The sequence below is a fragment of the Novosphingobium sp. MBES04 genome (assembly GCF_000813185.1).
In the GTDB taxonomy this organism is placed as follows: domain Bacteria; phylum Pseudomonadota; class Alphaproteobacteria; order Sphingomonadales; family Sphingomonadaceae; genus Novosphingobium; species Novosphingobium decolorationis.
On sequence record NZ_DF850489.1, the window covers coordinates 519,838 to 571,437 of the forward strand.

The 51,600-nt window shown below is 62.2% G+C and carries 46 protein-coding genes and 8 pseudogenes; 32 read left to right on the top strand and 22 right to left on the bottom strand.

Annotation, left to right across the window (positions count from 1 at the left end; translation table 11 throughout):
• Window positions 1-840 (top strand): hypothetical protein (locus MBENS4_RS16035; protein WP_039392813.1); only part of this gene is annotated, 840 nt, incomplete at its 5' end.
• Between the two features lie 617 nt (window positions 841-1,457).
• Here the strand turns inward: MBENS4_RS16035 and MBENS4_RS24250 are convergent.
• The 5 genes and pseudogenes from MBENS4_RS24250 to MBENS4_RS16060 all read right to left on the bottom strand — a co-directional run bounded on the left by MBENS4_RS24250 (window position 1,458) and on the right by MBENS4_RS16060 (window position 6,084).
• On the bottom strand, window positions 1,458-1,811 hold the full coding sequence (locus MBENS4_RS24250) for a hypothetical protein (protein WP_052322456.1): 354 nt from the start codon (window positions 1,809-1,811) through the stop codon (window positions 1,458-1,460).
• Between the two features lie 471 nt (window positions 1,812-2,282).
• Window positions 2,283-3,200 (bottom strand): annotated as a pseudogene (locus MBENS4_RS16045) (IS3 family transposase); the annotation flags it as partial.
• Complete coding sequence (locus MBENS4_RS16050) at window positions 3,201-4,568, bottom strand: IS110 family transposase (protein ID WP_039392815.1); 1,368 nt, start codon at window positions 4,566-4,568, stop codon at window positions 3,201-3,203. It abuts the pseudogene before it with no gap.
• Between the two features lie 218 nt (window positions 4,569-4,786).
• Window positions 4,787-5,029, bottom strand: a pseudogene (locus MBENS4_RS16055) (transposase); the annotation flags it as partial.
• A 56-nt stretch (window positions 5,030-5,085) separates the two neighbouring features.
• Complete coding sequence (locus tag MBENS4_RS16060; RefSeq protein ID WP_039392816.1) at window positions 5,086-6,084, bottom strand: IS110 family transposase; 999 nt, start codon at window positions 6,082-6,084, stop codon at window positions 5,086-5,088.
• 73 nt (window positions 6,085-6,157) lie between these two features.
• Between MBENS4_RS16060 and MBENS4_RS16065 the strand changes: the two are divergent.
• A pseudogene (locus MBENS4_RS16065) lies at window positions 6,158-7,168 on the top strand (IS3 family transposase); the annotation flags it as partial.
• A 78-nt stretch (window positions 7,169-7,246) separates the two neighbouring features.
• Window positions 7,247-8,050, top strand: a pseudogene (gene tnpC, locus MBENS4_RS16070) (IS66 family transposase); the annotation flags it as partial.
• Between the two features lie 70 nt (window positions 8,051-8,120).
• Here tnpC and MBENS4_RS16075 read toward each other — a convergent pair.
• Window positions 8,121-8,537: a hotdog domain-containing protein gene (locus tag MBENS4_RS16075; RefSeq protein WP_039395157.1), complete on the bottom strand. Its 417-nt coding sequence runs from the start codon at window positions 8,535-8,537 to the stop codon at window positions 8,121-8,123.
• 125 nt (window positions 8,538-8,662) lie between these two features.
• A complete protein-coding gene (locus MBENS4_RS16080) occupies window positions 8,663-9,844 on the bottom strand; it encodes an IS256 family transposase (RefSeq protein WP_039392818.1) in 1,182 nt (393 codons plus the stop codon).
• Between the two features lie 221 nt (window positions 9,845-10,065).
• Between MBENS4_RS16080 and MBENS4_RS16085 the strand changes: the two genes are divergently transcribed.
• Both MBENS4_RS16085 and MBENS4_RS16090 read left to right on the top strand, forming a co-directional pair.
• Entirely contained in the window at window positions 10,066-10,926 is an 861-nt protein-coding gene (locus MBENS4_RS16085) for an MFS transporter (RefSeq protein ID WP_039392819.1), read from the top strand.
• Between the two features lie 3 nt (window positions 10,927-10,929).
• The gene (locus tag MBENS4_RS16090; RefSeq protein ID WP_039392820.1) at window positions 10,930-11,307 is read left to right on the top strand and encodes a hypothetical protein; all 378 of its coding nucleotides are present in this window, start codon (window positions 10,930-10,932) and stop codon (window positions 11,305-11,307) included.
• Between the two features lie 136 nt (window positions 11,308-11,443).
• Here the strand turns inward: MBENS4_RS16090 and MBENS4_RS16095 are convergent, their stop codons facing one another.
• From MBENS4_RS16095 to MBENS4_RS16105, 3 genes are all read right to left on the bottom strand, one after another.
• The gene (locus MBENS4_RS16095) at window positions 11,444-12,451 is read right to left on the bottom strand and encodes a class 1 fructose-bisphosphatase (protein ID WP_039392821.1); all 1,008 of its coding nucleotides are present in this window, start codon (window positions 12,449-12,451) and stop codon (window positions 11,444-11,446) included.
• 68 nt (window positions 12,452-12,519) lie between these two features.
• Entirely contained in the window at window positions 12,520-13,398 is an 879-nt protein-coding gene (locus MBENS4_RS16100; RefSeq protein WP_039392822.1) for a shikimate 5-dehydrogenase, read from the bottom strand.
• 55 nt (window positions 13,399-13,453) lie between these two features.
• Window positions 13,454-14,458, bottom strand: coding sequence for a LacI family DNA-binding transcriptional regulator (locus MBENS4_RS16105; RefSeq protein ID WP_039392823.1), 1,005 nt, complete (start codon window positions 14,456-14,458; stop codon window positions 13,454-13,456).
• Between the two features lie 176 nt (window positions 14,459-14,634).
• Here MBENS4_RS16105 and ptsP point away from each other — a divergent pair, with 176 nt between their 5' ends.
• From ptsP to MBENS4_RS16155, 11 genes and pseudogenes are all read left to right on the top strand, one after another.
• Window positions 14,635-17,178 (top strand): phosphoenolpyruvate--protein phosphotransferase, encoded by a 2,544-nt coding sequence (ptsP, locus tag MBENS4_RS16110; protein ID WP_039392824.1) that lies wholly within the window; start codon window positions 14,635-14,637, stop codon window positions 17,176-17,178.
• Window positions 17,178-18,107, top strand: coding sequence for a 1-phosphofructokinase (gene pfkB / locus MBENS4_RS16115; protein ID WP_039392825.1), 930 nt, complete (start codon window positions 17,178-17,180; stop codon window positions 18,105-18,107). The genes ptsP and pfkB overlap by 1 nt, the downstream gene beginning before the upstream one ends.
• Window positions 18,108-18,153: 46 nt before the next feature.
• Window positions 18,154-19,899, top strand: a complete 1,746-nt coding sequence (locus tag MBENS4_RS16120; RefSeq protein WP_039392826.1) for a PTS fructose transporter subunit IIC — start codon at window positions 18,154-18,156, stop codon at window positions 19,897-19,899.
• A gap of 56 nt (window positions 19,900-19,955) precedes the next feature.
• Window positions 19,956-21,320, top strand: coding sequence for a carbohydrate porin (locus MBENS4_RS16125; protein WP_242404980.1), 1,365 nt, complete (start codon window positions 19,956-19,958; stop codon window positions 21,318-21,320).
• Window positions 21,321-21,398: 78 nt separating this feature from the next.
• Complete coding sequence (locus MBENS4_RS16130) at window positions 21,399-22,163, top strand: IS6 family transposase (protein WP_039392827.1); 765 nt, start codon at window positions 21,399-21,401, stop codon at window positions 22,161-22,163.
• Window positions 22,164-22,308: 145 nt separating this feature from the next.
• Window positions 22,309-22,500: a hypothetical protein gene (locus tag MBENS4_RS16135; protein WP_242404981.1), complete on the top strand. Its 192-nt coding sequence runs from the start codon at window positions 22,309-22,311 to the stop codon at window positions 22,498-22,500.
• A gap of 225 nt (window positions 22,501-22,725) precedes the next feature.
• On the top strand, window positions 22,726-23,121 hold the full coding sequence (locus MBENS4_RS26795) for a type 1 glutamine amidotransferase domain-containing protein (protein WP_242404982.1): 396 nt from the start codon (window positions 22,726-22,728) through the stop codon (window positions 23,119-23,121).
• A 42-nt stretch (window positions 23,122-23,163) separates the two neighbouring features.
• Window positions 23,164-23,406, top strand: a complete 243-nt coding sequence (locus MBENS4_RS26800; RefSeq protein WP_242404983.1) for a ThiJ/PfpI family protein — start codon at window positions 23,164-23,166, stop codon at window positions 23,404-23,406.
• 2 nt (window positions 23,407-23,408) lie between these two features.
• Entirely contained in the window at window positions 23,409-23,864 is a 456-nt protein-coding gene (locus MBENS4_RS16145) for a VOC family protein (protein ID WP_039392828.1), read from the top strand.
• A pseudogene (locus MBENS4_RS16150) lies at window positions 23,858-24,978 on the top strand (NADH:flavin oxidoreductase/NADH oxidase). The gene MBENS4_RS16145 and the pseudogene MBENS4_RS16150 overlap by 7 nt, the downstream one beginning before the upstream one ends.
• A complete protein-coding gene (locus MBENS4_RS16155) occupies window positions 24,975-26,126 on the top strand; it encodes an L-dopachrome tautomerase-related protein (protein ID WP_039392829.1) in 1,152 nt (383 codons plus the stop codon). Before MBENS4_RS16150 ends, MBENS4_RS16155 begins: the two are co-directional and overlap by 4 nt.
• 120 nt (window positions 26,127-26,246) lie before the next feature.
• On the opposite strand, the gene MBENS4_RS16160 is transcribed toward MBENS4_RS16155, so the two are convergent.
• The gene (locus tag MBENS4_RS16160) at window positions 26,247-27,179 is read right to left on the bottom strand and encodes an IS5 family transposase (protein ID WP_039395161.1); all 933 of its coding nucleotides are present in this window, start codon (window positions 27,177-27,179) and stop codon (window positions 26,247-26,249) included.
• Window positions 27,180-27,550: 371 nt separating this feature from the next.
• The gene (locus MBENS4_RS16165) at window positions 27,551-28,486 is read right to left on the bottom strand and encodes a LysR substrate-binding domain-containing protein (RefSeq protein ID WP_039392830.1); all 936 of its coding nucleotides are present in this window, start codon (window positions 28,484-28,486) and stop codon (window positions 27,551-27,553) included.
• 113 nt (window positions 28,487-28,599) lie between these two features.
• On the opposite strand from MBENS4_RS16165, the gene MBENS4_RS16170 reads away from it, so the two are divergent.
• From MBENS4_RS16170 to MBENS4_RS16195, 7 genes are all read left to right on the top strand, one after another.
• Window positions 28,600-29,394, top strand: coding sequence for a type 1 glutamine amidotransferase domain-containing protein (locus MBENS4_RS16170; protein WP_039392831.1), 795 nt, complete (start codon window positions 28,600-28,602; stop codon window positions 29,392-29,394).
• A 71-nt stretch (window positions 29,395-29,465) separates the two neighbouring features.
• Complete coding sequence (locus tag MBENS4_RS16175) at window positions 29,466-29,762, top strand: putative quinol monooxygenase (protein ID WP_039392832.1); 297 nt, start codon at window positions 29,466-29,468, stop codon at window positions 29,760-29,762.
• Window positions 29,763-29,773: 11 nt separating this feature from the next.
• A complete protein-coding gene (locus tag MBENS4_RS25880) occupies window positions 29,774-29,950 on the top strand; it encodes a hypothetical protein (protein ID WP_159108082.1) in 177 nt (58 codons plus the stop codon).
• Between the two features lie 17 nt (window positions 29,951-29,967).
• Complete coding sequence (locus tag MBENS4_RS16180) at window positions 29,968-30,708, top strand: SDR family oxidoreductase (RefSeq protein ID WP_039392833.1); 741 nt, start codon at window positions 29,968-29,970, stop codon at window positions 30,706-30,708.
• Window positions 30,709-30,819: 111 nt separating this feature from the next.
• Complete coding sequence (locus tag MBENS4_RS16185) at window positions 30,820-31,113, top strand: putative quinol monooxygenase (RefSeq protein WP_039392834.1); 294 nt, start codon at window positions 30,820-30,822, stop codon at window positions 31,111-31,113.
• Between the two features lie 455 nt (window positions 31,114-31,568).
• Entirely contained in the window at window positions 31,569-32,708 is a 1,140-nt protein-coding gene (locus MBENS4_RS16190; RefSeq protein WP_039392835.1) for a glutathione-independent formaldehyde dehydrogenase, read from the top strand.
• A 31-nt stretch (window positions 32,709-32,739) separates the two neighbouring features.
• On the top strand, window positions 32,740-33,285 hold the full coding sequence (locus tag MBENS4_RS16195) for a type 1 glutamine amidotransferase domain-containing protein (protein WP_039392836.1): 546 nt from the start codon (window positions 32,740-32,742) through the stop codon (window positions 33,283-33,285).
• 255 nt (window positions 33,286-33,540) lie between these two features.
• Here the strand turns inward: MBENS4_RS16195 and MBENS4_RS27300 are convergent, their stop codons facing one another.
• From MBENS4_RS27300 to MBENS4_RS24870, 6 genes and pseudogenes are all read right to left on the bottom strand, one after another.
• A complete protein-coding gene (locus MBENS4_RS27300) occupies window positions 33,541-36,201 on the bottom strand; it encodes an excinuclease ABC subunit UvrA (RefSeq protein ID WP_304413567.1) in 2,661 nt (886 codons plus the stop codon).
• Window positions 36,202-36,595: 394 nt separating this feature from the next.
• Window positions 36,596-36,928 (bottom strand): annotated as a pseudogene (locus MBENS4_RS16205) (S-(hydroxymethyl)glutathione dehydrogenase); the annotation flags it as partial.
• Window positions 36,929-37,002: 74 nt separating this feature from the next.
• Window positions 37,003-38,364 (bottom strand): annotated as a pseudogene (locus MBENS4_RS16210) (IS3 family transposase).
• Between the two features lie 452 nt (window positions 38,365-38,816).
• Window positions 38,817-39,197 carry a transposase gene (locus MBENS4_RS27620; RefSeq protein WP_084592204.1) on the bottom strand — a complete coding sequence of 127 codons (381 nt, stop codon included), beginning with the start codon at window positions 39,195-39,197 and terminating at the stop codon, window positions 38,817-38,819.
• Between the two features lie 9 nt (window positions 39,198-39,206).
• Complete coding sequence (locus MBENS4_RS16225; RefSeq protein WP_039392838.1) at window positions 39,207-39,476, bottom strand: usg protein; 270 nt, start codon at window positions 39,474-39,476, stop codon at window positions 39,207-39,209.
• The gene (locus tag MBENS4_RS24870) at window positions 39,473-39,706 is read right to left on the bottom strand and encodes a hypothetical protein (protein ID WP_067736062.1); all 234 of its coding nucleotides are present in this window, start codon (window positions 39,704-39,706) and stop codon (window positions 39,473-39,475) included. Before MBENS4_RS24870 ends, MBENS4_RS16225 begins: the two co-directional genes overlap by 4 nt.
• Before the next feature lie 263 nt (window positions 39,707-39,969).
• Here MBENS4_RS24870 and groES point away from each other — a divergent pair, with 263 nt between their 5' ends.
• The 5 genes from groES to MBENS4_RS16255 all read left to right on the top strand — a co-directional run bounded on the left by groES (window position 39,970) and on the right by MBENS4_RS16255 (window position 43,634).
• Complete coding sequence (gene groES / locus MBENS4_RS16235; RefSeq protein WP_039392840.1) at window positions 39,970-40,284, top strand: co-chaperone GroES; 315 nt, start codon at window positions 39,970-39,972, stop codon at window positions 40,282-40,284.
• Window positions 40,285-40,337: 53 nt separating this feature from the next.
• Window positions 40,338-41,957 carry a chaperonin GroEL gene (gene groL / locus MBENS4_RS16240; protein ID WP_039392841.1) on the top strand — a complete coding sequence of 540 codons (1,620 nt, stop codon included), beginning with the start codon at window positions 40,338-40,340 and terminating at the stop codon, window positions 41,955-41,957.
• Window positions 41,958-42,113: 156 nt separating this feature from the next.
• Window positions 42,114-42,305, top strand: a complete 192-nt coding sequence (locus tag MBENS4_RS16245; protein WP_039392842.1) for a YdcH family protein — start codon at window positions 42,114-42,116, stop codon at window positions 42,303-42,305.
• Window positions 42,306-42,553: 248 nt separating this feature from the next.
• Window positions 42,554-43,030: an Hsp20 family protein gene (locus MBENS4_RS16250; RefSeq protein WP_199904427.1), complete on the top strand. Its 477-nt coding sequence runs from the start codon at window positions 42,554-42,556 to the stop codon at window positions 43,028-43,030.
• 103 nt (window positions 43,031-43,133) lie between these two features.
• A complete protein-coding gene (locus MBENS4_RS16255) occupies window positions 43,134-43,634 on the top strand; it encodes an Hsp20/alpha crystallin family protein (protein ID WP_039395168.1) in 501 nt (166 codons plus the stop codon).
• A 51-nt stretch (window positions 43,635-43,685) separates the two neighbouring features.
• Here the strand turns inward: MBENS4_RS16255 and MBENS4_RS16260 are convergent, their stop codons facing one another.
• Complete coding sequence (locus tag MBENS4_RS16260) at window positions 43,686-44,519, bottom strand: S1C family serine protease (RefSeq protein ID WP_242404984.1); 834 nt, start codon at window positions 44,517-44,519, stop codon at window positions 43,686-43,688.
• A gap of 833 nt (window positions 44,520-45,352) precedes the next feature.
• Between MBENS4_RS16260 and MBENS4_RS24875 the strand changes: the two are divergent.
• Together MBENS4_RS24875 and MBENS4_RS16270 are read left to right on the top strand one after the other, a co-directional pair.
• Window positions 45,353-46,309: pseudogene (locus MBENS4_RS24875) on the top strand (nickel/cobalt efflux transporter).
• Between the two features lie 15 nt (window positions 46,310-46,324).
• On the top strand, window positions 46,325-46,591 hold the full coding sequence (locus tag MBENS4_RS16270) for a metal-sensing transcriptional repressor (protein ID WP_039392844.1): 267 nt from the start codon (window positions 46,325-46,327) through the stop codon (window positions 46,589-46,591).
• A 269-nt stretch (window positions 46,592-46,860) separates the two neighbouring features.
• Here MBENS4_RS16270 and MBENS4_RS26815 read toward each other — a convergent pair whose 3' ends face one another.
• Window positions 46,861-46,971, bottom strand: a complete 111-nt coding sequence (locus tag MBENS4_RS26815; RefSeq protein WP_242405055.1) for a helix-turn-helix domain-containing protein — start codon at window positions 46,969-46,971, stop codon at window positions 46,861-46,863.
• 168 nt (window positions 46,972-47,139) lie between these two features.
• Between MBENS4_RS26815 and MBENS4_RS16280 the strand changes: the two genes are divergently transcribed.
• Window positions 47,140-48,438, top strand: coding sequence for a hypothetical protein (locus tag MBENS4_RS16280; RefSeq protein WP_039395171.1), 1,299 nt, complete (start codon window positions 47,140-47,142; stop codon window positions 48,436-48,438).
• Between the two features lie 309 nt (window positions 48,439-48,747).
• Here MBENS4_RS16280 and MBENS4_RS16285 read toward each other — a convergent pair whose 3' ends face one another.
• On the bottom strand, window positions 48,748-49,644 hold the full coding sequence (locus MBENS4_RS16285; RefSeq protein ID WP_039392846.1) for a LysR family transcriptional regulator: 897 nt from the start codon (window positions 49,642-49,644) through the stop codon (window positions 48,748-48,750).
• Window positions 49,645-49,775: 131 nt separating this feature from the next.
• Between MBENS4_RS16285 and MBENS4_RS16290 the strand changes: the two genes are divergently transcribed.
• Window positions 49,776-50,891 (top strand): alkene reductase, encoded by a 1,116-nt coding sequence (locus MBENS4_RS16290; RefSeq protein WP_039392847.1) that lies wholly within the window; start codon window positions 49,776-49,778, stop codon window positions 50,889-50,891.
• A 122-nt stretch (window positions 50,892-51,013) separates the two neighbouring features.
• On the opposite strand, the gene MBENS4_RS16295 is transcribed toward MBENS4_RS16290, so the two are convergent.
• A partial coding sequence (locus tag MBENS4_RS16295) for an IS3 family transposase (protein ID WP_144401039.1) occupies window positions 51,014-51,600 on the bottom strand: 587 nt, incomplete at its 5' end.

The following is a 51,600-nucleotide window of genomic DNA, read 5'->3' on the forward strand; positions in this document are numbered from 1 at the left end:
GGCGTTGCTCTGGACGGGACGGATGGTCCTGCCGTCGAGGCGGAGCTTGCGCTTGAAGCCGAGGCGGTGCTCGATCCTGTCACGGACGTGGCGGAAGATCTTGACGCGGGCGTGGCTCTGGACGGGGCGGATGGGCCCGCCGTCGAGGCGGAGCTTGCGCTCGAAGCCGAGGCCGCGCTCGATCCTGTTCTCGAGGTGGCCGCGGATTTGGACGGGGGCGTCGCCCTAGACGGGACGGATGGGCCCGCTGTTGAGGCGGAGCTCGCGCTCGAAGCCGAGGTGGATCTAGATCCTCTCGCGGTCGATGGACTGCTAGAACTGGCATCGGAATTCCTGATCGACGCAAGCGTCGAAGGTGAAGCCATGGATGCGGGCACCACATCGGAATTCGAGAACATCTTTGATGAAATCGGCTCGATTCCAAGCGTCGATCAGTCAGCCGGGGAATTCTACGATAGTGATGCGCTTGAAGTGTCGCTTGATCTGGCCAGCGACGAAACAATCTCGGCCTCAGGCGATATTTTTGAATCCGCAGAACTGGGCGGCGAGGTTTTGCTCTCGGAGGCGCAAGATATCTTGTCCCTACAGGATGAGATAACAGTCGAAGGCGAGGATTTGTCGTCAGTGGAGATAATATCGAGTTTCGATGCCACCATCTCTGACGGCTCGGACTCTGCTGAACTTTCGCTGCTCGATTTCAGCTCGGACGCAGGCACCTTGCTGGCCGTCGGTGACACATCTGATTCTGTGGACCTGAGTGCGAGCCTGGCGCCAGCAGCCATAACTACGACGTCTTCGACTTCGGTCACCTCAGGCAGCTTCAAAGGGCTCTTTGGCTAGGTCACTGTGGCAACTGGACGTCACCATGCCTCAGCGTTCCGCCCAACGCTCCGCGTATTTGATCACGAGGGGTGCTGAGGCCAGGCTGCTGAAAGGTTGTGGCTCACGGGAGCTAATCCATCCGCAGGTGGCCTATTGCCCTGGAAGAAATGGCGATCGCCAAAATCTTCCGAGCGTGCGGGCGCCGCGCTTTGCTGACGACGAGGCACACGAACTGTGCACAAGTTGAAATGTGGAGAAGATACGAGGCCGGTTGCGGTATGGCCTCACCATCTGCCTGATCTTCCTTCCTGTTTGGAAGGAAATGGCTCCGAGTAGGAGTACAACCAAATTTACATATTTATCTGAAAAATAGAAATAAAACTTGTAAAATTTCACCATAAAAATCTCGCGTTCCCCCGAAAATTCCCTCACTGTGAAGCGGAAAGGGGTAATTGCGGCCGGATGACGGCGGTAGGGCAAAACTTTCATCTATGGGCCGGTTTCACTCGCTGCGAACGCCGTGTCGTGGGACGAAACAGCCGTCTAACGAAGCGACTGTGAACGTCCGACTGCATCGGGCCCAGGAAGGCTTGTATAGGTAGTGCCACATGCTGCCAATTGCGCCTTACCGTCAGTCACTCTGGGTGTTGATAGACAACCTCGATTTTGCCTATGAGGGTCGCGTGGAACGCTTCGAGGCCTTTCAAGGGTATCCAATAATCCATATCGCTTCGAGTAACGACATGGTCGTGGACAAGGTGATCTAGGAGTCTCGCGCAGACTACGCAGCGAACGACGAAGCCTTCCCCATAAATCGGAACCAGCCAATCACGTGCGAGTTCGATGGCGTGCCCGCGGGTTGTGAAGGTGAGATATCGCTGCCTCACTCCAGCGGGCGGCACGAAAGCCGCTGAATCCAGCTCTTTGATTGCCCGGAGTTCTTCAGCGCTGACCGGGCGCCACAGCTCGATTATTTTGCCGCGATCCATACCTCTATCTCCAGAAGCACGAGCCTGAATAAGCTCGCAAATGCAAAATGGCCCGCTCCTGCTCTTTGGGAGGTAAGCTGGGCGGACCAGATGTAAAGGGCGCTAGCGATGTCTACCAGCAACTTCAGTTAAACAGCACCATCATTGAGAACAGGAAAACATTCGAAATTTAAATTGCCTTTACCGTATTTTGCATCTCCATAGCGACGGCTGACGACTCGCAACCTGCCCCCTTTGGCCGCCTCGCATCGATCAGCAGAAAGTCCGCTCTTTAGAAGCGAAAATCAGCGGCTGTGCGTCTTGTAAGGGTCGGTAGCCGCTAACGAATATCTGGCGTTTGATAGCCTTTGAGTTCAATTCTCACAGCGAGGAACGGTTTCGCTCCACGGTTAATTATCGCGTGAAGGCCCTCTGGTTCCGCCTGCATGGTGTGGCCGACTTCAAGAGCAGGTAGATCGAAGTGAGTAGCCCCTAGTTTTCTAGACGCCTTCCGCTTTCAAAAATTTGCTGTCGTTCGAACTGTGCGGGGGACAGCATCCCGTTCCTGACCTGCTTGCGCACCGGGTTATAGAACATCTCGATGTAATCGAACACGTCCAGCCGGGCTTCCTCGCGTGTTTTGTAGGTGCGACGCCGGATACGTTCGCGCTTTAGTGACGAGAAGAAGCTCTCGGCCACGGCATTGTCATGGCAGTTGCCTCGTCGGCTCATCGAGTGCTCAAGATTGTGAGCCCGGATGAAGGCGGCCCAGTCCATGCTGGTAAACTGCGAGCCCTGATCCGAGTGAATCAGTACCCGCTGCTTCGGTTTGCGCCGCCATACCGCCATGTGCAGCGCCTGCAACACCACATTGGTGGTCTGCCTGCTCTGCATCGACCAGCCCACCACGCGGCGGGAATAAAGATCGATCACGACCGCCAGATAGGCAAAGCCCTCCAGGGTGCGAATGTACGTGATGTCCGTCACCCAGGCCCGGTCTGGGGCCTCAACGTCGAACTGGCGATCCAGAGTGTTGTCGATCGCCAGGGACGGTTTGCCGCCATAGCTCCCCGGCCGGCGCTTGTAGCCGACCTGCGCCTTGATACCGGCCAGCCTGGTCAACCGGGCAACGCGGTTCGGACAGCAAGTCTCACCCTGATCCAGCAGATCCTCGTGCAGCTTGCGGTAGCCATAGACCTTGCCGCTGTCGTTCCAGGCTTGTCGGATCAGTTCCGTTTGCCGAGCATCCTCTTGAGCCCGATGACTCAGCGGGTGCTGTTGCCATGCATAGTAGCCGCTGGGTTGCACGGCCAGACACCGGCACATTGCCCGCACGCCAAAACGATCACGATGCTCAGCAATGAACGCGTATCTCACTTTGCATCTCTGGCGAAATACGCGGTGGCTTTCCTAAGAAACAGCTGTCTCGGGCTCTGACGGCAGTTCTTGGAGCGCAAAGCCGAAGGCCTTGGCGCGGCGCTGGAGATTGCCGATTACCCGGCTGCGATACCGTTCTTCATATTGGGCTGCACCCGGGTCACTATACGCCATCCCATGACGCAAAGCGTTGTAGAACAGCACGGCGAGCTTGCGCGCGGTGGCGGTCACAGCCTTGGCCTTTCCTGCCCTTGCAGACAGCCGGCGGTAAAATGCACCCAGCGCGGTATCAGTCCGGCCTATCGTGGTTGCCGCAAGGCGCAGTAGCGCCGCCGCTCGGCTCGATGATCGACGCGTTTTCGATGATAGCAGCTTGCCGCCCGATATCTTGTTGCCCGGCGCCAGGCAAAGCCATGATGTAAAGTGCTTTGAGCTTGGCCACGCCGCAAGGTCAGTGCCGCACTCTCCGACCAGCTTGAGGGCCAGCGATGGTCCAATGCCGTGGATCTGGGTCAGGTCTACTCCCAGCACGCGATAGCGCGCAGAACGAACTTCAAAATCCGGCGCGTTCACTTGTTTGGTCCTGGTCCGAATCTTGGGCAAACGGGCAATGTCGTACCCGTCGCCGCCTTCTAGGTCCCGGAGCGCAATCTCCAGCTTTCGGTCGCACTCCACGATCTTGAGCTGGTAAAAGTCGAACAGCGCAAGCGATTGGCACAGCGCGAAGACGTGTTCGTCGCGCCAGTTGCCGGTCAAGGCGGAACAGATTGTCTCGGTGCTGACATGACACCGAACGTCACGCATCTGGGCAAGGGTGGCGGGGTTGCGCTCGCCGTCGGCGATGGCGCGGATACCACGCATGCCTGTGGCGCCGGTGATGTCAGAGACGACGTGGTGCAGTTGCACATTCATCTCCATCAGCGCCTTCTGCATGTGCTGGATATGCGATGCCGAGTATTCGATCAGTCGCTCACGCTGCCGCATATAGGCGCGCAATGTGGCGACCCCGGCTTTGGGGCGAAAACTGCCACGCAGGAGACCGTAGCTGTGCAGCCGCTGAAGCCATGACGCATCATTCACATCCGTTTTGCGGCCGGGGACATTCTTTGCATACCGCGCATTGACGAGGATGACGTGGAACCCGTGCTCTTCCAGCACTTCGAAAGCTGGGATCCAGTAGACGCCGGTAGATTCCATCGCCACGCTTGTGACGCCGCATGCTTTGAACCACCGCGCCATGTCATGCAGGTCGCCGGTGAATGTGTTGAACGCGCGTACGGGCCGATCATCGGCGTCGGGATTGACCGCTGCCATGTGCATGGTCGATCCGATATCGATCGCCGCCGCGCCAGGCACAACCATCGGCATATCGCCGAGCTTCGCCGCTTTTGATCTACTCATTCCACATCTCCTCCAGAATGGGAGGGCATGGGCGATGCAAACCGTCATTTTCCTAACCGGGGTCGCCGCTGTGCGGCGCCACCACTCTCAAGTGCGCAACTGCCCACGGGCCACGTTTTTTAACGGGGTATCATGCCACCAATAAGCGAACGGCCGCGGCCCTCCTGGCGAGCAGTATAGCACGGCCCGTTTCTACCGCGCACAGGCGGGCTAAACCCGCGACCGTTTTTTAGGATGTCGCGCTCCTCGGTAACCCGGGCCAACTCGCGCTTCAACTGACGGATCTCGGCATCCTTGCTGGCATCGCCAGACAGCACCTTCGCCAGTTGCCGCTTCCAGGCATACAGCGAATGCTGACTGACGCCGAGCCGCTCAGAAACCTCGGCTACCGGATACCCACGTTCGGTGATTTGGGCCACCGCATCACGCTTGTACTCATCGCTGAAATTGGGCTTCCCCATCATCGCCTCCTGTCCTCAAAATTAGGATAGAAGGCGTCCAGAAATCTAGGGGCTACTCAGCCCTTGCGCAAAGCGGCCCAGGCGATCCGCGCCAGCTTATTGGCCAGGGCGACCACGGCAGCATTGCGGTGAACACCTCGTTCCAGCATCGCTTTGAGCCATCGCCCGAGCGGTGTGTCACTTCGAGAGATCGAGGGCAGGCTGGCCCTGGCACCATGGATCAGCAGGGTTCGCAAGTAGGTGTTGCCGCGTTTCGAGATGCCCAGCAGTCGTGGTTTGCCTCCGGTGGTATGCTGGCGTGGGACAAGACCAAGCCATGCCCCCAGATCTCGGGCCTTGGCGAAGCTACCGGCATTGCCGACCGCTGCGATCAGCGCGGTGGCGTTGAGCACCCCGATTCCGGGGATGGATGTCAGACGCCGGGCGGCGGCATCATTGCGGGCAAGTTCAACAAACTCGGCGTTCAGGCTCTCGATTTTCTCGTCGAGGTGTCGCCATTCTGTACGAAGATCGCCGATGAGCCGGCGAATTCGAGGGGACAACCCTGCCTCCCCCTGAAGGAGCAAAGCATCAACACCGAGTTCCAGCTTGCGGCGACCAACCGGAAAAATCGTGCCGCGCTCCAGCATGATGGCGCGCAACTGGTTGATCAGGCTCCTGCGCTCAGCCACCAAACGGGACCGGACGCGGTGAAGGGTGTGGATATCTAACTGATCCTGGCTTTTGAGTTCTACGAAGCGCATCGTCGAGCGTGATGCTGCCTCAGCGATGCCTTCGGCATCCCGGTCGTCATTTTTCTGCGCTTTCACGTAAGGGCGAACGTATTCCGGTGACATCAGCCGGATCTCGTGCCCATGACCGGCGAAGAGACGGCCCATATGATGAGCGCCGCAACACGCCTCCATCGCTACAATGCATGCTGGTAGCTTCGAGACGTAATCGATCAATGTTTGTCGGCGCATCGACCGGCGCAGGACAACCGCCCCGGTCGCATCCACACCGACGATGCTGCAAGCGTTCTTGCCCAGATCAACGCCAAGGATCACAATAGACATCGGTCCGTTCCTTTCCCTTCTCAAGCACCGGCATCATACCCGATGCCGGGGAAAAGGGGCGGGCCATCCTATAAAGCATGATCGCGGATGGGGGCGACGACGAATGAGGTACCCCGCCACGGAAAAGCTGGAGATCATCAAGATCGTCGAACAGTCACACCTGCCCGCCAGGCACACACTGGACAAGCTCGGCATTCCTCGCGGGACATTCTACCGCTGGTATGATCGCTTCCTCGAAGGCGGCCCTGAAGCGCTGGAAGATCGCCCCTCGGCACCGAGCCGGGTATGGAACCGTATCGGTGAGGATATCCGCGCGCAGATCGTCGAGATGGCGCTTGATGCGACCGAACTCTCCCCTCGCGAACTGGCCGTGCGCTTCACCGACGAGAAGCGCTACTTCGTGTCGGAAGCCACGGTTTACCGCCTTTTGAAGGCCCATGACCTGATCACCAGTCCGGCCTACACCGTGATCAAGGCCGCTGACCAGTTCCACACGAAGACCACCCGGCCGAACGAGATGTGGCAAACCGACTTCACCTACTTCAAGATCATCGGGTGGGGCTGGATGTACTTGTCGACCGTGCTCGACGACTATTCGCGCTACATTATCGCCTGGAAGCTGTGTACCAACATGCGCGCCGAGGACGTCACTGACACGCTGGACTTGGCCCTCAAGGCATCGGGCTGCGACAGCGCCACGGTCCTGCACAAGCCCCGGCTACTATCCGACAACGGCCCCAGTTACATCGCAGGCGAACTCGCCGAGTACATCAAGGCCCAGCAGATGAGTCACGTCCGTGGCGCCCCGTTGCATCCGCAAACGCAGGGCAAGATCGAGCGCTGGCACCAGACCTTGAAGAATCGCATCCTGTTGGAAAACTACTTCCTGCCCGGCGACCTCGAGGCCCAGATCGAGACGTTCGTGGAGCACTACAATCACCAGCGCTACCACGAGAGCCTGAGCAACGTGACGCCCGCTGACGTCTACTTCGGCAGGGCTCCCGCCATCATCAAGCGTCGCGAAACCATCAAGCGAAAAACCATCGCACATCGCCGCTTGCTTCACCGCAAGCTTGCCGCCTAACATCAACCCCCAGACGAGGCTCGCTCTCCGCTAATCCACGCCCTGATCTGTGCCAAATGTTTCGACGACGGACAAGAACGACTATTTGCGGACGAGACTACGGCGCCGGTGCTCGATCCGGGGCGTGGGCGAACCAAAACCGGCGAGCTATGGGCCTATGCCCGCGATGACCGACATTGGGGCGGCGATGATCCGCCGATGGTCGCCTATGTCTATTCAGCCGATCGCAAGGTCGAACGGGCAGAAGCGCATCTCGGTGATTTTGCAGGTATCCTGCAGGTCGATGGCTATGGCGGCTATGCCGCGCTCGCCAGGCGTCGCCAGCAGATCAGCCTCGCATTTTGCTGGGCACACGTCCGACGCAAGTTCTACGAGCTGGCCGACAACTCGCCGGTGGCAACGGAAGTGCTGCGTCGCGTCGCCTTGCTCTATGCCATCGAAGAAGAGGCGCGAGGATTATCGGCGGAGCAACGCCGGACTGTTCGCAACGACCGCAGCCGCATCATGGTCGATGATCTTCGCCAGTATCTCGAAGCCCGCAATCGCCAGGTCAGCGCCAAAAGCAAGCTTGGCGAAGCGATCAGCTACGCGCTCACCCGCTGGGATAGGCTGTCACGCTTCCTCGACGATGGCCGCATCGACCTCGACAGCAACACCGTCGAACGCTCTATCCGGCCCCTCGCGCTGAACCGCAAGAATGCCCTGTTCGCCGGTTCCGACGAAGGTGGCGACAACTGGGCGGTGATCGCTACGCTCATCGAAAACTGCAAGCTCTCCGGCATCAACCCGCACATCTGGCTGACCGATACGCTGACCAGCCTGGCCAACGGTCATCCTGCGAACGGCGTCGCCGAACTCATGCCCTGGACCGCCGTGGGCTGAGAACACCGCTAACGGGCCTTCATATTCGATCTCATGAAAAACGAACGATCAGCGGCGAATAAAGCCCATGTTACGGGAGCGAGTAGCCTACAGTGGCCTGGGCGATAAGGTGCTCCTCATTGCCCTGCCAGACTCGCACATCGACCGTGGCCAGTCGGCGACCCAGCTTTAATAATCGGGCGTCTGCAATGATCGTCTCCATTTTGCAGGCGCGGAGGAAGGAGATGGACAAACCGTTTGTTACTGCCATCTCCTTTCGCCCATGGTGAGCGATAATCACCGCATAGGCTGCAACATCGGTAAGTGCCATGAGCGTTGGACCCGCTACGATCCCGCCGGGCCGACCCATGCTTGCGTTAGGATCGAGGGTCATGCGGACACGCCCAGCTTGAACACCGACCACTGAGCCAAGGGACGCGCGCGTTTCGCTCGGAAACGCGCCATCGAGAAACTCGGTAAGTTCGCTTAGTGTCAGACAGGGATTCATGGCATCCAATCAGTTAAAAAGTTTGACCTTCAAGACACTCATTAGCGGTTGAGGTTGCTCCAACGGAGGTCGTGTCCCACGGGGTGGTGTAGGAACCGTCGATCTACGGCAGGATCGGGTTCAGGTCAGGCGGCCAGTGCTGGCAAGCTGACAATGGGGTTATGGCTCACCGAGCCGAGAGTTTCCAGCGTCATGTAACGGCGCGATACGGCCCACTCATCGTTTTGCTCCAGCATGAGCGCTCCGGCGAGACGAACGACGGCAGCGTCATTCGGGAATATGCCGATCACGTCGGCCCTCCGCTTGATTTCTTTGTTGACCCTTTCCAGCGGGTTGGTGGACGAGATCTGCGCCCAATGATCCTTGAGGGAGGCGATGTAGGCGAGCACGTCCTCGCGTGATGCCTCCATCATGTCGGCCAGCCTTGGGAACTTCTCGCGCAGGGCATCTGCAACTTGGTCCCACTGCTGGTGCGCTGCCTCGGCCGTTTCCTGCGCGAAGATGGTCTTGATCATGGCAATGACAGCGGGTCGTTGTTTCGGCGCGGCATGGGCGAACGCATTGCGCATCCAGTGCACTCGGCAGCGCTGCTGGCTCGCGGAAAATACCTTGCTGGCGGCGGCGCGCAGCCCTTTGTGATCGTCGGCGATGACCAGCTTCACACCGCGCAGGCCGCGATCCGCCAGAGAGCGCAGGAAGGCTTTCCAGAAAGGTTCGGCTTCCGACGGGCCGGTGGCCACGCCCAGCACCTCCCGTCGGCCATCGGTGTTGACGCCCACCGCGATTATCACCGCCGTCGAGACAATCCCTCCGCCCTCGCGCACTTTGAGGTAGGTGGCGTCGATCCATAGATAGGGCCACTCGCCTTCAATCGGTCGCGTGAGGAAGGCATTCACCCGCTCGTCGATCTCGGCAACCAAACGGCTGACCTGACTCTTCGAAACACCGCTGGCGCCCATCGCCTTGACCAGATCGACGAGCGAACGCGTCGAGACGCCGTGGACATAGGCTTCCTGGATCACTGCCGCCAAAGCCTTCTCGGCGGTGCGGCGCGGCTCCAGGAAGCTCGGGAAGTAGCTGCCCTTGCGCAGCTTCGGGATTGCTAGTTCGATGCGCCCGGCGCGCGTATCCCAACTGCGCTCGCGGTAGCCGTTGCGGTGGTTCAGCCGCTCCGGGCTGCGTGATCCGCAAGGCACGCCCGTCTTCGCCTCGATTTCCAGATCCATCATGCGCTCTGCGGCGAAAACCAGCATCTCACGCACCAAATCACTATCAGCCCCTTGCTCAATCAGCTCAACAAGGGCCATTCTGTCGTCGGTCGGCGTCTTCTTCTCCAGGTTCGAGTTCGCATCCGAACCCTACCAGAAGATCGACGGTGGCCACCCTCTCAGGGAAACCTTCCTACACCACCCCGTGGGACACGACCCGCCAGGCGGGCCATCATGGTGGCAAAGCTGCATCGGACGACAAGCATAGTTGCGCAATTTGGCATTCTCGGGCGCGGCCATGACCGAAAAAGCTGGACACCATGCCTGAAATCGCCGCTCCGTCCGAAATGATCGCCACCACCCCGTCCGTCGATGAGCCCGGCCCGCCGCTTGCCGCGCCCCCGGAGCAGGCCTCGCGGATGGGCTGGTTCGTGCTCATCATGCTGATGTGCGTCTACAGTTTCAGCTGGATGGACCGCTTCCTGCTGGTGATCCTGATCGATCCGATCAGCAAGGACCTGCACGTCTCGAACACGCAGATCGGCCTGTTCACCGGCTTTGGCGCCTCGCTGCTCTATTCGCTGGCGGGCTTTCCCATTGCGCGGCTGGCCGACCGGGCCTCGCGCACGCGGATCGTTTCGGGCGTGCTGGGCGCCTGGAGCGGGCTGACCGTGGCGACCGCGGCGGTGGGTTCGTTCTTCACGCTGCTGCTCACGCGGTTTGGCATCGCGATTGCTTCGGCGGGGTGTTCGCCGGCGGCTTATTCGCTGATTTCGGACTATTTTCCGGCGCGTTCGCGCGGGACGGCGATCGCCATCTATTCGCTGGGCATTCCGGGCGTGCTTTTCGCGATCGTGCTCGCCTTCGTGCTCAAGGAGCCCCGGCGCGGGCGGTTCGATACCGGGGGCGAGGAGGTCCACCGCCACTTTACCGCGCGCGAGGCGAGCGGGTTCTTCCTCAAGAACCGGGGCTTCATGGCCATCGCTTTCGGCTTCGGGCTGATCGCCTGCGCGACTTCGGCGTTCGAGAACTGGATTCCGACCTACCTGATCCGCGCCGATGGTCTCAGCGCGACCGAAGTGGGCGCGATCAGCGGGCTGTTTCAGGGTTTGACCGGGATCGTTGGCGCGCTCGGCTTCGGTATCCTCGCCGACGTGTTCGCCCGCCGCGACGAGCGCTGATACGTGTGGATTCCGCTGCTGTGCACCGCGGTGACGACGCCGCTGATCGTGCTGTTCTTCCACCTGCCCCAGAAGGGCGCCTACACCTGCTACTTCTTGATCGAGCTGTTCGTCTCGGGTTACTCGGCCCCGCTGTTCGCGGCGAGCCCGATGCTCTTGCCTCCGCGCCTGCGCGCGCTGGGGATGGCGACGGTGCTGTTCGTGCTCAACGTCGTGGGGCAGGGCATGGGGCCGTTCCTGACCGGCTTCATCAGCGACCGGATCGGCACTGGCCCGGCCGGCGGGCTGGGCCTTTCGATTGCGCTGATGCAGGTTTTCGGGGTCCTGGGGGCGGGCATCCTGCTGCTCGCCGTACCGGCCTTCCGCAAGCGCGAAGGCTGATCCGGGGGCGGGAGAGGCCCATCGCCCTCGCGCTCCCCGACGGTCGAGCGCCGCTTCCTTGGCCTTCGAACGCACGAAAAAGGGGCCGGGCGGACCATCGCGTCCGGCCCCTTTTCGATGGCTCGCAGCCCGGCGATCAGGCCAGCACGATGTCCCTGAGCGCGCTCACTTCCGCGCTGTCACCCAGGATCAGGCCGACGCGCTGGTGCAGGCTCTTGGGCTGGATGTCGAGCACACGGCCCTCGCCGTCGATCGAGCTGCCGCCGGCCTGTTCGATCAGCAGGCTCATCGGGTTGGCTTCGTAGAGCAGGCGCAGGCGGGCCTTGCCCGGCGTGCGGCTGTCGGAGGGGTAGAGGAAGATCCCGCCGCGCTTGAGGATGCGGTGCACGTCGGCGACCATCGAACCGGTCCAGCGCATGTTGAAGGCGCGCCCGCACGGGGCCTTCTCATAAGTCAGGCGATCATCGACGTAGCGCACGATCTCGGGCGACCACTGCGGGCGGCGCGCCATGTTGATGCCCACTTCGCAGTTCCCCGAGGGGATCTTGATCGGCCCGTCGGTCATGATCCAAGCGCCCAGTTCGCGGTCGAGCGTGAATTCGTAGACGCCCGAGCCGATGGTCAGCACCAGCAGCGTCTGCGGGCCATAGATCGCGTAGCCCGAAGCGGCCTGTTCGGTGCCCGGCTGGAGAAAATCCTCTTCACGCACTTCGCGCCCCGCGCATTCGGGCGGTGCGCGCAGCACCGAGAAGATCGTGCCGACCGAAAGATCGACGTCGACGTTGCTCGACCCGTCGATCGGATCGTAGACGAGAAGGTATTCGCCGCGCGGGAAGCGGTTGGGAATGGGGTGGATGGTGTTCATTTCCTCGGACGCCATGCCAGCCAGGTGCCCGCCCCATTCGTTCGCGTCCACCAGGAGATCGTTGGCCAGCACGTCGAGCTTCTTCTGGACTTCGCCCTGCACGTTCTCGGTGCCCAGGCTCCCCAGCACGTCGCCCAGCGCGCCCTTGGAGATGGCGTGGTTGATCGCCTTGCAGGCGCGCGCCACGGTTTCGATCAGCAGGCGCAGTTCGGCCGGGCAGGTAGAATTGGGCTGGCGTTGCTGCTCAAGAAGGAAGCGGGTGAGAGTGACTGATTTCATAATGGCTTCCTTACTTCCCAACGATGGACAATTCCATTTTCTCCGGCCTGTATGTCGCTTTGACTGCGTTAGACTGCATTTTTCAAGAGGCGAGCGACTTCGGGCCCATGAACGAAGGTGACGGCTTGCGCAATTGCATCTTCATCGGGACGGATACCGGTATAGAGCACGAACTGTTCGATCGCTTGAAGCACGATGACCTGTGCTCCGGTGACGGCGGACTTGCCGGCGGCTTGGGCCGCCTTGATGAAAGGCGTGCGGGCAGGCTGGGCAACGACGTCGAAGGCGAGCGTCGAAGCCGCGATATGCGCTTCGGGAAAGGCGAGCGTATCGGCCTCGGCGCCTTCCATGCCGAGCGGGGTGACGTTGACGAGCAGACCCGCGCCGGGCTCGGGCAGTTCGGGGCTCCAGGCAAAGCCGTATTGCGCGGCCAGCGCGGGACCGGCCTTGGCGTTGCGCGCCACGATCGTGCCTTGCGCAAAGCCCGCATCGCGCAGCGCCGCGGTCACCGCCTTGGCCATGCCGCCGCTGCCGCGCAGCACGAAGGGCGTGGCCGGATCGAGCCCGCTGCGTTCGATCAGATCGCGCACCGCAACGTAATCTGTGTTGTAACCGGTGAGCTTCCCGTCGTCGTTGACGATGGTGTTGACGCTGTCGATCGCGAGCGCGGACGGTTCGAGCGCGTCGAGCATCGGGATCACCGCTTCCTTGAACGGCATCGAGATCGCGCAGCCGCGCACCGAGAGCGCGCGAACGCCCGCGATGGCGCCCGCCAGATCGGTGGGCGCGAACGACTTGTAGACGTAGTCGAGCCCGAGCAGGCCGTAGAGCGTGTTGTGCAGGCGCGACCCCGCGTTACCGGGGCGCGCGGAAAGCGAAAGGCACAGGCGCGTGTCACGCCCGATCGACTGTTTGCTGAGGAAGGGCAGCTCGGGGGACGCGGTCATGGGACGGGTTTCCTGCGTTCGGAAGAATGGGAAAAAGGGCGCGGGGTGGGGGCGGTCAGGCGGGTGTCGGTGTGGGCGTGCGCGGCGCGCTCGATCCGCGGGCGATCAGCCGTCCGGCGAGCACGACCTTGCGCGCGGGCGCCTCGGCATGGTCGAGCCTATCGAGCAGCATGGTCATCGCGGTGCGGCCGATTTCCTCGACCGGCTGCTCGATGACGCTGAGCCCGGCGCCGACGAACTCCATCCAGTCGTTGTTGTCGAACCCGGCGAGCGCGATGTCGCCGGGGACCGAGAGGCCGAGATCGCGCAGCGCGCCCAGCACGCTGAGCAGCAGCACGCCGTTGCTGGCGAGCAGCGCGTCCGGCCGGTCGGCGGCGGTGAGGCGTTCGTTCACCATGCGCTGCGCGGTGGCGGTGTCGTGCGGGACGGCGATCGCCTCGGCGTCGAGGCCGAGATCGTGCATCGCGCGCTCGAACCCGGCGCGCCGTTCGATGCCGGTACTGCTCGCTGAACCGAACAGCCCGGTGATGCGCCGGTGGCCCTGTTCGTGGAGGTGGCGCACGAGCTGTTCGGCCATCGCGTCGTTATCGAGCAGCACACTGTCGAGCGCGCGGCCGGGCAGGCTGCGATCGATCAGGATCAGCGGGTAGTCGGGCGTGGACAGCGCGCTCTTGTGCGGGTGCTGGCGGCAGGGGGCGAGTATCACGCCGGTCACGCGCTCTTCGTGCATGAGTTCGAGGTAGGCGGCTTCCTTGGCCGGGTCCTCGTCGGTGTTGCACAGGATCACGCGCATCCCGCGCGCGGCGGCGAGGCTTTCGATCGCGCGCGAGACCGCGGTGAAGAACGGGTTGCGGATGTCGGCGACGATGAGCCCGATGGTGTTGGTGTGCTGCGAGCGCAGGCGCCGCGCGGCGAGATTGGGGCGGTAGCCGGTGGACTTGACCGCAGCCAGCACGCGCTCGTGCATGGCGGGATCGACGCTGCGCCCCGACAGCACGCGCGAGACGGTTGCCGGGGAGACTTGGGCGATGCGCGCCACGTCCTTGATTCCCACTGCCATCAGGATTTCGCCATTTGAGAAATCGTTCTCACATTATTGGGCGTTGAGCCCCTCTCCGAAGGGCCGACTATGCAACGTGACTGCCCTTTTTTGCAAGGCCTCTTGACAAATCGTTTCAGAAAACGTTTTCTCATGCTCGTAAAGACCCGTCGCAAAAACGGTCAGGAGAGGCCTGAATGCTCGCAGATGCGCCCACCTCGGGGGTCGAGGAACTGGTTCGGATAGACGCCCGCGTGGTGAACAAGGTCGATGCGATTCGCCAGGTCGGTCAATTGCTCGCCGCCGCGGGGTGTGTTTCACCCGATTACGAAGACAGCATGGTCGCGCGCGAGGAAATCGCCAACACGTTCCTGGGCGCCGGGGTCGCAATCCCGCACGGCCTGGGTGAGGACAAGGGCAAGGTCCGGCGCGATGGCATTGCCATTCTCCAGCTGCGCGACGGGGTGGAATGGAACCCCGGCCAGCGCGCGCACATCGTGGTGGGCATCGCGGCCAATTCGGACAACCACATCGCCATCCTGCGCCGCCTGACCCGCCTGATCCAGGACGAGGCGCGGCTCGAGGATCTGCGCACGACCGGAAACCCCGACGATTTCCGCCGCGCGCTCTGGGCCGACGAGGCGGCGGCGACAACTGCGGCGCAGCCGGCCCGTGACTATTCGCAAACCGTGTCGTGGACGCTTGACTACCCAACCGGGCTCCACGCTCGTCCGGCTTCGGCCTGGGTCGAGGCCGCACGGTCCTCCGGCGTACGCTTGCGCGTGCGTCATGGCGGGGAAAGCGCCGACCCCAGCAGCCTCATCGCCCTCCTCCAGATGGGGCTGCGCTGCGGGGATCCGGTGACTTTCTCCGCCGAAGGGGCCGGGGCGCGGCCGGCGCTCGAAGCGTTCGTGGCCCGCGTGCGTTCGCTCAGCGGGCGTGAAAAGGCCGATGCGGAGCGCGCCGCGCAAAAGGCCAGTGCGCCGGTCCAGGGCTGGAAGCCGCAAGGCGAGGCGCGCATGATCGCGGGCGTCGCGGCGAGCCCTGGCCTCGCGATCGGCACCGTGCACGTGCTCGCCGCGCACGATCTGAGCGTGCCCGATCAGCCGTGCGATCTGGTCAGTGGGGGCACGGCGCTCAACACCGCGCTCACCCGCACCCGCGCGCAGATGAAGGCGCTGATCGATGACACCACGCGCCGGCTGGGCGCGGGCGATGCGGCGATCTTCCGCGCGCAGGCCGAACTGCTCGACGATACCGACCTCATCACCCTGACCTGCCAGATCATGGTCGAAGGGCACGGCGTCGCCTGGGCCTGGCACGAGGCGGTCAGCCGCATCGCGGGCCAGCTCTCGGCGCTCGGCAATCCGGTGCTTGCCGCGCGCGCGGCCGATCTGCACGATGTCGGACGCCGCGTGCTCGCCGAACTCGATCCGTCGCTGGCGGCGGGCACCATGGCCGATCTGCCCGAGGCGCCGTGCATCCTCGTCGCCGCGGACCTTTCGCCGTCCGAAACCGCGACGCTCGACACCGCGCGCGTGGCTGGGATTGCCACCGCGCTCGGCGGGCCGACCTCGCACAGCGCGATCCTTGCGCGCACGCTCGGCCTGCCCTCGGTCGTCGCGGGGGGCGCGGATCTGCTGGGTGTGGCGAGCGGCACGCTGGCCATCGTCGATGGCGATGGCGGGCGGGTCTGGGTCGATCCGGGCGAGGCGGATCTCGCCTCGGCGCGCGACTGGATCGACCGGCTCGCCGCCGAACGCGTCAGCCAGGAGGCCGAACGCGGCCAGCCCGCGATCACCCTTGACGGCACGTCGATCGAAGTCGCCGCTAACGTCAACCGGCCCGACCAGGTCGCCTTCGCGCTTGCGCAAGGGGGCGAGGGCGTGGGGCTGATGCGCACCGAATTCCTTTTCCTCGAAAGCGGCGATACGCCCAGTGAAGATGAACAGGCTGCGATCTATCTCGCCATGGCCGAAGCGCTCGACGCACGCTCGCTGATCGTGCGCGCGCTCGACATCGGGGGCGACAAGCAGGTCCCGCATCTCGATCTTCCGGTCGAGGAAAACCCGTTCCTCGGCGTGCGCGGCGCGCGGCTGCTGCTGCGCCGTCCCGACCTGCTCGACCCGCAGCTGCGCGCGCTTTACCGCGCGGCGAAGCAGGGCGGTGCGCTGTCGATCATGTTCCCGATGATCACCTCGCTCGAGGAACTGGTCGAACTGCGCGCGCGCTGCGAGGCGATCCGCGCCGAGCTGGACGCGCCGCACGTGCCGATCGGCATCATGATCGAAGTGCCCGCCGCCGCGGTGCAGGCGCATGTCCTGGCCGGGCACGCCGACTTCTTCTCGATCGGGACCAACGATCTCACCCAGTACGTGCTGGCGATGGACCGCCAGAACCCCGAACTCGCAGCGCAAGCGCAAAGCCTGCACCCGGCCGTGCTGCGGATGATCGCGATGACGATCGAAGGCGCGAAGGCGCATGGCCGCTGGGTCGGCGTGTGCGGCGGTATCGCGGGCGATCCCTTCGGCGCGGCGCTGCTGGCCGGGCTCGGCGTCAGCGAACTTTCGATGACCCCGCGGGACATTCCCGCGGTCAAGGCGCGTATCCGCCAGAGCCGGATCGAAGACCTTCAGGCTCTGGCGCGCCAGGCGCTGGCCGCGCGCGACGTGGCGGCGGTGCGCGCGCTCGACACGGGCGGGATCGGGCAGGGCGCGGGCGCGCCGGGAAAGGCAGCGTGATGCGTGTACTGACGGTTACCTTCAACCCGGCGATCGACCAGACGGTGACGCTCGACCGGCTCGTTCCGGGCGAGGTTCACCGCGCCCACGCGGTGCGCCAGAACGCGGGCGGCAAGGGTGTCAACGTCGCCAGTTGCCTGGCCGACTGGGGCTTGGCCGTCGCGGCCTATGGCCTGCTCGGCTCGGACAACGCAGCCTCGTTCGACGCGCTGCTCGGCGCCAAGCGGATCGAGGATCGCTTCATCCGCATTCCCGGCGCAACGCGGGTCAACTTGAAGCTGGTCGATGCCGCCGGGACCACCGACATCAACCTCGATGGCATCGCGATCGACCTTGGCCGGGCCGAAATGGTCGCCGCCACGATTGGCGAGGCGGCGCAGGCGGACGATATCGTCGTGCTCGCCGGAAGCCTGCCGCCGGGGTGCCCGCCCGACACCTATGCCGCGCTGACCCGTCGTCTTTCCGCAAAGGGCTGCCGCGTGGTGCTCGACACCAGCGGCCTGCCGCTCAAGTGTGCGCTCGAAAGGCCGGTGCTGCCGCGCGTGATCAAGCCCAACCGCCACGAACTGGCGCAGTTCCTCGGGCGCGATCTGCCCGATGGCGCCGCGCTGGTCGCCGCTGCGCGCGCTTTGCAGGCACGCGGCTTGGGGCTGGTCGTGGTCTCGATGGGCGAGGACGGCGCGCTGTTCGTCAGCCGCGAGGGCGCGCTTTGCGCACGGCTCGCCATCGGCCGCCTGGCGAGCACGGTGGGGGCGGGCGATGCGATGGTCGCCGGGATCGTCGCGGCGCTGGCGCAAGGGGCTTCGCTTGAGCGCACCGCGCGTCTCGCCACCGCCTTTGCCGTTGCCAAACTCGGCATGGCCGGGCCCAATCTTCCCGATCTTGCCAGCGTCGAGGCGCTGGCGCCGAGGTCGTCATCGCGCCCGTGAACGCGGGGGACGCCCGTGGCGAAGTGCTGAGCGCAGGAGAACAGTAATGGGCCAGCTCTTTGTCCTGATCGACGCCGCAGACCTCACCGTGCAGGGGGTTCTGGCCGCCGAAGCGCTGCGCCGCGCGGCGCTGCAGGAGGGCCGCGAGGCCACGATCGAGGTGCGCAGCGCGCAAGGGGTGCTCAACCCCCTGCCCGAAGGCGCGCCCGGACCGGGCGATGCGCTGCTGCTGGTGACCACCGGTTCGCAAGGCGCTTCACACGACAGTGGAGCCTGGCCCACCAACGTCACGCGCCAGTGCACGCTCGAAGCGGTGCTGGCCGATCCGGCGGCGGCGCTGGCAGGGCTCGAGACCGGCTCCAGCCAAACCGACGCACACGCCGCCAGCGGAACCCGCGTGGTGGCCGTGACCAGCTGCCCGACGGGCATCGCGCACACTTTCATGGCCGCCGAGGGCCTGCAGGAAGGCGCGCGCCAGCTCGGCTACGACATCCGGGTCGAGACGCAAGGTTCGGTCGGCGCGGGAACGCCGCTGACACCTGAGGAAATCGCCGCTGCGGACATCGTGCTGATCGCCGCCGACCGCGAGGTTGATCGCGCGCGCTTTGCCGGCAAGCGGGTCTTTGCCTCGAACACCAAGCCCGCGATTTCGGGCGGCGCCAAACTCATCGAGAAGGCGCTGGCCGAGGCCCGCGTGCAGGGCGGCGGACAGGAAAGCGCGTCGGCGGCCGGGGCCGGTGAAGAGCGCGCAGGCCCCTACAAGCACCTGATGACCGGCGTTTCGTTCATGCTGCCCTTCGTGGTCGCAGGCGGCCTGTTGATCGCGCTGGCCTTCGCGCTCGGCGGGATCGGTGCGAACAGCGATGCGGCCAAGGGCACGCTCGCCCACGCGCTGTTCCAGATCGGGGCCGAGGGCGGTTTTGCGCTGATCGTGCCCGCGCTGGCGGGCTACATCGCCTTTTCGATTGCCGATCGTCCGGGCATCGCGCCGGGGATGGTCGGGGGAATGCTCGCGGCGAACCTGGGCGCGGGGTTCCTGGGCGGGATCGTCGCCGGGTTCATCGCGGGGTACGGCGTTGCCGGGCTCAACCGCATCATTCGCCTGCCCAAGAACCTGGCGGGGTTGAAGCCGGTGCTGTTCCTGCCGCTGCTCGGCACGTTGCTGACCGGCCTTTTGATGGTCTACGCGGTGGGAACGCCGGTGGCTGCCGCGCTCGCCTTCCTCACCGAATGGCTGCGCTCGATGCAAGGGTCGAGCGCGATCCTGCTCGGCGTGATCCTGGGCGCGATGTCGGCGTTCGACATGGGCGGGCCGGTCAACAAGGCGGGCTACGCGTTTTCCGTCGGGCTGATCGCCAGCCAGGTCTACACGCCGATGGCCGCGACGATGGCCGCAGGCATGGTGCCCCCGCTTGCGGTGGCGCTGGCGACGCGGCTGTTCGCGGCGCGCTTCACGCTCGAAGAGCGCGAGGCGGGCGGCGCGGCGGCCGTGCTGGGTCTGGCCTTCATCACCGAAGGCGCGATCCCCTTTGCGGCGCGCGATCCGCTGCGCGTGATCCCCTCGCTCATGGCGGGATCGGCGGTGACCGGCGCGATCTCGATGGCGATGGGGGTCGAACTCAAGGTGCCGCACGGCGGTGTCTTCGTGCTGCCGATCCCCGGCGCGGTCACGCATCTGGCCGCCTATGCGCTGGCCATCGTGTGCGGCGTGGTGGTGAGCGCGTTGCTCGTCGGCCTCGTGCGTGGTGCGCCCGCAGGCAAGGGCGAAGCCGCGTCTCTGGCCAGCGCCTGATAAACAAAAACCATCCCGGTGATCGCACCGGACAGGGAAGAGGATAGAGAAAACCCGTGTCGAAGCGCGTCTTCAAAGGCGCCTGCCTGGCAGGCGTCATGGCCCTTTGCGCGCCCGCCGCCCAGGCTCAGGACAACCCGACCACTTCGGATAGCGATGTGGCCGAGAGCGCACCCGCACCCGTTTCCGATCCGCAGGACACCTCCTGGCAACCGCTAGCGGACGAGGGCATCACGCTTTCGCTCAGCTACACCGGCGAGGCGGCGAGCAATCTGACCGGCGGGCTCCGGCGCGATGCGGCCTACGCCGGGCAGGTCTATGTCGGCGCCGATTTCGACGTGGAGCGGATTGCCGGGATCGCGGGCGGCACGCTCCATGCCGCGATCACCAACCGCCACGGCGAAAGCCTCTCGGCGCTGGCGTTAGGCAACAACACCTCGGTCCAGGAAATCTACGGGACGCAGAACACGCACCTGGCGATCCTGAGCTGGGAGCAGAAGCTGCTGGGCGACCGGCTGATGATCGAGGCCGGGCGCAGCCAGGCCAACATCCACTTCCTCAACGCGCCGATCTACTGCAACTTCCAGAGCAACGCGGCCTGCGGCAACCCGACCTTCGTCTTCAAGAACAGCAACTTCACCTATTTTCCGGCGTCGAGCTGGATGGTCCGCGCGAAGGGCCAGCTGACCGATCAGGTGACGCTGCACGTTGGCGCCTACGAGGTGAATCCTGATCGCAAGCGCGCCAGCGACCATGGCTTCAATTTCAGCACCAAGGCCGCGACCGGGGTGATCGTGCCCTGGGAACTGACTTATGCGCGCGACGGGCAGGGCGTGCGCCTGCCCGGCCACTACACGCTGGGCGGCTGGTTCGACCGGAGCGATTATTCCGATCCGCTGCGCGACGAAGCGGGCGGCATCGCGCTCCTGAGCGGGCTTCCCGCCGCGCAGCACAACGGGCGCTCGGGCCTGTTCTTTCGTTTCGACCAGCGCCTAACGCGGCCCGATCCCACCTCTGACCGGGGCCTCAGCGTCTTTGGCGTGGCGATGACCAACCTGTCGGGCCGGGTCGAGGAGAGCCGTTTCCTCGACTTCGGTATCGTCCAGACCGGCACCTTTGCCGGGCGCGACACGGACACGCTGGGCCTGATGGTCAGCGACCAGCGCTTCAGCGATCTGGCGATGACCCGCTTTCGCGCCGCGCGCGATTACGCCGGGAGCGATGCCCCGGTGCACCGCCACCAGTACATGATGGAGCTGGCCTACGGCGCGCAGATCAATCCCGCGATCCGCCTTTCGCCCAACCTGCAATACATCGTCCACCCCGATAGCTCGGGCGCGCCGTTCCGCGTGGCGCCGGTGGGGGACGAAGTGATCGTCGGCTTCAAGTTTACCGTCGACGCGCTGCGCCTGCTGCGCTGAGCGCGGACCTGCGGGCTCTGTTGCAAACTCTGAGGCGGTTCCCAAGATTGGGCTCATGGATTGTCGGGGTCGGTTGCGATGAACGATTTCAAAGGACGGCATTTTACCGGCGAGGTCATCCTATGGGCGGTGCGCTGGTATTGTCGATACGGTATCAGCTACCGTGATCTCGAGGAAATGCTGTCCGAGCGTGGGATCGATGTCGATCATACGACGATCTATCGCTGGGTGCAGCGCTATGCGCCGGAGATGGAGAAGCGGTTGCGCTGGTTCTGGCGGCGCGGTTTTGATCCGAGCTGGCGTCTGGATGAGACTTACGTCAAAGTGCGGGGAAAATGGACCTACCTGTACCGGGCGCTCGACAAACGGGGTGACACGATCGACTTCTTCCTTTCGTCGACCCGCAGCGCCAAAGCCGCGAAGCGCTTTCTGGGCAAAGCCCTTCGCGGCCTGAAAGACTGGGAGAAGCCGGCCAAACTCAATACCGACAAGGCACCCAGTTATGGGGCCGCGATCGCCGAGTTGAAACGCGAAGGCAAACTAGCGGCTGAAACCGAGCACCGGCAGGTGAAATATCTGAGCAACGTGCTTGAGGCCGACCATGGTAAGCTCAAGATGCTGACCAAGCCGGTACGTGGCTTCAAGTCGATGCCAACGGCCTACGCCACGATCAAGGGCTTCGAGGTCATGCGGGCCCTACGCAAAGGGCAGGCCCGAGCGTGGTGCCTGCAGCCAGGGATCAGGGGGGAGGTCCGCCTGGTTGAAAGGGCATTCGGCATTGGGCCGTCCGCGCTGACCGAAACCGTGACTATGCTCAATCAGCATTTCGCCAATCCTGCGTGATCCCGAAAAACGCGGGGTGCCGCTCAGCCGTCCCTAATGTTTGCAACAGAGCCAGTTTAAGTTCTCGATTCCAGACCCGTGGTCCCGGCAGCTCTTCACAGCCCTCTGCAGACGCTATGGCCTCAAGCCGTTCCGCTATTCACGCATGCACCGCCAGACCGTGATCGTCCATGCGCCCGTCAGTTTCATCAACCAGGTCTTGTGGCCCGAGTTCGAGGAACTCAGCGAGGCCCTTTCGGCGCATCTCCTCGAGATCACCAATCGGATCATCCGCGAGGAGGTCTATGCGAAGCCCGGAGAGGCTGATGAAATCGCCGAGCCAGCACGTCTCCGATAGCGAAAAGCGTTGACTGATCGCTTAGGGTGTCATTTCGCCCCCTACCGGAACTGACCCCTTCCCATGCGTATTTAGGTCGCCGAAAGGAACGATCGAATGCAAAATCGCCGCCAACTGCTGCAGACACTCACCGCCACAATTGCGGCAGTTTCGGCTGCATCGGGTGTGTTCGCTCGTGCTCCCAGCATTAATGGAAAAGGACAATTGACGATTAGCGGCATACTCATGGTGACCACCTCCGCCGACCGCATGACCCCCGGCACCGAACCGACGGGTGTCTGGCTCGAGGAACTTACCACCCCGTATTATGCCTTCCGCGATGCGGGCGCCGAGGTGACGCTGGCCTCGATCAAGGGCGGTGCCATCCCCGTCGACCAGCGCAGCGTCAACGTCGACGGCGAGAACGACGCTTCGGTCGAACGCTATCTGAAGGACGAGGCCCTGAAGGCCGAGGTTGCCGGCACCCCGGTGTTCACCAGCATCGATCCTGCCGGCTACGACGCGCTGTTCCTGCCCGGCGGCCACGGCACCATGTTCGATTACCCCGGCAGTGACGAACTGGCGCGCCTGGTCGAACGCTTCGACCGCGAAGGCAAGATCGTCGCCGCCGTCTGCCATTGACCGGCGGGGCTGGTCTCGGCGAAGAAGGCCGATGGCACGCCGTTGGTCGCCGGCCGCCGTGTCGCGGGCTTCACCGACAGCGAGGAACGCGCGGTCGGCCTCGATCAGGCGGTGCCGTTCCTGCTCGAAACGCGCCTCAAGGAACTTGGGGGCAAGCACGAGGGCGGCCCCGATTTTGCCCCCTTCGCCCTGCGCGAAGGCAATCTGGTGACCGGCCAGAACCCCGCCAGCGCTACCCGCACCGCGGAGCTCGTAATGGAAGCCCTCAAGGACAAGGTCGCCTGATCATGCGCTATCTCCACACCATGCTGCGCGTCGCCGATCCCGAGGCGGCGATCCGTTTCCTCACGCTGCTAGGTCTCAAGGAGACCCGGCGCATGGAGAACCAGGCCGGGCGTTACACGCTGATCTACCTTGCCGCCGACGAGGATTTCTGCGGCGACGGCGAGCAGGGCGATGCCGAGGTCGAGCTGACGTACAACTGGCCGCCCGAGGACGGCAGCCCTACCGAGACATACACGGGGGGACGAAACTTCGGCCATCTCGCCTACGGGGTCGACGACATCTACGAAACGTGCGCGCGGCTGCAGGCGGGCGGCGTGACGATCAATCGCCCCCCGCGTGACGGATACATGGCGTTCGTCCGCTCGCCGGACGGGATCTCGATCGAACTGCTGCAGAAGGGCGAACACAAGGCTCCGGCCGAACCCTGGGCCTCCATGCCCAACACGGGCGAATGGTGATGGCGAAATTGTTCGAACCTATTGAGGTTGGCGGGCTGCGGCTCGCCAACCGCATCGTCATCGCGCCGATGTGCCAGTATTCGGCAGTCGACGGCGCGATGACCGACTGGCACCAGATGCATCTCGGCCAGTTGGCGCTCTCGGGCGCGGGCGCACTAACGATAGAGGCGACCGCGGTCAGCCCGGAAGGGCGCATCACCTACGGTGACATCGGCCTGTACGATGACCGCACCGAAGCGGCGATGCGAAGCGTGCTCGAAAGTGTGCGCCGTTGGTCGGACATGCCGCTGATCATCCAGCTGGCCCATGCCGGCCGCAAGGCGAGCTGCGCCAAGCCGTGGCACGGCGGAACGCAGATCGCCCCCGATACGGAGAATGGCTGGCAGACCGTGGCACCCAGCGCCATTCCCTTCGCTCCGGACGACCATCCCTCTGTCGAACTGGACAAGTCAGGGCTTGCCCGCATCCGGGAGGCGTTCGCGGATGCCGCCCGGCGCGCCGGCGCGCCGGCGGGCTCGGCATCGAAGCCGTCCAGATCCACGCCGCGCATGGCTATCTGCTCCACGAGTTTCTTTCGCCGATCTCCAACCGGCGCGGCGACGAATACGGCGGCAGCCTCGACAACCGGATGCGGTTCCCGCTCGAAGTGTTCGATGCCGTGCGCGAAGCGTTTCCAGCCGACCGCCCGGTGACCGTCCGCGTTTCGGGGACCGACTGGGTCGAAGGCGGCTGGACGGCGGAGGAGACCGCAAGGTTTGCACAGGAGCTGGAGCGGCGCGGTTGCGCGGCGATCCACGTTTCCAGCGGCGGGCTCGACCCGCGCCAGCAGATCCCGGTCTGCCCTGGCTATCAGGTGCCGCTGGCCCGGACGGTCAAGAGCGCGGTTGCCATGCCAGTCGTGGCAGTCGGCATGATCACCGAGCCGCAGCAGGCGGAGCGCATTCTCGAAGACGGGCATGCCGACGCCATAGCCATTGCCCGCGCTGCGCTGTGGGATCCGCGCTGGCCCTGGCACGCCGCCACCGCGCTTAGCGCATCGGTAAAGGCGCCCCCGCAATACCTCCGGTCGGAGCCCCCCGAAGCGGGCCGCATCCTCAAGGAAATGATCCCATGAAAATCTCAGTCAAACTGCTTCTGGCCGCTGGCGCTGCCCTCTCGCTTGCCGCCTGCTCGACGACCCGCGAGGGTGCATCCGCGCCCCAGATCGAACAGGTCGCGATCTTCGATGGCGCGATGCCGACTGGCGTGACCGTCGCCCCCAACGGGCGCATCTTCGTCAACTTCCCGCAATGGGGCGACAACGCGCCGTTCACGGTTGCCGAGCTGGTCGACGGCAAGGCGGTGCCTTATCCCGACGCCGCGACCAACCAGCCCGATCCGGCCGATCCGGCGGGGCATTTCATCTCGGTGCAGAGCGTGATGGCCGACGGCGCCAATCGCCTCTGGGTGCTCGACACGGCGGCTCCCAATTTCTCTCAGCCGCAGGCCGGCGGTGCAAAGCTGATGGCAATCGACCTTGCGACCGACCGGGTGGTGAAGACGATCGTCCTGCCGCCCAGCGTGGTGTTGCCCACGACCTACCTCAACGACGTGCGCTTCGATCTGCGTCAGGGCGCCGAGGGCGTCGCCTACATCACCGACAGCAGCAACGCCGGTGTCGGCGGCATCATCGTTGTCGATATCGCCAGCGGGCGTGCGATCCGCCGCCTTTCGGGACACGCGAGCACAAATCCCGAACCCGGCTTCACCCCGCTTGTGGATGGTGAGGTTTTGAAGAACCGCCCCGCCAACGGGCCCGCAACACCGGTTGCAATCGCAAGTGACGCGATCGGGCTCAGCGCGGATGGCAGCCTGCTTTACTACGGGCCGCTTTCGGGCCGCACGCTGCATGCGGTGCCCACGGCGATGCTGCGCGATCCCGCCGTATCGGAACAGGAATTGGCCCGCGCGATCCGCAGCATGGGGCGCAAAGGTGCCTCGGACGGTATCGCCGAAGACGACCGTGGCCGCGTGTTCGCCGGCGATTACGAGAACAACGCGATCCGTGTGCTCGACCAGGGCCGATGGTCGACGCTGGTCAGCGACCCGCGCATCAGCTGGCCCGATACGCTGTCGATCGGCACCGACGGCTATCTCTACTTCACCGCCAACCAGCTCCACCGCCAGCCTGGCTTCCACGGCGGGCGAGACCTGCGCCGCAAGCCCTACGAGCTGCTCCGCATCAAGGTGGCCGCCGGGCCCGTCCTGTTGCGCTCGAAATGATCCCGTCAGAACGGGCCGGCGCGACATCGCACCTGCCCGGCTTTTCAGAAAGCATTCCATCGATGGGCTTTGTTGCACAAATCGATCGCGGGGTATCAGATGGCCCTTGAAAGCGCTCGGTTACGCGATCCGCTGAGTTTGAGGCCTTCCGAGCGCGGTCCAGCGGTTGAGGATCGCGGCGCGGGTTTGCATTTCGACGACCTGGCGATCGAAGTCTCTTGCCATGATGCGGTCGCCCAGCAGCTTGAAGCAATGCATTTTTGTTTCGACCAGGCTGCGCTGGTGATAGCCGCTCCATCGTTTCCAGATAGCCCTGCCAAACCGCCGGCTTGAGCGAACAATTTCGTTCCGGGCCGCAACGCCCGCCGTATTTTCAGGCCAGGCTTGCGCATTGCTGCGGGCGGGGATGACGGCACAGGCATGGCGTGCGGCAATGGCTTCGTGACAGGCTCTTGTATCGAAAGCGCCGTCGGCGCTGACGCTCGCGATGGCCTGACCGTGTGGTATCTGCTCCAGAAGTTCGGGTAGCATGGGGGCGCCGCCAACCCGGCTTCCGGCCTCTTCGATGGCACGGATCTCAAGCGATCCGGCGTCCACACCCAGGTGGACTTTTCGCCACTGGCGGCGTTTGGACGGACCATGCTTGCGCCTGCACCATTCCCCGTCGCCCACCGCCTTGATGCCCGTGCTGTCGATCAGCAGGTGCAACGGCCCGGAACGGGGCTGGCAGGGGATCTCGACAAGCAAGGTCTTCTGCCTTCGGCTCAGGGTGCTGAAATCCGGCACTGGCCAATCAAGCCCTGCCATCTCGAGAAGACTTGCGACCATGCCGGTGATCTGTCGCAAGGGAAGCTTGAACACCCCCTTCAGCGTCAGGCAGACCTGGATCGCGGCGTCCGAGAAGACGGGCTGGCGCCCGCGCTTGCCAGTGGGCGCGGACAACCACTGCATCCCCGGATCAAACCAGACCTGAAGCGAACCTCTCTGCGCCAGCGCTGCGTTATAGGACTTCCAGTTCGTCGTGCGGTAGCGGGCCTTGGGCGGTTTGCTCATCGCCGCCCCCCTAACCAACTGGATTCACCAACGGAATCCTTCCGTCATTTGCGCAACAAAGCCGAGATGCAGTAAAAGCGGTATGCCAGCGGTGAAGCGTCACAGCTGATCCGAGGGCGGTGTCCCGAGAGAGAACGCAGGGACGAACGATCTGCGAAGGTAGTCAGATGGGCTGCAAAGCTCGTATCGAGTCAATGCAACGTTCGCCTCTGTGAGACCCGATACAGCACGACCAGGCCTCGCCTCGGCCTGTGCGGGCAGACCCATGAAACCCTCAAGGGATCGGCACCACCTAGCTCTGCAATTACAGATCCTCACCCTAAGGAATGTTTGTGAATTTCAACCGGCGTCGCCCGGCCGAATGAAGTCCATCACGTTGGCGACGTCATGGCTGTTGCTGCCGTCTTGTCCTTGAAATCGGTGATGACTTCGCCGATCAGCGCCCGTAGCCAGCGGTGGGCGGGATCGTGGCGGTAACGGACGTGCCAGGCCATCTCGACGGGAAAGCTGCCGAGGTCGACCGGGGCGGGCAGGACCTTCAGCCGGGGGTCGTGCATCAGCTGTCGGCAGATGAGCGAGGGCAGGGTGGCGCAATAGTCGGTCACCGCTACCATCTCGGCTGCCGCGAAGAAGTTGGTCACGGAGATCGCGACGTCGCGCTTCAGCTGCTGCTGTGCCAGCGCCTGAAACAAACCGGCGCGCATCCGGCCGGGCGGCACGATGTTGACATGCTTCACCGTCTCGAACTGCTCGCGTGTCATGGCATCGCCGATGGCCGGATGATCGGCGCGGACCGCGCAAGCGAGGCCTTCATCCATCAGGTGCTGGACGACGAGGTTATCGGGCGGATCGACGATGCGGCCCAGCACGAGTGCCGTCGTGCCCGACACGACGCCTGTTTCCGCAAGATCGTTGCCGAAGGGGGGCAGGCGGAGCTTGATGCCGGGCGCGACCTTCTCCAGGCGTGCCAGGACAGCGGGGACGATGACGAACTCGACATAGCCGTTCGGCGCGATCGTGAAGAGCCGTTCGGCGTGTGCGGGGTCGAAGGCCTGCTGACCGAGGACCGCGTCGTCGAGCTGGGCGAGTGCCTCGGCGATCAGCGGTGAGAGTTCAAGCGCGATCGGGGTCGGCTGGATGCCATAGCGCTCTCTTACGAACAGCTGGTCCTGAAGCATCTGTCGCAGACGCGACAAGGCGTTAGAGAGGGCGGGCTGCGTCATGCCCATGCGCTCGGCAGCCCGCGTGACGCTGCGCTCCTCCATCAACGCGACGAAGATCGGCAGCAGGTTCAGATCGTAGCGCATGCGGTCATCCTGTCAGACGTATATCTGATATTAGAAAGATAAACTTCTAGAATATATCAACGAGGCCCATTTCCCAGCCATCGGCGACAGGCGCCGCGAACAGGGAGGTTCAGATGAGCAAGGGTCAGGTTCTCGTTCTTGGATCGAACGCGACACAGCTCGGTCTGCGTAGCGGCAGTACCGCAGCGGTCGGTCAGTATCTCAACGAGACGGCAGTCCCCGCGCTGGCACTGCTCGACGCCGGCTATGATATTGTTCTCGCTACGCCCAACGGGACCAAGCCGCACATCGACGCCGGCTCGGACACGAAGGACCACTTTGGCGCTGATGAGGCGGCATACCAGCGCGCCAAGGACTTCTTCGCCAGCCCCCCGGGCATGAACGACGTCCGCACGCTGAAATCGGTCATCGACGAGAGTCTGGAAGGCTTCGTTGGCGTGTTCGTGCCGGGAGGTCGCGCGCCCATCGTCGATCTGATGCAGGACCGCGATGCGGGCACGATCCTCCGTCACTTCCACGCGGCGGCCAAGCCGACCGCGCTCCTCTGCCACGGACCGGTGGTCGTTGTCGCCGCGCTCGACGATGCTCCGGCCTTCCGCAAGGCGCTGGAGGAAGGCGATGACGCCGGGGCGGCCGACCTGGCGCGAGACTGGATCTACGCGGGCTACCGCATGACGGTCTTTTCGGCGAGCGAGGAAAAGATCGCCGAGGAGCAAGTGCTGAAGGGCGAACTCTACTTCGAAATGGAAAAGGCGCTGCGGTCGGCCGGTGGCGACGTTTCTGTCACCGACGAGAACTTCGCTTCGAATGTCGTCGTGGACCGGGAACTGATCACGGGTCAGAATCCCGCGTCGGACCGGGCCATGGCCGACGCGTTGATCGAAGCCCTCGATCGCGCCGCTGCGTGAGTACCAGGATGACGGGCGGGGCGCTCAGGATCCGCCCCGCTTCGGATATAACCAGGACAGGATATGGTGCCATGACCGCCAACGTGAAGATCGTCGCCGTCCTAACCGCCCGTGCGGATACCGTCGACCGCCTGCGCGCTCTGCTCGACGCGATGCTAAAGTCAAGCCGTGCCGAACCGGGCAATTTGCGCTACGATCTCTGGCAGGACCAGAGCGATCCGAATCGTTTCGTGCTCGACGAACTGTACGCGGACGCGGATGCAGTCGCCGCCCACCGTGCAACGCCCCACTTCCAGAACTACCTCTCTCAGATCGGCGATCTCGCCGAGCGCGCCGCGTTTGTCCTCAACCCCGTCTCGTCAACCTGAGGATGGTGCCAATGGGCAAGCCTGAAGAATGGGTGGGTACGGCACGGCTTGTAAAGGCGTTCGACACAGGCGTGTTGCGGATGACCGGCGTGTTGGCACCTGCGCTTCGCGCGGGGCTCTTGGGCATCATTCATCTACGCACCCATCGATGGCACGGGGCCGCGATCCGGCGAAAATTCAACAACTGACTTGAAGGAATACAGTCATGATCAAGGGTATCGAAGGCAAGGTCATTCTCATTACCGGCGGCAGCACCGGCATCGGCGCGGAAACCGCGCGTCTTCTCGCGGAACGGGGCGCCAAGGTGGCCATCGCCGCGCGGCGCAAGGACAGGCTCGACGAGGTCGTCGCGGACATCGCCGCAACTGGCGGCACGGCACGTAGCTACGCGCTGGACGTGACCGACAAATCGGCGGTCCAGTCCGTCGTCGCAGCAATCATTGCCGACTTCGGCCGCCTTGACGTGCTGATCAACAACGCCGGGCTGATGCCGATCCGTCCGATGGCCGAGGTCAACACCGACGAGTGGGACCAGATGATCGACGTCAATCTGAAGGGTACGCTCTACGGCATCGCGGCGGCCCTTCCCGGTTTTCTCGAGCAGGGCCGCGGTCACATCATCAACTTGAGCTCGGTTGCGGGCATCAAGGTCTTCGCACCGGGGGGCACGGTCTACTCCGGCACAAAGTTCGCCGTCAGCGCGATCAGCGAGGGCTTGCGCCACGAGGTCGGGGAAAAGGTCCGGGTCACGTCAATCGAGCCTGGAGCTGTCGAAAGCGATTTGAAGTTCACGACATCCGGCACGGCTGCCGAGACGGTGCTGGACTTCTACAAGCAGGCTATCCCGGCGGCATCGGTGGCGCGTGCTATCGCGTTCGCTGTCGAACAACCTGATGACGTCGACGTAAACGCGATCGTCATCCGTCCGACCGCACAGGAGTTCTGATTTCCACGAGGAGGCGGGGCCGCGTGTGCTCCGCCTCATGGGGAACGTACCGGCCCGCTCGTCCGTTACTTCGTCGGATAATATCTGTCCGTTTCACTTGAGGAGTGATCTATGCGCAAACTTGCCCTGTATGTACCACTGAAGGCCAAGCCCGGAAAAGAGCGCGATGTCGCCGATTTCCTGACCTCGGCATTGCCGCTCGTTCAAGCCGAGGCGGGCACTCTGACCTGGTATGCGATCGAAGAAGGTCCCGGTGCGTACGCGATCTTCGATACGTTCGGCACAGAGGAGGATCGGCAGGCCCATCTTGACGGCAAGGTTGCCGCCGCACTGATGGACAAGGCAGACGAACTGTTTTCTGAATCGCCGCAGATTCACAAGTTCACCCTGCTGGCCGCGAAATAGCGGAGCGGTCGGCACCCTAAGCTGCCGTTTGACTGCAGGGTAAGGCTCGTGTTTCCATCCGGAATGGATGGCCCGGCCTAATCGGGAAATGAATAAATGAATATGACAGGCCATCCGCGATAGTGGATGCCCTTGTCTTTTGCGCTTATCACACCTCAGGATTTACTGATAAGGTGCCGTTGATGTGTCGCGACGTAACGGCACCATTGGTTCGCGGGAGATTGAGCACGTCAATTTGGCGCGTTATTCGGTCGTTCTGGCCCAGTCATTCAGATTATCGCCGTGAATCGATCCTAGGACGGCCCTACGGGAAGGAACCTCTCAGGTAGCGGAAGGTTCAGGAAACTGAGATCACTTGCAAGGGTGCGATGTCCTCCGCCGTTACGATGGATCGGGTCATCACCAAGCTCTCGACTTGATGACGCGTTGGGAAGAGCTGCGAAAGGAAAAGAACCATGAAAGCTGTCGTGTACAACGGGCCCAAAGATGTTTCTGTCAATACCATAGATGATCCCAAGATCGAAAAGCAGACCGATGTTATCATCCGGCTGACCACGACCAATATCTGCGGGTCGGACCTACACATGTATGAGGGCCGTACCAGCTTCGAGAAGGGTAGGGTCTTCGGCCATGAAAACCTTGGCGAGGTCGTCGAAGTCGGCTCTGCCGTAGATCGTATCAAGAAGGGCGATCGCGTCTGCTTGCCGTTCAACGTCGGTTGCGGTTTCTGCGAAAATTGCGAACGGGGTTTGACGGGTTTCTGCCTCACGACCAACCCTGGAACCGCCGGCGCAGCGTATGGCTTTGCCGAGATGGGTCCGTGGCAAGGTGGCCAGGCCGAGTTGATGCGCGTTCCTTATGCGGACTTCAATTGTTTGAAGCTGCCCGAGGACGCCGAGGAAAAGGAGGATGACTATGTCATGCTCTCCGACATCTTCCCGACGGGTTGGCATGGCGTCGAACTGTCAGGTTTTCTGCCTGGCGAAAGCATCGCGATCTACGGCGCCGGTCCGGTCGGTTTGATGGCCGCGCACTCAGCCGAAATCCGCGGTGCCTCTCAGATCTTCGTGGTCGATTCTCACGATGACCGCCTGAAACTGGCCGAGGCGATAGGCGCTATTCCGATCGACATGCGCAAGGGCGATCCCGCCCAGCAGATCCTTGACGCGACCGGCGGCCTCGGGACTGACCGGGGGGTCGAGGCGGTCGGGTATCAGTGTTGCGATCGCCACGGCAAGGAACGCAGCAATTACACGATGAACTGCCTCGTCAAAAGCACGAAGGCCACTGGCGGAATCGGCGTCGTCGGCGTGTTCATTCCGGAAGACCCGAACGCGCCCGACGATCTTCAGAAGGAAGGCAAGATGGCGTTCGACTTCGGCAACTTCTGGTTCAAGGGCCAGAAGATCGGCACCGGCCAGTGCAATGTAAAGCACTACAACCGGCGATTGATGAAGCTTATCGAGCAAGGCCGGGCCAATCCTGCCCAAATCATTTCGCACCGACTGCCGCTTGATCAGGCACCAGACGCCTACAAGCATTTCGACGAGCGCGATGCTGGCTGGACGAAGGTCGTGCTCAAGCCGGGCACCTGACCTTAGTCTTCGACGGAATAGGAAATAAATTATGACTTTGGAAGGCAAATCAGTTGCCATTCTGATCGCACCCCGCGGGACGGAAGAACCAGAATTCTCGAAGCCCAAGCAAGCTGTCGAGGACGCTGGTGGCAAAGTGACCGTGGTCAGTTTTGAACCGGGCAAGGCTCGCACAGTCAATAGCGATCTTGACGAGGGCGGGAGCTATACCATCGACAAGACGTTTTCCGAGGTCAAAGCTGACGATTTCGACGGACTTGTTGTGCCCGGAGGGACTGTCGGTGCCGACAAGCTGCGCGGCAGCGACGAGGCAATCGGTTTCATCCGGGCTTTCTTCGATCAGAAAAAACCTGTTGCGGCCATATGCCATGCACCCTGGACATTGATCGAGGCGGGCGTGGTTGAAGGTCGCAACTTGACATCCTACCCGACGCTGAAGGTCGATATCGAGAACGCCGGCGGTGCATGGAGCAATGAGGAAGTCGTGGTCGACAACGGCCTTGTTACCAGCCGCGATCCCGATGACTTGCCCGCCTTCTGTGCCAAACTCGTCGAGGAAATCGCAGCAGGGAATTAAAACGGGGCGTTTCGAAGAACCATGTGAGGGCCTCTCCATTGAAAAGGTCCGCACAAAGCAAATGTGGCGGATGGCCAGCGATTGACCGTCCGCCACACTGCGTATCACACGAACACGGCGCGCCTGACGGGCACTCAAACCCTAAGCCGCGTCAACCGCGGTGACACATCGCCGGCTCCCGCTGCCAGATCCGACCCATTCCAACGTGTGGTTGAGATGCACCTGATCGAACGTGCGTTCGGCCAGATTTACGACCTACAGCGCCGCCTTGAGATAGCGGGCGGTGAGACTGCCTTCCGCTTCCGCAACCACGCCAGGGACGCCGCTGGCAACGATACGGCCCCCATTTTCCCCGGCCCCCGGTCCCAGGTCGATGATCCAGTCCGCCTGTGTGACAGCGCGCATGTCATGTTCGACGACTACGACGGTATTGCCGGCGTCTACGAGGCCTTGCAGGTGTTGCATCAGCCGGTCGCCATCGGAGGGGTGAAGCCCCGAAGTTGGCTCGTCGAGAATGTAGATCGTGTTGCCGCGTTGAGCGCGTTGCAGTTCAGTCGCCAGCTTAATGCGCTGCGCCTCCCCGCCAGACAGCTCGGTTGCAGGCTGACCGAGCCTCAGATAGCCAAGACCGATCTCCCGCAACACGTCCAGGGAGCGCATCACAGATGCCTCGCCAGCGAAGAAATCGCACGCATCGTCCACCGTCAGTTCGAGCACCTGGGCGATATTGCGCCCGTTCCATTCGACTTCGAGCGTTTGCGGGTTGTAGCGAGAGCCATGACAGGTCGAGCACGGGGCAAAAACGCTCGGCAGGAACAGCAGCTCCACCATGACGTATCCTTCGCCCTCGCACACAGGGCAGCGGCCTTGCGCGACGTTGAACGAGAACCTTCCCGGGCCGTAATGCCGCCGGCGGGCGAGCGGCGTGTCAGCGAAGATCCGTCGCACATGGTCGAACATGCCGCTGTAGGTGGATAGGTTCGAGCGCGGCGTGCGGCCGATCGGTTTCTGATCGACCCGCACCAGCCTGCGAATATGCTCCATACCTGCGACAATGCGCCCTTCAGTGTCGTTCTGCGCAACATCGAGCAGCGGATCGATATCCTCCTCCTCGGCCACGGGGGAGCCGCCGAGGTGTTCCGTGCCGAGCTCGGGCAGCGCCTGGCTGACAAGACTGGATTTGCCCGATCCCGAAACGCCGGTGACAGCGGTGAAGCAGCCGATGGGAAACTCGACGTCGAGACCATGGAGATTGTTCCGCCTGATCCCTTCCAGGCGTAGCCATGCCTTGGGATCGCGCGGTGTGCGCTCATTGCGGAGCGGCTCTGCGAACAGGTAGCGGCGGGTGATCGAAGTCTCGACGTCGGCAAGCCCCTCTATCGGCCCGCTGTAGAGGACTTCACCGCCCTTTTCCCCGGCTCCTGGCCCGACATCGACGAGCCATTCCGCGCGGCGGATCACGTCGAGATCATGTTCGACGACGAACAGGGAGTTGCCCGCCGCCTTGAGACGGTCGAGGATGGTGAGCAAAGCTTCGCCATCTGCCGGGTGCAACCCTGCCGAAGGCTCGTCAAGCACATAGACCACGCCGAAAAGCTGTGACGACAGTTGCGTGGCAAGCCGCAAGCGCTGCAGCTCTCCGGAGGAGAGCGTCGGCGTGCTGCGGTCGAGCGAAATGTAGCCAAGGCCAAGATCGATCAGCGGGTCCAGCCGCTCGATCAATTCGCAGGCAAGACGCTGTGCGGCGACCCGCTTTTCATCGGAAAGATTGGGCGTGCGGCGCACGTCGGGCGCAGCCTTGTGCGCCGAACCTCCTGCCGCGACTCGCCGTTCGACCGCCGCATCGCGGGCCGCCTTGCCGAGGACATGGCCCTTCGGGACCGCCGCGGCGCCCCCGTATTCGCCATCCGCGACGGGCGTGAGCAAGTCCCGGAGTTTCAATACCGTCAGGTCGCCGAACTCGGCGATGTCGAGGCCCGCGAACTTCACGGACAGGGCTTCGCGCTTCAGGCGCTTGCCGTCGCAGGTCGGGCAATCGCGGCCGATGATATATTGCGAGACGCGCTTCTTCATCAGCGCGCTTTTAGTGTTGGCGAAGGTTTCCAGCACATAGCGGCGCGCGCCGGTGAAGGTGCCCTGATAGCTCGGCTCCATGCGGCGCTTGAGCGCCGTCCGGGTCTGTTCGGGCGTCAGGCCCACATAGACGGGCACCGTCGGCGCCTCTTCAGTGAAGAGAATCCAGTCGCGATCCTTTTTCGGCAGGTTGCGCCACGGCGTATCGACATCATAGCCGAGCGAAACGAGGATATCGCGCAGGTTCTGCCCATGCCAAGCGGTCGGCCAGGCGGCGATCGCCCGGTCGCGAATGGTGAGGCTGTCGTCAGGAACCATCGTCTCTTCGGTCGCGTCATATACGCGGCCGATGCCGTGGCAGGTCGGGCAGGCCCCCGCGACCGTGTTGGGGGAGAAATCCTCTGCATAGAGCATGGGTTGATGGCGCGGATATTCGCCGACGCGCGAATAGAGCATCCGCACCAGGCTGGAGAGCGTCGTGACGCTGCCGACCGAGGATCGCGCGTTGGCCGAGCCGCGCTGCTGCTGCAACGCGACCGCAGGCGGCAAACCGTCGATCGCGTCGACCTCCGGAACCCCGGCCTGGTCGATCAGGCGACGGGCATAGGGCGCAACCGATTCCAGATAACGCCGCTGGGCTTCGGCATAAAGGGTGCCGAACGCGAGCGAAGACTTGCCCGAGCCCGATATGCCGGTGAACACCACGAAGGCGTCGCGCGGTACATCGACGTCAATATTTTTGAGGTTGTTCTGGCGCGCGCCGCGAACCTGCACGCAAGCGGGCGGCCCCGAATACCCATGATCGGTGGCCGGCGTGGTCGCGTGAATGTCCTTGCTCTTCAATTCAGTCTTCCTGCCCTATACGCCCGTGCGGCCCGTGTTTCATCACAGTCGGGTAGCAGATGGATGCATTTCCGACGCAATACATCCAACGGCCAGGCTGGCCCGATGTTCGGCACCTTTGAAATATTTTTCCAGCATCAGACAAAGGTTACGACAAAACCATTTTTCCCGTTGGGTCGCGCGACGAGGCCACACGCACTCCGCTGGTAAGCGCCTGGGCCAGGCGGCCCTGGTCCGTGCCGCTATCGGCATGTAACGATCGCACTTCGACGCTTGTTACCGCATCGCGACGCGTTGGCCATTTGCCAGAGCGCGCGTCATTATGGCCTGGGTCGGGCCATGATGACGGCCGAATTGTCGATCCGGGCGCTTCGCGCCGCTTCGGAACGATGGGTCAGTAGTGAATGACCGAGCGGATCGACTTGCCTTCGTGCATCAGTTCGAAGGCCTCGTTGATCTCCTCCAAACCCATCGTGTGGGTTACGAACGGGGCCAGATCGATATCGCCTCTCATCGCGTCCTCGACCATGCCGGGGAGCTGTGTCCGTCCCTTGACGCCACCGAAAGCGGATCCCTTCCATACGCGGCCCGTGACGAGCTGGAATGGGCGGGTGGAGATTTCCTCGCCCGCGCCGGCAACGCCAATCACGATCGACTGACCCCAGCCACGGTGCGCTGATTCAAGTGCGGCGCGCATGACGTGGACGTTGCCGATGCACTCGAAGGTTGTCCGTCGTCGAAACATTTGGCACAGATGGGGTCGTGGATTAGCGGAGAGCGGGCTTCGTCTGGGGCTTGATGTTAGGCGGCGAGCTTGCGGTGAAGCAAGCGGCGATGTTCGATGGTCTTTCGCTTGATGGTTTCGCGGCGCTTGATGATGGCGGGAGCCCTGCCGAAGTAGGCGTCTGCCGGCGTCACGTTGCTCAGGCTCTCGTGGTAGCGCTGGTGATTGTAGTGCTCCACGAACGCCTCGATCTGGGCCTCGAGGTCGCCGGGCAGGAAGTAATTCTCCAGCAGGATGCGGTTCTTCAAGGTCTGGTGCCAGCGCTCGATCTTGCCCTGCGTTTGCGGATGCAACGGGGCTCCGCGAACGTGGCTCATCTGCTGGGCCTCGATGTACTCGGCGAGTTCGCCCGCGATGTAGCTGGGGCCGTTGTCCGATAACAGCCGGGGCTTGTGCAGGACGGTGGCATTATCGCAGCCCGATCCTTGAGGGCCAGGTCGAGCGTGTCGGTGACGTCATCGGCGCGCATGTTGGTGCACAGCTTCCAGGCGATGATGTAGCGCGAGTAGTCGTCGAGCACGGTCGAAAGGTACATTCAACCCCACCCGATGATCTTGAAGTAGGTGAAGTCTGTCTGCCACATCTCGTTCGGCCGGGTGGTCTTCGTGTGGAACTGGTCAGCAGCCTTGATCACTGTATAGGCCGGGCTGGTGATCAGGTCGTGCGCCTTCAACAGGCGGTAAACCGTGGCTTCCGACACGAAGTAGCGCTTCTCGTCGGTGAAGCGCACGGCCAGTTCGCGAGGGGAGAGTTCGGTCGCATCAAGCGCCATCTCGACGATCTGCGCGCGGACATCCTCGCCGATGCGGTTCCACACCCGGCCTGGCGCACAGGGGCGATCCTCCAGCGCTTCGGGGCCGCCTTCGAGGAAGCGATCATACCAGCGGTAGAACGTCCGGCGGGGAATGCCGAGCTTATCCAGCGTGTGCTTGGCGGGCAGGTGCGACTGCTCGACGATCCTGATGATCTCCAGCTTTTCTGCAGCGGGGTACCTCATTCGTCGTCGCCCCCATCCGCGATCATGCTTTTTTGAGCAGGCGGTTTTCCAGCGTCAGGTCGGCCACGCATTCCTTGAGGGCACGGGCTTCGCGGCGCAAGTCCTGAACCACGCCCGTTGTCGCACTGCGGGCGGTGTCACCGGCAAGACGGCGCTTGCCGGCTTCCATGAACTCCTTCGACCAAGTGTAGTAGAGACTCTGGGCGATGCCTTCACGCCGGCACAGTTCGGCTATGCTGTCCTCGCCGCGCAATGCGTCGAGCACGATGCGGATCTTGCCTTCGGCCGAGAAATGTCGCCGCGTCTGTCGGCGAATGTCTTTCACCACGGCTTCTGCAGAGGCCTTCGTCGGCGATTTTCGCAAGGAGGGTTTGGGCTTCATCTGCGTTCCTTCGTCACTACGACGAAGCCCAAACCCTCCTTAAATCTCAACCCATAATCTGTGCCATGGGTGCTGATGCCGGACACGAGACGCTGGAACAGGGGCGGTGTTTCGGGTGGTGGATTCTACGTAGAGTGACAATCCAACGCCCGTGCTCCGCTGGGGTGTTTCCGGCAGCTTTGCGCCCCATGTGTGGACAGCTCTCCGTTGGCAAGGGATTTCGAGTATTGCAGCGCTGGTTGGTGCGGCCATGTGTCCGGCCTGTAATGCGGCCTGATTGTTGCCGCTGGCCATAATGCCTTGCGCGAACCAGGTTCCCGATCAGTTTCGCGCACTCAAAAGGTGCAGGGCGCAAGTGGGATCTTCTCATTCGGCGGTATCAACCTGCTTTCGTGCAATAGCTCCTATGCCCTTTCCAACCTCTGTTCGCCGCTTCCAAGCGGCGTTAGTTTCTAGGCTGCGATAACCTGTGGCTCCCTGTACCTCTCACCGCTCATCATGATGGCCCATGCGATCCTCGCATTCTTGTTTGCTAGTGCCATGGCAGCGACCTTAGGCTCGCGCCGTTCGAGCAGCCGAACAAGCCATGTCCGCTGGATCCCCTGCATCGCTCGGCGGACAACCGCCATCCCTCCTGAGAACAGCATCTGTCGCAAGTAGCGGTTGCCCGCTTTGGTGATCGACCCCAGTCGGGCCTTGCCTCCTGACGAGTTCTGACGCGGCACTAGACCGATCCAGGCGGCCATGTTGCGACCGCATCGAAAGACGGATGGGGCGGGGATACAGGCAACCTGTGCCGATACGGCAAGTGGACCGATCCCGGGAACTTCCATCAGCGTGGATCAATCCCAGGAAATCACCCCATCGGCCGAGCGCCAGCTTGCAGGGCGTATCATCTTTTCGTGCGCGATACGGACTGATCTGATCTCCGCTTCGATCTCGCGCCGCCAATGCGCGAGGAAATCGAACAGCACCGGAAAATCCGGTGCTGCGTCGTATTCCTGCCAGGCATAGACCTGCAAGAGCGAGGGGTGATCCGGCATGAAATAGCAGATTTCTGCCGTGGTAAGCCCATATCCGTCCAGCTGAACCAGAAAAGCGCGATCGGTCATTGCAGCGTGGGCTGGCTGTCCGGGCCGTCGAGCGAGCGCAGCGCCGCGAATACGTCGTCAACGCAAACCGGACCTTTGAGTTCGGGGGGCTGGCGCATCGCAGGTTGGTTTTCGACAGCATGCCGATCAGATGCCCAGGAAGCCAGGATGGCTCGCTTCACTTCGGGCTCAAGCGCGGGATGATGCGCTACATCGAAGGGATGCAGGTAGCGTGCGAATGGTTGCGACATGGGAACATCCTCCTTTCTGCCTTGCCGCTTATCACTCACCGCGGATTGCTCCGCTCGGGATATTTTGTGAGTCGATTTCAGAGCGTCAAGACCCTGATAAGGCTTCCGGAAAGCGCCCATTGGCAGTCGCAATCGGCGAGTGCCAAAAAATTTGATTTGAACCTCTTGAAGCCGTTTCCAGCAAAACTAGATCGCCAAATGCCTCCTGCCGATCATCCGGGGGAGGGGCTGTAAGTCATTTCGCTTTGTAATGGAGGTTATGCATGCATTTCAAACCGTTGCACGATCGCGTGCTGGTTCGCCGCATCGAGGCCGAAGAAAAGACGGCCGGCGGCATTATCATCCCCGACACCGCCAAGGAAAAGCCGATGGAAGGCGAAGTCGTCGCCGTGGGCCTTGGTGCGCGTGACGATGCCGGGAAGCTGGTGGAACTCGCCGTCAGGGCGGGCGACCGCATCCTGTTCGGCAAGTGGTCTGGCACCGAAGTGCGGATCGACGGCGAGGACCTGCTCATCATGAAGGAGAGCGACATCCTCGGCATCATCGAAACCACCGCCGAACTCAAGAAGGCGGCGTAAGCAATCAACCCAATCTTCAGTTCAATCGAAAGAAGAGAAAGGAGCAGGCCAAAATGGCTGCGAAGGAAGTGAAGTTTGCGTCTGACGCGCGTGATCGCATGCTGCGCGGCGTGGATACGCTTGCAAATGCGGTCAAGGTAACGCTCGGCCCCAAGGGCCGCAACGTGGTGATCGAGAAGAGCTTCGGCGCTCCCCGCATCACCAAGGATGGCGTCACCGTTGCCAAGGAAATCGAACTCAAGGACAAGTTCGAAAACATGGGCGCGCAGATGCTGCGCGAAGTCGCCAGCAAGCAGAACGACAAGGCGGGTGACGGCACGACCACCGCCACCGTTCTGGCCCAAGCCATCGTGCGCGAAGGTGCCAAGGCGGTTGCGGCCGGCATGAACCCGATGGACCTGAAGCGCGGTATCGACCTCGCCGTCGGCACTGTGGTCAAGGACCTCGAAAGCCATGCTAAGAAGGTGTCGGCCAACAGCGAGATCGCGCAGGTCGCAACCATTTCCGCCAATGGCGACGAAACCGTCGGCCGCATCCTTGCCGAAGCGATGGAGAAGGTCGGCCATGAAGGCGTGATCACGGTCGAGGAAGCCAAGAGTCTCGAGACAGAGCTCGAAACGGTCGAGGGCATGCAGTTCGACCGCGGCTACCTCTCGCCCTATTTCGTGACCAATGCCGAAAAGCTGAAGGTGGAACTCGAGGATCCGTACATCCTCATTCACGAGAAGAAGCTGTCGAACCTGCAGGCGCTGATCCCGCTGCTCGAACAGGTCGTGCAGTCGGGCAAGCCGTTGCTGATCATCGCGGAGGACGTCGAAGGCGAAGCCCTTGCTACCCTTGTGGTCAACAAGTTGCGCGGTGGCCTGAAGGTCGCGGCGGTCAAGGCACCCGGCTTCGGCGATCGCCGCAAAGCCATGCTGGAGGATATTGCCATCCTTACCGCCGGCAATGTGGTCAGCGAGGAACTTGGTACGAAGCTCGAGAACGTCACGATCGGCATGCTCGGCCAGGCCAAGAAGGTCATCATCGACAAGGACAACACTACCATCGTCGATGGTGCCGGCAACAAGGCCGACATCGACGCCCGGGTCAGCCAGATCCGTGCCCAGATCGAGACCACGACCAGCGACTACGACCGCGAAAAGCTGCAGGAACGCGTAGCCAAGCTGGCTGGCGGCGTCGCCGTCATCCGTGTCGGTGGTGCCACCGAGGTCGAGGTCAAGGAGCGCAAGGACCGCGTCGACGATGCGCTGCACGCGACCCGTGCCGCTGTCGAGGAAGGCATCCTGCCGGGTGGTGGTATCGCCCTGCTGCGTGCGCTCAAGTCGCTTAAAGGGCTCAAGGCCGCCAATGACGACCAGCAGTCGGGTATCGACATCGTGCGCCGCGCGCTGCGAGCACCGGCTCGCCAGATCGCCGAGAACGCAGGCGAGGACGGTGCCTATATCGTCGGCAAGCTGCTCGAAGGCGACGATTACAACCACGGCTTCAACGCCGCGACCGGCGAATACGAAGACCTTGTGAAGTCAGGCGTCATCGATCCGGCAAAGGTCGTACGCACGGCGTTGCAGGATGCGGCTTCGGTTGCCTCGCTGCTGATCACCACCGAGGCTCTGGTGGCTGAGCTGCCGAAGGAAGACACGCCAGCACCGATGCCGGCGATGGGCTTTTAATCGCGAGAGGAGAGCGGGGTATCGCACCGCGCTCTCCAATCCGCGAACACCAGGCAGTAGCAATGCCAGTTCGGCACCTGCTCACGCGGCCTGACACCTGGCAGGTTCTGAACGGGGCTTAACGGATCAATCGGTCGAATGAGAGAGGAGGAGTCTATGGCCGACAGGTATCTGGAGTATCTTTCACGCGAACATGCACGGCTGGAGGATGAAATCCAGCTGGAAAGCAAACGACCCCGGCCTGACGAAGTTCTGATTGCCCGGCTGAAGAAGCTCAAACTGGCGGTCAAGGACCAGATGCAAAACTGGGCTTCCAGTCACGCGAGCAGCGATCGGCTGACCGCGTAAACAGACTTGATCCTATCAAATTGTCTCCTGGAAAAAGGCCAGGCGCACCTCCATCGGTGCGCTTGGCCTTCTCTTGCAGGGCACTGAAAACAAACCCATAAAAATTTTTAATAGGTCTTGAAACCAATTGCGCGTTTCATGATTTTACCAATGCCGGATGCCATAACGGGTCCGGTTGGACAGAGGGCGTCGGCTCTTGGTTCGCGGCGCCTCTCACGCCCAGATTGCTCAACAAGGAGGATTTGGAAATGAGAACTGCATTTGATTTGACCCCCTATCGCCGCTCGACGGTCGGTTTCGATCGGCTCTTCGATGCGCTCGAGAACAGCCTCCGCGCCGAGACGCAGGATGGCTACCCACCCTTCGACATCGTTCGCACCGGCGAGGACAGCTACCGGATCACTCTGGCGGTTGCCGGCTTCCGTCCGGACGAAATCGACATCACTGCACAGCAGAACCAGCTCGTCATCTCCGGTCAGAAGACCGAGAAGGACGAAGACGGTGTTGAATTCGTTCACCGCGGTATCGCTGCCCGTGCGTTCGAGCGCCGGTTCCAGCTGGCCGATTATGTCGAAGTGCGCGATGCGGACTACGAGCACGGCATGTTGACGATTTCGCTCCAGCGGATCGTCCCGGAATCGCTCAAGCCGCGCAAGATCGCCATCGGAAGCTGCGAGCATGTCAACGACGACACGCCGCAGCTGACCGAAGGCAAGGCGGCCTAAGCCTCAATCGCCGGGTATATCCTCGGCGGGGTGGGTGCAATCGCGCCCGCCCCGCTTGACGAAGCTTTGCCTGAACCAGTCGGCAAATAAGAGGAATGTCGAGCTGGCTATTCGCGATCTCATTCCCTGGAAACGCCAGGGCCAGGACATCGCTCCCCGGCAGGAGGAGCGGGTCGATCATCCGGTGATGTCGCTTCATCAGGATATCAATCGCTTGTTCGACGACATGCTTCGCGGGTTCTCCATGCCCTCGCTGCCGCCCATCGGACGCAGTCTTGGCTGGCCGCGGGTCGAATTGTCAGAGAACGACAAGCAAATCCGGGTCACGGCCGAGTTGCCGGGCATGGAGGGAAAGGACATCGTAATCAGCCTCGACGATCACCAGCTGGTGATCCGGGGCGAAAAGAAGTCCGAAACCAGCGACGAGGAATGCGGCTATTCCCAACGCAGCTATGGCCGCTTCGAGCGTCGCATCGGCCTGCCCTCGCAGATCGACCAGGACAAGGTCGAGGCGGCCTTCCTTAATGGTGTTCTGACCGTTACGGTTCCGCGTACCGCAGAAGCGGCAAAGGGACGCAAGACGATCCCGATCAACGTCGGTTAATGGCAACTGTGAGGGGCGGTCTCACCAATGGGACCGGCCCTTCTTGGTGCATCAGCTTCCCGGTTCGAGTTCGAGCCTGACCGTTCGCTCTTCGCCGCCGCGCATCAGCGTGAGCTCGACGCCTTGTCCGACCCGAAAATCGTCAAGCCGGGCGAGTAGATCGCCGACCCTGGAAACGGGTTTGCCGTTCAAAGCGGTAACGATGTCTCCTGGAGCGACACCGCGCCTCGTGCGCCGCGCAGCAACCAGACCGGCGCGATCCGCTGATGATCCGGGATCGACGCGCAGGATGAAAACCCCGTCGACCCCCGAAGTACGTTTGAGCCGGTCGTTGATATCGTCATCGCTTTCAACGCCAAGGCTGGGCCGCGTATAGCGCCACTCGGAAATGAGCTGCGGCACAACACGCATGGCTGTATCGACCGGCTCGGCAGAGCCGATCCCAGCCGATGCCCCGGAAGGACTATAGATCGCTGTATTGATCCCGATCAGTCGGCCCGCGGAATCGAGCAGCGGACCACCCGAATTACCGGGATTTATTGCGGCATCGGTCTGGATGAGGTGCCGAATGTCGGGACCATTCTCATTCGGCAGCGGACGATCCAGCGCCGAAAAGATGCCCTTAATCAGGGTCCAGTCCAGTCCGAACGGGTTTCCGATTGCGACAACATTCTGTCCGACCTGCAGGTCGCTGCTTGTGCCGATTGGCACCCGCGCGGGCGCAGTGAAGCCCGCACCGCCAATCTTCAGGACAGCAAGATCGTGTTGTAGGCTAACACCGACCAGCGTGGCGGAAAACTGGCGACCGTCGGCAAGCTGGATTTGCGCTTCGGAGGCACCCTCGATGACATGAAAATTTGTGCAATATGGCCGGCCTCGTCCCATACGAGACCCGAGCCCGATCCGCGCCGCACGCTATAGACATTGCGTGTCCAGAAATCGGCCACCCGCTGCCGTGTGGAAATGAACACGACTGAATCGCGCGCATTGCGAAACAGGTCGATAGTGGCGCGTTCATCCGCGCCAAGATCTTCCCGCGCAGTGAGGACGCGTGGTTCTTAACCGGAGCGGACTGGTTGATCTAGGGGGCTGATGAGGCGGTAAGAAGAAGAGCGTTCATAATAACAAGTAGAAGTAGGTAGATTTTGGGTTGCGGTTCTTCGAAAACAAGGGGGCTCTCCATTGGGAAAAATTACGTGTTCGGTAGCTCATATCAACTGTGGTGTGAGGCAAAGGGTCGTTCGTGAGGATGTATTTTTTGTCAAACCCTTCTTCTACGGCGCTCACGACAAGCGCGAGTTTATCCCGTCTTGGATCTCAGCGCCTGTCCACCATCCCCAACCGCGCGAGCGGTGCAAGGCTTTTGAGGAATTCGATGAAGCCGTCCAGCTATTACGACTGGATCGTCTATCTTGTGAAAGAACTGGTGCGTTGCTCGGTTTGCCTACGCCCAGATGCAAATCAGTTCATCGTCCGCTATTCTGAACGCAAAGAGAGCAATGAACCAGTCGTAACTCCCGTTGAAAAATCGTGGATTGCATGTGCTGGACGGCGATAGGGAATGTACTGGCAATCAAGCCACAACTCGTCCTGCCTTGATATTGCTGAATAAGGAATGGTCCGACCAGAATCATAAGAGAGGGAAGGGGACTTGCTTCTGATTGAGCCGAATGAGCGTCGAAAGTCGGTGCTTGGGCTCGCAATCAGGAGTATGTCCCATGATCAAGTCGATCCCGCTAACCAAGTTGGTCCAGTCCCCTCGCAATGTGCGCCGTCACGGTGACCCAGCCGCGCATTCCGAACTGAAATCGAGCATTGCAGCTCATGGGTTGTTGCAGAACCTCATCGTTCGGCCTGCGGCTCGTGGCAAATTCGAGGTTGAAGCCGGAGAGCGCCGCCGGTGCGCCTTTCACGGTCTCGAACTCGGCCATTCCAAGACGATGATGGCCGCCTTCATCGTCGCGGCGCGCGGGACCGTCCGGCAGGCCGTGCTTCTGGGCCTTGCCGCAACGGTGTCCCACACGGCGATCGTGTGGATTGTGGCGCTGGGCGGGGTCTACCTGTTCCAAGGGCTTAGTCCCGAAGGGATCGAACCTTACTTCCAGTTCGCCTCGCGGCTCATGATCGTTGCGGTAGCGCTGTGGATGCTCTGGCGCATCCATCACGAGCAATCGCACGTCCACCATCATCACGATCATGGCCATGACCATCATCACGCGCATGATGGACACGATCATCACCATGACCACGCGATGGATCACGATTTGGAGCATGCCCTGGATCTGACCGACGCCGGCTATCAGGACGCTCACGAACGCCAGCACGCCGAGGACATCCGTCGTCGCTTTGCCGGGCGCAACGTGACCACCGGATAGATCGTCATGTTCGGCCTTACAAACGGCCTTATCCCGTGCCCCGGCGCGATCACCGTTCTGCTGCTCTGCCTCCAACTCAAGCGCATTGCGCTGGGCTCGGTCCTCGTACTCTGCTTCAGCATCGGCCTTGCTCTGACCATGGTCATGTCGGGTGTTATCGCCGCGCTCAGTGTGCGCTATGCCCAAAAGACCTTCGGTGGCTTTGGCACGCTGGTCCGCAAGGCGCCCTATGCCAGCGGCCTCGTGATCCTGTGCCTTGGGCTCTACGTCGCGCTACACGGCTACCAGACGCTTCCCTGAATCGGACACAAATTCATGAGCCACGCCGCCAATCCCGACCTCCTCAATTGTCTGCGCCGCGCCAACGGCCACCTTGCCAGCATCATTCGCATGGTAGAGGACGGCGATGATGGCCTCAAGATCGCTCAGCAGATGCAAGCCGTCGTCGCCGCGCTTGAAAAGACCAAGACGCTGATTGTCACCGATCACATCGAGCATCACCTCGAAGACCTGATCGGGCCGTTGCCTGGGGCCGTTCGCGACGACCTCGCGAAGCTCGGGGAATTGGCGAAGTATCTTTGATGTCTGCCGTCCTTGTCAGGGATGGCGTGAACCGACGCTGGTTCTGAAAGCAAGGGATTGCCGGCAGCGAAGTCCGCTGACAGGCATTACGGCCGAGGCGCTGAATGGAGACCTAGGGCGCGTGGCTGGTAAACTATGAAGGTGGGAGGGGGGCCGCCTCTCGGCGAACCTCCCACCTTCCTTTGACGATGAGGGGAGGCAGGAGCCCGCGTTCTCAAAGCCGGAATCGCAGATAGTCCAACGGCAATCAGTTGTCACGGTCGAGCGTATCAAGCCGGGACCGCAGAGGCTTGGCGATCGAGACTTCGGTAGATTGTCTTCCGAGAAATCGAAAACAGCGCCGCAAGGTCGCTGATCGAATACTCCCCGGTCTCGTACATGCGGCGCAACTCCTTTTTCTGGCACTCGGACAGCTTCTGCTTTTTGCCGCGCTGCTTGATAAGGTCAGCTTCGAACTTCGCGAAGGTGGCACGCGCGAAGTCGAATACGCTCGACAGGACAGTGGGCAAAAGGATAGCCTCTCGCAATTGCACAGTCGGGAGGAGGCTATGTCAGTGGAACTGACCCGCTCACTTCAAGCCGCAGTGATCTGCTCTGTCACTCTCGGGCTTTTCACTCAGTCGACCGCTTCTCATGCCGTCACGATGAATGGCCTAAAGGGTGACGGCTTCAGTCCCATCTACGGAACCTATGCCCCGGCGGGCAATTGCTCGCGTCAGCCGCGTATCGTTATCGATGCCGACGGGATGGTCTTCGAGGCTGCGAACCGGAAGGTCGCCGTCAACAGATTGGAGTACGCGGCCAGCTTTTTCGGCATGGGCTATGAAGGCACCGCCATGGCCTTCTTTCCCTTCCCCACAAGCAGCGGCGACGCGGGACCGATTCTCATGTTAGTCAACGACGACGAAAAGACCGGAGCGTTGCGCGTCGAGTCCAATGCAGAGCCCGGTCAACGCCTCGATCCGTTTCATGCTGCTATCGTTGGTATCTATCAGAGGTGCGCCGGAACAGCTCGCAGCGTATCGAGCGCCGCGCCTTCGAAGCCCACAGCGGTGGCTACAACACCGCTTGAATGGACGAACCTGACGGAGTCGGTCGGGAAGTATCCGGGCGACTATTCGAAAGACAACATCGACCCGTTCGAACAGGGCGCCATCGCGGCCGCCCTCCGCGTATTGCTGGGCCCCAAGATGACGGTTCTGAAAACAAACCTGTCTGCAGTCGGGCCGCTGCAGCGCGAAGGTAACGTCTATTCTCTGGTCGGCAATGCTCCCCATCGCGGCGGAGAGGACCAAGCCTATATCCTGATCGATGCAGCGAAGCGCGCCGTCCAGGTCGGCCTATGGGAAAAAGGCAAGCTCACTACATACGCGCCGAAGAGCGGCCGCCTTGACGCCACCAGCGACGTGCGCACGATGCTATCACATAGCCCTCGAGAAACGGCCAATGCCGCGCCAGGGACGCCGTGGGAATTGCTGCCAGTCAAAGGGCGCGCTCCGGTTGCCTATGTCGAGGCAGCGGCGTCGCCTAGTATCACGTCGCTCTCCCTGTATTGCGAGAACGGACGACCTTATGCGGCCATGCTTCTCAGCAAAGCGGCGGCCGGGACGAAGATCACCCTGACGTGGAATTTCGCCGGAAGGTTGGTCAATGTACCCGTGTCACGCGCCACTAACGCCGGGACCTATTGGGTTGGTGCAATTGCCGGCACAGCGCTAATCTCGCAGCTCGTCGTACAAACGGGAACCGTAGATTTGCGGATCAATGGTAGGCAGGAAGGGCAGGCGTCGCTCGCCAATGCGGTGCCGGTTCTACGGACGGCGTTGCGCCAATGCGTAGCCATGTAACGCGCCTTGCGACTGCTGCTTGCCAGATTGCACCGTGCGCGCCATGATAAGGGCTCGCTCCCAATATCTTCGACCAATTGCCGCATGATGGCACCCGTCGTTCGGAGTCAGTGAATCATCATCGCCGGCGATTCCGGGGGGCGAACGAGATTCTGGACTGTCGGCTACCCAGCGCGTCAAACCCCGCCCTGAGCGACCGGAATGGGTGCTTCCATGCCGCCCACCTGAAGGCTTTAGCCAGCTTTAGGTATCCAAAGATTTTGCCCTTTGTAGCCATGGAATTGCATGACCGAAAATCAGCCCTTGAAGCTATGGTCGGATCTCGGATTCGGCCCAATGCCGCATGAAATCTACGAACGCGCGTGTCTTGGGGGACTGGTAGCGGCCTGATGGCCAGATCAAGTTCATTACGCCGTCTCTTTGCATTTGTCCCGGGAGGAGCTCGATCAAGCGTCCCTCAGCGAAATGTCGGTTCACAATAAATGTTGGAAACGAAGCAATTCCTGCACCGGCCAATACCATGTCCAGTATAGGATCGATGATGTCGGCCGAGTGGCTTACGGGAACAGACAGGTCTTTATCGTTGAGCAAGGGCCAGGGTGCGATACGGCCTGTCGACAATCGCTGGCGCAAGCATACGTGATTGATCAGTTCCTCTGGCTCGCGCGGCGTTCCGGCACGCTCCAGGTAACGCGGACTGGCCGCAAGGCACCATGTAAAAGCCCCCAGCTTTTGCTGCATCAACCGGGAATCCGACTGGCCGCCCGTCCTGATTACGACATCGAAACCTTCCGCGATGACGTCGACCATCCGGTCGCTGAATTCCAATTCAAGTTGCACGCATGGATAACGCTGTGAAAAATCCGCAAGCGGCTTGCCAAAGATGTCGGCTGACAGCGGGAGCCCGACCCGTAGGCCCCCTCGCAACTCGGATGCCGAACTTTGAAGTTCCGCCTCGGCTTCCTCCAGTTCGAACAGAATCCGCTTCGCACGCACAAGAAGCAAAGCTCCTGGTTCAGTCAGAGACAGGGTACGAGTGGTCCGGTGGAAGAGCGGGACGCTGAGTTGATCTTCTAGGCGTGCGATGGCCTTGCTCACGGCCGATGACGTCAAGCCAAGCGATGTTCCTCCCTGCTTGAAGCCGCCTGCTTCGTCGGCGGCCACGAAAGCCCGGATGGCGGTGATACTTTCGACGCTGTTGACCATTGTGCGGCTCGATTTGAGGGGGCGTTCCCATTGGGGAATATTTGTCCGTAGTGAAATTCACAACTCCCATCTTATCCGCAATCATCCACGGGCCTATTTCCGCCGTCTCCCTTGGCGACAGGAAAGGAAGTATGTCCAAACTCTTCGAAACGTTTCGTCTAGCACACCGCGATCTCGCAAATCGGGTCGTCATGGCACCGTTGACCCGCGCCCGGGCTCCCGAAGACATCGCGAGCGAGCGCGTTGCCCTCTACTACACCCAGCGGGCCAGCGCTGGGCTCATCGTCAGTGAGGGAACGCCCATTTCCAGAGAGGGACAGGGATATCTGTTCAATCCGGGAATCTTCACGCCCGAGCAGATTGCGGGTTGGAAGCTGACCACCGATTCCGTGCGTGCTAACGGTAGTGCCATGTTCGCGCAACTCTGGCATGTCGGCCGTGTATCCCACCCGACAATTCAGCAAGACGGCAAGGCGCCGGTCAGTGCCAGCTCGAAAATCGCCGAAGGCGCGCTGGCCTTCGGATATGATGAAAATGGCGACGCCGGACTGATTGCGACTACCACACCCCGTCAGCTTGAAACCTATGAAATCGGCCGTGTCGTCGAGGACTTTGCCCAAGCCGCTGCGAACGCGATTGAAGCCGGGTTTGATGGCGTGGAGATACATGGGGCCAATGGCTACCTCCACGAGCAATTCATTAATCCGCTGGTGAACGACAGGGCCGATGAATACGGCTCCCAGTCGCTTGAAAATCGCCTGCGTTTCACACTGGAAGTGGTTGATGCGGTGATCGAGAGGATTGGCCGTGAACGGGTCGGTATTCGCCTCTCGCCCTATGGTCAGCTGTTCGACATGCCGCTCTATCCCGAAATTGACGAGACCTACGCCGCTTTGAGCAAGGCGTTGGGCAAACGTTGCATCGCCTATGTCCATCTCATGGATCAGGGCGGCTTTCAGATGGGTGACGGCACTGGCGCGGACACAGGCGACAAGTTCGCTGCGCTTATGAAACTCATCAAGGGCAACCTTTCTGAAACCGCCTTAATCCTGGCCGGAGGGATGACGCGCGAACGGGCAGAAACCCTGATCTCGCAGAACGTCATCGATCTTGCCGCGTTCGGGCAGGCATTCATCTCGAACCCTGACCTCGTGAACCGCCTCAAGCATAATCTGCCGTTAAGCGAAGCAGATCGTTCGACCTTCTATGGTGGCGGAGCTGAAGGAGAAGTGGCTCGGTTTGTCTGAACAGCCTTTGACTTTTGATAGTTGGATCGTCTGCGGTTTGGTTGTTCAAGCTGGCGCCTGCGGGGCGTCATGGAGGTCGGGCGTAGCCTGGCCGGAGTGACGCCCCGCAAGTCGCGGCCAATTCACGCTGCCACGGCCTGTGGCAGATTGTCAAAGTAGGTTTGATCGGGCGTACGTCCGCCGAGGCTCGAGTGAGGTCTCCGGGCGTTGTAGAAGCCCAGGTATCGGCCGATCGAACTGCGCGCTTCGCTGACGCATGCGTAGGCGTGCAGGTAGACTTCCTCGTACTTCACCGAGCGCCACAGCCGCTCGACTACGACATTGTCGCGCCAGGCGCCGCGGCCGTCCATGCTGATTGCGATGCCCTCGCGCCGCAGCACGCCGGTGAAGGCCTGGCTGGTGAATTGACTGCCCTGATCCGTATTGAAGATCTCCGGCTTGCCGTAGCGCGCCAGGGCTTCCTCGAGCGCTTCCACGCAGAAGTCGGCGTCCAGCGTGATCGAAATCCGGTGGCTGAGGACCTTGCGGCTGAACCAGTCAACGATAGCGACGAGATAGACGAAGCCACGGGCCATGGGAATGTAGCTGATGTCTGTCGCCCAGACCTGATTGGGCTTCACGATCGGAAGTTTGCGCAGAAGATAGGGGTAGATCTTGTGCCCTGGCGCCGGCTTGGAAATGCTGGGACGGCGATAGACGGCCTCGATCG

What these genes read in the sequence shown, in the direction of transcription:
- MBENS4_RS24250 (WP_052322456.1), bottom strand. Translation starts at nt 1,811, where the DNA reads ATGGATCGCGGCAAAATAATCGAGCTGTGGCGCCCGGTCAGCGCTGAA.
- MBENS4_RS16050 (WP_039392815.1), bottom strand. Translation starts at nt 4,568, where the DNA reads ATGAGTAGATCAAAAGCGGCGAAGCTCGGCGATATGCCGATGGTTGTG.
- MBENS4_RS16060 (WP_039392816.1), bottom strand. Translation starts at nt 6,084, where the DNA reads ATGTCTATTGTGATCCTTGGCGTTGATCTGGGCAAGAACGCTTGCAGC.
- MBENS4_RS16075 (WP_039395157.1), bottom strand. Translation starts at nt 8,537, where the DNA reads ATGAATCCCTGTCTGACACTAAGCGAACTTACCGAGTTTCTCGATGGC.
- MBENS4_RS16080 (WP_039392818.1), bottom strand. Translation starts at nt 9,844, where the DNA reads ATGGCCCTTGTTGAGCTGATTGAGCAAGGGGCTGATAGTGATTTGGTG.
- MBENS4_RS16085 (WP_039392819.1), top strand. Translation starts at nt 10,066, where the DNA reads ATGCCTGAAATCGCCGCTCCGTCCGAAATGATCGCCACCACCCCGTCC.
- MBENS4_RS16095 (WP_039392821.1), bottom strand. Translation starts at nt 12,451, where the DNA reads ATGAAATCAGTCACTCTCACCCGCTTCCTTCTTGAGCAGCAACGCCAG.
- MBENS4_RS16100 (WP_039392822.1), bottom strand. Translation starts at nt 13,398, where the DNA reads ATGACCGCGTCCCCCGAGCTGCCCTTCCTCAGCAAACAGTCGATCGGG.
- MBENS4_RS16105 (WP_039392823.1), bottom strand. Translation starts at nt 14,458, where the DNA reads ATGGCAGTGGGAATCAAGGACGTGGCGCGCATCGCCCAAGTCTCCCCG.
- ptsP (WP_039392824.1), top strand. Translation starts at nt 14,635, where the DNA reads ATGCTCGCAGATGCGCCCACCTCGGGGGTCGAGGAACTGGTTCGGATA.
- pfkB (WP_039392825.1), top strand. Translation starts at nt 17,178, where the DNA reads ATGCGTGTACTGACGGTTACCTTCAACCCGGCGATCGACCAGACGGTG.
- MBENS4_RS16120 (WP_039392826.1), top strand. Translation starts at nt 18,154, where the DNA reads ATGGGCCAGCTCTTTGTCCTGATCGACGCCGCAGACCTCACCGTGCAG.
- MBENS4_RS16130 (WP_039392827.1), top strand. Translation starts at nt 21,399, where the DNA reads ATGAACGATTTCAAAGGACGGCATTTTACCGGCGAGGTCATCCTATGG.
- MBENS4_RS16135 (WP_242404981.1), top strand. Translation starts at nt 22,309, where the DNA reads ATGCACCGCCAGACCGTGATCGTCCATGCGCCCGTCAGTTTCATCAAC.
- MBENS4_RS26795 (WP_242404982.1), top strand. Translation starts at nt 22,726, where the DNA reads ATGGTGACCACCTCCGCCGACCGCATGACCCCCGGCACCGAACCGACG.
- MBENS4_RS16145 (WP_039392828.1), top strand. Translation starts at nt 23,409, where the DNA reads ATGCGCTATCTCCACACCATGCTGCGCGTCGCCGATCCCGAGGCGGCG.
- MBENS4_RS16155 (WP_039392829.1), top strand. Translation starts at nt 24,975, where the DNA reads ATGAAAATCTCAGTCAAACTGCTTCTGGCCGCTGGCGCTGCCCTCTCG.
- MBENS4_RS16160 (WP_039395161.1), bottom strand. Translation starts at nt 27,179, where the DNA reads ATGAGCAAACCGCCCAAGGCCCGCTACCGCACGACGAACTGGAAGTCC.
- MBENS4_RS16165 (WP_039392830.1), bottom strand. Translation starts at nt 28,486, where the DNA reads ATGCGCTACGATCTGAACCTGCTGCCGATCTTCGTCGCGTTGATGGAG.
- MBENS4_RS16170 (WP_039392831.1), top strand. Translation starts at nt 28,600, where the DNA reads ATGAGCAAGGGTCAGGTTCTCGTTCTTGGATCGAACGCGACACAGCTC.
- MBENS4_RS16175 (WP_039392832.1), top strand. Translation starts at nt 29,466, where the DNA reads ATGACCGCCAACGTGAAGATCGTCGCCGTCCTAACCGCCCGTGCGGAT.
- MBENS4_RS25880 (WP_159108082.1), top strand. Translation starts at nt 29,774, where the DNA reads ATGGGCAAGCCTGAAGAATGGGTGGGTACGGCACGGCTTGTAAAGGCG.
- MBENS4_RS16180 (WP_039392833.1), top strand. Translation starts at nt 29,968, where the DNA reads ATGATCAAGGGTATCGAAGGCAAGGTCATTCTCATTACCGGCGGCAGC.
- MBENS4_RS16185 (WP_039392834.1), top strand. Translation starts at nt 30,820, where the DNA reads ATGCGCAAACTTGCCCTGTATGTACCACTGAAGGCCAAGCCCGGAAAA.
- MBENS4_RS16190 (WP_039392835.1), top strand. Translation starts at nt 31,569, where the DNA reads ATGAAAGCTGTCGTGTACAACGGGCCCAAAGATGTTTCTGTCAATACC.
- MBENS4_RS16195 (WP_039392836.1), top strand. Translation starts at nt 32,740, where the DNA reads ATGACTTTGGAAGGCAAATCAGTTGCCATTCTGATCGCACCCCGCGGG.
- MBENS4_RS27620 (WP_084592204.1), bottom strand. Translation starts at nt 39,197, where the DNA reads ATGGAAGTTCCCGGGATCGGTCCACTTGCCGTATCGGCACAGGTTGCC.
- MBENS4_RS16225 (WP_039392838.1), bottom strand. Translation starts at nt 39,476, where the DNA reads ATGACCGATCGCGCTTTTCTGGTTCAGCTGGACGGATATGGGCTTACC.
- MBENS4_RS24870 (WP_067736062.1), bottom strand. Translation starts at nt 39,706, where the DNA reads ATGTCGCAACCATTCGCACGCTACCTGCATCCCTTCGATGTAGCGCAT.
- groES (WP_039392840.1), top strand. Translation starts at nt 39,970, where the DNA reads ATGCATTTCAAACCGTTGCACGATCGCGTGCTGGTTCGCCGCATCGAG.
- groL (WP_039392841.1), top strand. Translation starts at nt 40,338, where the DNA reads ATGGCTGCGAAGGAAGTGAAGTTTGCGTCTGACGCGCGTGATCGCATG.
- MBENS4_RS16245 (WP_039392842.1), top strand. Translation starts at nt 42,114, where the DNA reads ATGGCCGACAGGTATCTGGAGTATCTTTCACGCGAACATGCACGGCTG.
- MBENS4_RS16250 (WP_199904427.1), top strand. Translation starts at nt 42,554, where the DNA reads ATGAGAACTGCATTTGATTTGACCCCCTATCGCCGCTCGACGGTCGGT.
- MBENS4_RS16260 (WP_242404984.1), bottom strand. Translation starts at nt 44,519, where the DNA reads ATGGGACGAGGCCGGCCATATTGCACAAATTTTCATGTCATCGAGGGT.
- MBENS4_RS16270 (WP_039392844.1), top strand. Translation starts at nt 46,325, where the DNA reads ATGAGCCACGCCGCCAATCCCGACCTCCTCAATTGTCTGCGCCGCGCC.
- MBENS4_RS26815 (WP_242405055.1), bottom strand. Translation starts at nt 46,971, where the DNA reads ATGTACGAGACCGGGGAGTATTCGATCAGCGACCTTGCGGCGCTGTTT.
- MBENS4_RS16280 (WP_039395171.1), top strand. Translation starts at nt 47,140, where the DNA reads ATGTCAGTGGAACTGACCCGCTCACTTCAAGCCGCAGTGATCTGCTCT.
- MBENS4_RS16285 (WP_039392846.1), bottom strand. Translation starts at nt 49,644, where the DNA reads ATGGTCAACAGCGTCGAAAGTATCACCGCCATCCGGGCTTTCGTGGCC.
- MBENS4_RS16290 (WP_039392847.1), top strand. Translation starts at nt 49,776, where the DNA reads ATGTCCAAACTCTTCGAAACGTTTCGTCTAGCACACCGCGATCTCGCA.